Origin of the sequence: Chthoniobacter flavus Ellin428 (assembly GCF_000173075.1) — a bacterium.
GTDB classification, from domain to species: Bacteria; Verrucomicrobiota; Verrucomicrobiia; order Chthoniobacterales; family Chthoniobacteraceae; genus Chthoniobacter; species Chthoniobacter flavus.
The window spans coordinates 1-57,671 of the sequence record NZ_ABVL01000003.1; the positions used below are offsets into that span (position 1 = coordinate 1).

41 protein-coding genes (1 of these 41 running past the window's edge) are annotated in these 57,671 nt (G+C 61.9%); 20 read left to right on the plus strand and 21 right to left on the minus strand.

The genetic code is table 11. The features are described from left to right. From CFE428DRAFT_RS36610 to CFE428DRAFT_RS05405, 3 genes are all read right to left on the minus strand, one after another. A partial coding sequence (locus tag CFE428DRAFT_RS36610; RefSeq protein WP_193352235.1) for a DUF5801 repeats-in-toxin domain-containing protein occupies positions 1-1,809 on the minus strand: 1,809 nt, incomplete at its 3' end. Then, on the minus strand, positions 1,778-2,632 hold the full coding sequence (locus CFE428DRAFT_RS37005) for a DUF5801 repeats-in-toxin domain-containing protein (RefSeq protein WP_006978450.1): 855 nt from the start codon (positions 2,630-2,632) through the stop codon (positions 1,778-1,780). The genes CFE428DRAFT_RS37005 and CFE428DRAFT_RS36610, both read right to left, overlap by 32 nt. Continuing rightward, positions 2,629-5,415: a DUF5801 repeats-in-toxin domain-containing protein gene (locus CFE428DRAFT_RS05405; RefSeq protein WP_193352236.1), complete on the minus strand. Its 2,787-nt coding sequence runs from the start codon at positions 5,413-5,415 to the stop codon at positions 2,629-2,631. Before CFE428DRAFT_RS05405 ends, CFE428DRAFT_RS37005 begins: the two co-directional genes overlap by 4 nt. A 1,523-nt stretch (positions 5,416-6,938) precedes the next feature. Between CFE428DRAFT_RS05405 and pyk the strand changes: the two genes are divergently transcribed. The 11 genes from pyk (at position 6,939) to CFE428DRAFT_RS05465 (ending at position 25,109) form a co-directional block, all read left to right on the plus strand. After that, entirely contained in the window at positions 6,939-8,390 is a 1,452-nt protein-coding gene (pyk, locus tag CFE428DRAFT_RS05415; protein WP_042724567.1) for a pyruvate kinase, read from the plus strand. A gap of 551 nt (positions 8,391-8,941) precedes the next feature. Then, on the plus strand, positions 8,942-10,564 hold the full coding sequence (locus CFE428DRAFT_RS05420; protein ID WP_157447427.1) for a maltoporin: 1,623 nt from the start codon (positions 8,942-8,944) through the stop codon (positions 10,562-10,564). A gap of 29 nt (positions 10,565-10,593) precedes the next feature. After that, the gene (ptsP, locus tag CFE428DRAFT_RS05425) at positions 10,594-13,128 is read left to right on the plus strand and encodes a phosphoenolpyruvate--protein phosphotransferase (protein WP_006978455.1); all 2,535 of its coding nucleotides are present in this window, start codon (positions 10,594-10,596) and stop codon (positions 13,126-13,128) included. Between the two features lie 5 nt (positions 13,129-13,133). Next, complete coding sequence (ptsG, locus tag CFE428DRAFT_RS05430) at positions 13,134-14,924, plus strand: PTS glucose transporter subunit IIBC (protein ID WP_006978456.1); 1,791 nt, start codon at positions 13,134-13,136, stop codon at positions 14,922-14,924. A gap of 93 nt (positions 14,925-15,017) precedes the next feature. Next, positions 15,018-15,512 carry a cytochrome c nitrite reductase small subunit gene (nrfH, locus tag CFE428DRAFT_RS05435; protein ID WP_006978457.1) on the plus strand — a complete coding sequence of 165 codons (495 nt, stop codon included), beginning with the start codon at positions 15,018-15,020 and terminating at the stop codon, positions 15,510-15,512. Positions 15,513-15,578: 66 nt separating this feature from the next. After that, entirely contained in the window at positions 15,579-16,934 is a 1,356-nt protein-coding gene (locus CFE428DRAFT_RS05440) for an ammonia-forming cytochrome c nitrite reductase subunit c552 (protein ID WP_042724568.1), read from the plus strand. A 39-nt stretch (positions 16,935-16,973) separates the two neighbouring features. Beyond that, a complete protein-coding gene (locus CFE428DRAFT_RS05445; RefSeq protein ID WP_006978459.1) occupies positions 16,974-17,822 on the plus strand; it encodes a bile acid:sodium symporter family protein in 849 nt (282 codons plus the stop codon). 241 nt (positions 17,823-18,063) lie between these two features. Continuing rightward, the gene (locus CFE428DRAFT_RS05450) at positions 18,064-19,572 is read left to right on the plus strand and encodes a DcaP family trimeric outer membrane transporter (protein ID WP_006978460.1); all 1,509 of its coding nucleotides are present in this window, start codon (positions 18,064-18,066) and stop codon (positions 19,570-19,572) included. A gap of 12 nt (positions 19,573-19,584) precedes the next feature. Then, on the plus strand, positions 19,585-20,919 hold the full coding sequence (locus CFE428DRAFT_RS05455) for an anaerobic C4-dicarboxylate transporter family protein (RefSeq protein ID WP_006978461.1): 1,335 nt from the start codon (positions 19,585-19,587) through the stop codon (positions 20,917-20,919). Between the two features lie 12 nt (positions 20,920-20,931). Then, on the plus strand, positions 20,932-22,791 hold the full coding sequence (locus CFE428DRAFT_RS05460) for an aspartate ammonia-lyase (RefSeq protein WP_006978462.1): 1,860 nt from the start codon (positions 20,932-20,934) through the stop codon (positions 22,789-22,791). Between the two features lie 2 nt (positions 22,792-22,793). Beyond that, entirely contained in the window at positions 22,794-25,109 is a 2,316-nt protein-coding gene (locus CFE428DRAFT_RS05465) for an acetate/propionate family kinase (RefSeq protein ID WP_006978463.1), read from the plus strand. Between the two features lie 91 nt (positions 25,110-25,200). Here the strand turns inward: CFE428DRAFT_RS05465 and CFE428DRAFT_RS05470 are convergent, their stop codons facing one another. The 4 genes from CFE428DRAFT_RS05470 to CFE428DRAFT_RS05485 form a co-directional block, all read right to left on the minus strand. Then, positions 25,201-25,800: a hypothetical protein gene (locus CFE428DRAFT_RS05470; protein ID WP_006978464.1), complete on the minus strand. Its 600-nt coding sequence runs from the start codon at positions 25,798-25,800 to the stop codon at positions 25,201-25,203. Next, the gene (locus CFE428DRAFT_RS05475; protein WP_006978465.1) at positions 25,797-28,913 is read right to left on the minus strand and encodes a hypothetical protein; all 3,117 of its coding nucleotides are present in this window, start codon (positions 28,911-28,913) and stop codon (positions 25,797-25,799) included. Before CFE428DRAFT_RS05475 ends, CFE428DRAFT_RS05470 begins: the two co-directional genes overlap by 4 nt. Positions 28,914-29,043: 130 nt before the next feature. Continuing rightward, entirely contained in the window at positions 29,044-29,781 is a 738-nt protein-coding gene (locus CFE428DRAFT_RS05480) for an LOG family protein (RefSeq protein ID WP_006978466.1), read from the minus strand. Positions 29,782-29,785: 4 nt separating this feature from the next. Further along, positions 29,786-30,661 (minus strand): hypothetical protein, encoded by an 876-nt coding sequence (locus CFE428DRAFT_RS05485; RefSeq protein ID WP_006978467.1) that lies wholly within the window; start codon positions 30,659-30,661, stop codon positions 29,786-29,788. Positions 30,662-30,750: 89 nt separating this feature from the next. Here CFE428DRAFT_RS05485 and cls point away from each other — a divergent pair, with 89 nt between their 5' ends. Both cls and mrdA read left to right on the plus strand, forming a co-directional pair. Beyond that, positions 30,751-32,247 carry a cardiolipin synthase gene (gene cls, locus CFE428DRAFT_RS05490; RefSeq protein ID WP_006978468.1) on the plus strand — a complete coding sequence of 499 codons (1,497 nt, stop codon included), beginning with the start codon at positions 30,751-30,753 and terminating at the stop codon, positions 32,245-32,247. After that, entirely contained in the window at positions 32,244-34,586 is a 2,343-nt protein-coding gene (mrdA, locus tag CFE428DRAFT_RS05495; RefSeq protein ID WP_006978469.1) for a penicillin-binding protein 2, read from the plus strand. Before cls ends, mrdA begins: the two co-directional genes overlap by 4 nt. On the opposite strand, the gene CFE428DRAFT_RS05500 is transcribed toward mrdA, so the two are convergent. From CFE428DRAFT_RS05500 to CFE428DRAFT_RS05530, 7 genes are all read right to left on the minus strand, one after another. Continuing rightward, a complete protein-coding gene (locus tag CFE428DRAFT_RS05500; protein ID WP_006978470.1) occupies positions 34,570-37,692 on the minus strand; it encodes a two-component regulator propeller domain-containing protein in 3,123 nt (1,040 codons plus the stop codon). The two genes, mrdA and CFE428DRAFT_RS05500, sit on opposite strands and share 17 nt — an antisense overlap. A 63-nt stretch (positions 37,693-37,755) precedes the next feature. Beyond that, a complete protein-coding gene (locus CFE428DRAFT_RS05505; protein ID WP_006978471.1) occupies positions 37,756-38,448 on the minus strand; it encodes a potassium channel family protein in 693 nt (230 codons plus the stop codon). 31 nt (positions 38,449-38,479) lie between these two features. Further along, complete coding sequence (locus CFE428DRAFT_RS05510; protein ID WP_006978472.1) at positions 38,480-40,111, minus strand: esterase/lipase family protein; 1,632 nt, start codon at positions 40,109-40,111, stop codon at positions 38,480-38,482. A gap of 12 nt (positions 40,112-40,123) precedes the next feature. After that, entirely contained in the window at positions 40,124-41,125 is a 1,002-nt protein-coding gene (locus CFE428DRAFT_RS05515; protein WP_006978473.1) for a L,D-transpeptidase family protein, read from the minus strand. Between the two features lie 3 nt (positions 41,126-41,128). After that, complete coding sequence (locus CFE428DRAFT_RS05520; protein WP_006978474.1) at positions 41,129-41,344, minus strand: hypothetical protein; 216 nt, start codon at positions 41,342-41,344, stop codon at positions 41,129-41,131. A 64-nt stretch (positions 41,345-41,408) separates the two neighbouring features. Continuing rightward, entirely contained in the window at positions 41,409-42,632 is a 1,224-nt protein-coding gene (locus CFE428DRAFT_RS05525) for a hypothetical protein (protein ID WP_006978475.1), read from the minus strand. 712 nt (positions 42,633-43,344) lie between these two features. Continuing rightward, the gene (locus tag CFE428DRAFT_RS05530; RefSeq protein ID WP_006978476.1) at positions 43,345-44,244 is read right to left on the minus strand and encodes a YybH family protein; all 900 of its coding nucleotides are present in this window, start codon (positions 44,242-44,244) and stop codon (positions 43,345-43,347) included. A gap of 115 nt (positions 44,245-44,359) precedes the next feature. Between CFE428DRAFT_RS05530 and CFE428DRAFT_RS05535 the strand changes: the two genes are divergently transcribed. From CFE428DRAFT_RS05535 to CFE428DRAFT_RS05560, 6 genes are all read left to right on the plus strand, one after another. Then, entirely contained in the window at positions 44,360-45,292 is a 933-nt protein-coding gene (locus CFE428DRAFT_RS05535) for a hypothetical protein (protein ID WP_006978477.1), read from the plus strand. A 248-nt stretch (positions 45,293-45,540) separates the two neighbouring features. Further along, on the plus strand, positions 45,541-45,924 hold the full coding sequence (locus CFE428DRAFT_RS05540) for a response regulator transcription factor (protein WP_006978478.1): 384 nt from the start codon (positions 45,541-45,543) through the stop codon (positions 45,922-45,924). Positions 45,925-45,936: 12 nt separating this feature from the next. Then, positions 45,937-46,530, plus strand: coding sequence for a DUF1269 domain-containing protein (locus tag CFE428DRAFT_RS05545; protein ID WP_157447428.1), 594 nt, complete (start codon positions 45,937-45,939; stop codon positions 46,528-46,530). After that, the gene (locus CFE428DRAFT_RS05550; RefSeq protein ID WP_202797360.1) at positions 46,527-47,012 is read left to right on the plus strand and encodes a DUF3302 domain-containing protein; all 486 of its coding nucleotides are present in this window, start codon (positions 46,527-46,529) and stop codon (positions 47,010-47,012) included. Before CFE428DRAFT_RS05545 ends, CFE428DRAFT_RS05550 begins: the two co-directional genes overlap by 4 nt. Then, positions 47,012-48,196 (plus strand): HlyD family secretion protein, encoded by a 1,185-nt coding sequence (locus CFE428DRAFT_RS05555; RefSeq protein WP_006978481.1) that lies wholly within the window; start codon positions 47,012-47,014, stop codon positions 48,194-48,196. The genes CFE428DRAFT_RS05550 and CFE428DRAFT_RS05555 overlap by 1 nt, the downstream gene beginning before the upstream one ends. 9 nt (positions 48,197-48,205) lie before the next feature. Further along, positions 48,206-49,696, plus strand: coding sequence for an efflux transporter outer membrane subunit (locus CFE428DRAFT_RS05560; protein WP_006978482.1), 1,491 nt, complete (start codon positions 48,206-48,208; stop codon positions 49,694-49,696). A 399-nt stretch (positions 49,697-50,095) separates the two neighbouring features. Here the strand turns inward: CFE428DRAFT_RS05560 and CFE428DRAFT_RS05565 are convergent, their stop codons facing one another. The 5 genes from CFE428DRAFT_RS05565 to CFE428DRAFT_RS05580 all read right to left on the minus strand — a co-directional run bounded on the left by CFE428DRAFT_RS05565 (position 50,096) and on the right by CFE428DRAFT_RS05580 (position 55,704). Beyond that, positions 50,096-50,305, minus strand: a complete 210-nt coding sequence (locus tag CFE428DRAFT_RS05565) for a hypothetical protein (protein WP_006978483.1) — start codon at positions 50,303-50,305, stop codon at positions 50,096-50,098. Positions 50,306-50,495: 190 nt separating this feature from the next. Continuing rightward, positions 50,496-50,858, minus strand: a complete 363-nt coding sequence (locus CFE428DRAFT_RS40295) for a PEP-CTERM sorting domain-containing protein (protein ID WP_272941099.1) — start codon at positions 50,856-50,858, stop codon at positions 50,496-50,498. Next, positions 50,761-52,917, minus strand: a complete 2,157-nt coding sequence (locus tag CFE428DRAFT_RS05570; protein ID WP_006978484.1) for a beta strand repeat-containing protein — start codon at positions 52,915-52,917, stop codon at positions 50,761-50,763. Before CFE428DRAFT_RS05570 ends, CFE428DRAFT_RS40295 begins: the two co-directional genes overlap by 98 nt. Before the next feature lie 80 nt (positions 52,918-52,997). Then, on the minus strand, positions 52,998-53,639 hold the full coding sequence (locus CFE428DRAFT_RS05575) for a response regulator transcription factor (RefSeq protein WP_006978485.1): 642 nt from the start codon (positions 53,637-53,639) through the stop codon (positions 52,998-53,000). A gap of 13 nt (positions 53,640-53,652) precedes the next feature. Further along, positions 53,653-55,704, minus strand: coding sequence for an ATP-binding protein (locus CFE428DRAFT_RS05580; protein ID WP_006978486.1), 2,052 nt, complete (start codon positions 55,702-55,704; stop codon positions 53,653-53,655). A gap of 95 nt (positions 55,705-55,799) precedes the next feature. On the opposite strand from CFE428DRAFT_RS05580, the gene CFE428DRAFT_RS05585 reads away from it, so the two are divergent. Then, the gene (locus tag CFE428DRAFT_RS05585; RefSeq protein WP_006978487.1) at positions 55,800-56,078 is read left to right on the plus strand and encodes a hypothetical protein; all 279 of its coding nucleotides are present in this window, start codon (positions 55,800-55,802) and stop codon (positions 56,076-56,078) included. Positions 56,079-56,182: 104 nt separating this feature from the next. Here CFE428DRAFT_RS05585 and CFE428DRAFT_RS05590 read toward each other — a convergent pair whose 3' ends face one another. Beyond that, positions 56,183-57,373: a Glu/Leu/Phe/Val dehydrogenase family protein gene (locus tag CFE428DRAFT_RS05590; RefSeq protein ID WP_006978488.1), complete on the minus strand. Its 1,191-nt coding sequence runs from the start codon at positions 57,371-57,373 to the stop codon at positions 56,183-56,185. Positions 57,374-57,571: 198 nt separating this feature from the next. Beyond that, a protein-coding gene (locus CFE428DRAFT_RS05595) for a polysaccharide lyase family 8 super-sandwich domain-containing protein (RefSeq protein ID WP_006978489.1) crosses the window boundary here: on the minus strand, positions 57,572-57,671 show its 3' portion. Its footprint extends 4,649 nt past the window's final position; the window shows 100 of its 4,749 coding nt (coding positions 4,650-4,749); the start codon falls outside the window, past its right edge; its stop codon occupies positions 57,572-57,574.

Sequence of the window (57,671 nt, forward strand, 5' to 3'; positions counted from 1 at the left end):
TCCATAGCTGATACTCGCACCATCCGCTCCGTTCACGTGGGTGAATGCCCCGGCAAATGCCTCCGTGTCCACCGTCGAGCCCGCAGGACCGGTCCCCGATCCCGTCGGCAGGAAACTCTCGTCCACATTGAGCGCGGTCGCCGTCCCCACCGCCGTAATGCTCGGGCCATCGTCATGAATGCTCACGTGCGAGCCCAGATCGATGCTCGCCGCCTGATGATCGCCGTCCGCATCCGTGATCGTTGCCGTCAAGGTGACCAAACCGGAGGTCAGCGAGACCGCTTCGTTGCTGTCGACCGGCGAGTCCGCAGAACTTTGATGCACCGAACGGTCCAACGTAGCCGTCAAATTGCCGGCGCCATCCACCGACAAGGTGAACTCAATCGGCCCGGTCGCCGCGGTTACCGACGTCGTGCCCTCGCGCGCCACCACCGCACCACTTTCCAGGAACAGGAACACGTGGTTACCACTCAGCGAGTCAATCAACCCACTGTCCACTCCACTCGCACTGACTGACAGCCCGTAGCTGACGCTCGCTCCATCCGCTCCGTTCACATGGGTGAACGCCCCGGCAAATGCCTCCGTGTCCACGGTCGAACCCGCGGGGCCCGTCCCCGATCCCGTCGGCAGGAAACTTTCGTCCACGTTGAGCGCGGTCGCCGTCCCCACCGCCGTGATACTCGGGCCATCGTCATGGATGCTCACATGCGAGCCCAGATCGATGCTCGCCGCCTGATGATCGCCGTCCGCATCCGTGATCGTCGCCGTCAATGTGACCAAACCGGAGGTCAGCGAGACCGCTTCGTTGCTGTCGACCGGCGAATCCGCAGAACCTTGATGTACCGAGCGATCCAACGTTGCCGTCACGTTGCCCGATCCATCCACCGACAAGGTGAACTCAATCGGTCCCGTCGCCGCGGTTACAGAGGTCGTCCCTTCGCGCGCCACCACCGCACCGCTCTCCAGGAACAGGAAGACATGATTGCCGGTCAACGAGTCAATCAAGCCGCTGTCTACCCCACTCGAACTTACCGACAGCCCATAGCTGACGCTCGCTCCATCGGCTCCGTTCACGTGGGTGAACGCGCCGGCAAATGCCTCCGTGTCCACCGTCGAGCCGGCAGGGCCCGTCCCCGATCCCGCCGGTAGGAAGCTTTCGTCGACATTGAGCGCGGTGGCAGTCCCCACCGCCGTGATGCTCGGACCGTCATCATGGATGCTCACATGTGAGCCCAGGTCGATGCTCGCCGCCTGATGATCCCCATCCGCATCGGTGATCGTTGCCGTCAAGGTGACGAGACCGGAGGTCAGCGAGACCGCTTCGTTGCTGTCGACCGGCGAATCCGCAGAACTTTGATGTACCGAGCGATCCAGCGTCGCGGTCACATTACCCGATCCATCCACCGACAAGGTGAACTCAACCGGCCCGGTCGCCGCGGTTACCGAGGTAGTGCCCTCGCGGGCTACGACCGCACCGCTCTCCAGGAACAGGAATACATGGTTGCCACTCAGCGAGTCGATCAATCCGCTGTCCACTCCACTCGAACTCACCGACAGTCCATAGCTGACGCTCGCACCATCCGCTCCGTTCACGTGGGTGAACGCCCCGGCAAACGCCTCCGTGTCCACCGTCGAGCCGGCAGGCCCGGTCCCCGATCCCGTCGGCAGGAAACTCTCGTCCACGTTCAGCGCCGTCGCTGTCCCCACCGCCGTGATGCTCGGACCGTCGTCATGGATGCTCACATGCGAGCCCAAATCGATGCTCGCCGCCTGATGATCACCATCTGCATCTGTGATCGTTGCTGTCAAGGTGACCAGACCGGAGGTCAGCGAGACCGCTTCGTTGCTGTCGACCGGTGAATCCGCCGAAACTCTGATGCACCGAGCGATCCAGCGTCGCGGTCACGTTGCCTGATCCATCCACCGACAAGGTAAACTCAATCGGTCCCGTTGCCGCGGTTACCGAGGTCGTCCCTTCGCGCGCCACCACCGCGCCACTCTCCAGGAACAGGAAGACATGATTGCCGGTCAGCGAGTCAATCAATCCGCTGTCTACTCCGCTCGCACTCACCGATAACCCGTAGCTGACGCTCGCTCCGTCCGCTCCGTTCACGTGAGTGAACGCTCCGGCAAAAGCTTCCGTGTCCACCGTCGAACCCGCCGGGCCCGTCCCCGATCCCGTCGGCAGGAAGCTCTCATCCACATTGAGCGCCGTCGCCGTCCCCACCGCCGTGATGCTCGGACCATCGTCATGGATGCTCACATGCGAGCCGAGATCGATGCTCGCCGCCTGATGATCACCGTCCGCATCCGTGATCGTCGCCGTCAGCGTGACGAGACCGGAGGTCAGCGACACCGCTTCGTTGCTATCCACCGGCGAGTCCGCCGAACTTTGATGCACCGAGCGGTCCAGCGTCGCGGTCACATTGCCCGATCCATCCACCGACAAGGTAAACTCAACCGGTCCGGTCGTCGCCGTCGCCGAAGTCGTCCCTTCACGCGCCACCACCGCACCACTCTCCAGGAACAGAAACACGTGGTTACCCGTCAACGAGTCGATCAATCCGCTGTCCACTCCACTCGAACTCACCGACAGCCCATAGCTGACGCTCGCTCCATCCGCTCCGTTCACATGCGTGAACGCCCCGGCAAACGCCTTCCGTGTCCCACCGTCGAGCCGGCAGGCCCGGTCCCCGATCCCGTCGGCAGGAAACTCTCGTCCACGTTCAGCGCCGTCGCTGTCCCCACCGCCGTGATGCTCGGGCCATCGTCATGGATGCTCACATGCGAGCCCAAATCGATGCTCGCCGCTTGATGATCTCCGTCCGCATCGGTGATCGTCGCCGTCAAGGTGACCAAACCGGAAGTCAGCGACACGGCTTCGTTGCTGTCCACCGGCGAGTCCGCCGAACCTTGATGCACCGAGCGATCCAGCGTCGCGGTCACGTTGCCCGATCCATCCACCGACAAGGTAAACTCAATCGGTCCGGTCGCCGCGGTTACCGAGGTCGTCCCTTCGCGGGCTACGACCGAACCACTCTCCAGGAACAGGAACACATGATTGCCCGTCAGCGAGTCGATCAACCCGCTGTCTACTCCGCTCGCACTCACTGACAGCCCGTAGCTGACGCTCGCTCCGTCGGCTCCGTTCACATGGGTGAACGCTCCAGCAAACGCTTCCGTATCGGTCGTCGAGCCGGCAGGACCGGTCCCCGATCCCGTCGGCAGGAAGCTCTCGTCGACATTCAGCGCCGTCGCCGTCCCCACCGCCGTGATGCTCGGACCATCGTCATGTATGCTCACATGCGAGCCCAGATCGATGCTCGCCGCTTGATGATCACCGTCCGCATCCGTGATCGTTGCCGTCAGCGTGACCAATCCCGAGGTCAGCGAGACTGCCTCGTTGCTGTCCACCGGCGAGTCCGCCGAACCTTGATGTACCGAACGGTCGAGGGTTGCCGTCACGTTGCCTGATCCATCCACCGACAAGGTGAACTCAACCGGCCCGGTCGCCGCGGTGCCTGAGGTCGTGCCCTCGCGCGCCACCACCGCACCACTCTCCAGGAACAGGAACACATGGTTACCGGTCAACGAGTCGATCAATCCGCTGTCCACTCCACTCGCACTCACCGACAGCCCATAACTGACGCTCGCTCCATCGGCTCCGTTCACATGGGTGAACGCGCCAGCAAACGCTTCCGTGTCCACCGTCGAACCCGCAGGGCCGGTCCCCGATCCCGTCGGCAGAAAGCTTTCATCGACGTTGAGCGCCGTCGCTGTCCCTACCGCCGTAATGCTCGGACCATCATCACGGATGCTTACATGCGAGCCCAGGTCGATGCTCGCCGCTTGATGATCACCGTCCGCATCCGTGATCGTCGCCGTCAAGGTGACCAATCCCGAGGTCAGCGAGACCGCTTCGTTACTGTCCACCGGCGAGTCCGCCGAACCTTGATGCACCGAACGGTCGAGGGTCGCGGTCACATTGCCGGTTCCATCCACCGACAAGGTGAACTCGATCGGTCCCGTCGCCGCGGTTACCGAAGTAGTACCTTCGCGCGCCACCACCACACCGCTCTCCAGGAACAGAAACACATGATTGCCGGTCAACGAGTCGATCAACCCGCTGTCTACTCCACTCGCACTCACCGACAGCCCGTAGCTGACGCTCGCTCCATCGGCTCCGTTCACGTGCGTGAATGCTCCGGCAAACGCCTCCGTGTCCACCGTCGAACCCGCAGGACCAGTGCCTGAACCGGTCGAGAGGAAGCTCTCGTCCACGTTCAGCGCCGTCGCTGTACCCACGGCCGTGATGCTCGGGCCATCGTCATGGATGCTCACATGCGAGCCGAGATCGATGCTCGCCGCTTGATGATCGCCGTCCGCATCCGTAATCGTCGCCGTCAAGGTCACCAACCCCGAGGTCAGCGAGACCGCTTCGTTGCTATCCACCGGCGAGTCCGCCGAACTTTGGTGCACCGAGCGATCCAGCGTCGCGGTCACGTTGCCCGATCCATCCACCGACAAGGTGAACTCGATCGGTCCCGTCGCCGCGGTTGCCGAGGTCGTGCCTTCGCGCGCCACCACCGCACCGCTCTCCAGGAACAGGAACACATGGTTACCGGTCAACGAGTCGATCAACCCGCTGTCCACTCCACTCGCGCTGACCGACAGTCCATAGCTGACGCTTGCTCCATCCGCTCCGTTCACGTGGGTGAATGCCCCGGCAAACGCCTCCGTGTCCACCGTCGAGCCGACAGGACCAGTCCCCGACCCCGTCGGCAGGAAGCTTTCATCCACATTGAAGCTTGGGCCTGAACCTGCAGCGGAAATCGATGGGCCGTCGTCGAGGAAAGTGAGTTCCGGACCGAGATCTACCGTCGCCGATGCATGATTGCCCAAAGTATCCGTGATGGTGGCCGTCAAGGTCACCAGCCCGCTCCCCAACGCCACCCCTTCGTTGCTATCCACCGGTGAGTCCGGCGAACCTTGAATAATACCCCGATCAATGGTGAGCGTAGTGATGCCGGTATTCGGATCGATTGTGACCGTGAATGCCAACACCCCGCCGACTGTGCCCACGTGGCCTTCGATCGTGTTGCCATTGAGCACGAGCATATCGTGCTGCCCGGTTATGGAATCAATCAGGCCGGAATCCGCACCGTTACCGCCGGGGAGGCTCATTGCGTAGGACACCGTTGCCGGTGCGCTGCCCGGTGTCGCGGTGAAGACCTTGCTGAAGTCCTCCGTCGACGACGCGGATCCCGCCGGGCCGGTTCCCGAACCAATGCCAGGGATGAAGCTCTCATCGACGACTATCGGAGACGGGTTACCGGTGAGGCTGATCATCGGCGGAACCACTGGCGCAACGACAGGCGTTGTTTCGACCGGCGTGACCAGCAAAGGCGATGACACGGTCGGCGAAGTCGTAGTCTCGGTGGGGAGCAACTTGCCGATGAGTGTCTCGGTAGTCGGTAGCCCACGTCCATAGGGCCCAAGTGGGGCGAAAGGCAGGTGGATTATCCGAATGGCCGCCCACCCACTCGAGATAATCCGGCACCGCTCCTTCGCTGTCGCCCGAGGAGGGACCCGGCAGCGATTTCGGGAAGATGTGCATCAAAAAGGGCACTGTTGATGCTCACCTGCCTCGGCCCCTCGCCCACCGGAGGGAGATCGGGCGTCAGCACCACATAAAACCCATCCTCCCAAGTAGCGACGAACCCGTCATCGGTTTGCTGGATATCCGACGGTGGTTCATCTCCCCTGTAAAGCTCGACACTTTTCGTTGGGTCAAATGGCACGCGCTCCCCAGGTGTCAGATCGCCAACATCAATATTCGTTTTGGGCGCAGGATTTTCCGGAACGGGATTCGGCTGAGGACTCGGCTTCATATCATCAGAACGGGTTGAGGTGGCGGCTAAACACGGGAAGGAAAGGCAGTCGTTGGCCAATGCCGGACGAGGCATTCACACGCCCTGGGCCGACGGCGTATTGTTACGAAAAACTCGATGAGCGATTTAAAGGATCGCGATGCTCTCGAAGCCTCGAGGCAAGTCCGGAAAACCACGGTGTTGTCGAGCAGCGGCATGCCCATTTCCGAAACTCTCAGCGCAAAGAAAATTTTGCATCCAAACATCCATCCAAACCCGATTCCTCGTTCAGCCCCCCTCTCGCGCGGATAATTCCCCTCCCTTCCACCGTTGAGCACTGGTATACTCAGCGGGGCTCGCGTCACCGCAATATTTGCGTCGTTGAACACGGAACCCTCTCGATCTGTCGACGATTGAAGACGAAAGCTGCGAATCAGGCAACAACTTTTTTCAAATTTGAGAGGCATGTTTCGTGCCATCACGTCAAAAAACGAAACACACGGTCGAATCCCGGATTAAAAACCCGTTTTCGCCTTCCCGCTTTCTGTGCCGCTCCCAGTAACCACCAAGATAGGGTTTGTTTATCCCCGTCCGCACAATGCCGGCTAACTCCCCGGTGAATCGAGGACCATCGTCGACATCAAAGGTCGCATCCCATATCTCGCTCCTCCCCTGGCAGAGGTAGACCATAGACTACTTCGATAACTTACGGGCGGTCTTTCCCGAGTCCCGAGTAACATCGAGTGTCGAGTAACAATATCGAACCGGCATTTGATTCTCTAAATGACAAGTTAGTATAAGTACGGATCCAATAACTCGGGATCGATGCGTCTGGTTTGGCCTGGACCTCTGGCGAACATGTGGCGACAGAAACGGCCGTGCCGCAGCGCTCGGTGGACTTAACGCTCCGTGTAACCCCAACGAAGAACGCGGCACATTCGGGAAGAAGGAGCACCATCAAGCCCAGGCCACCGCCGCATTCGATAAGCCACCAATTCGTCTTTTTCGGTGGCCGAGAAGCAGGTGTCGGGGGCCGCATCGACATGGATGAAGGCGTCGTGTTACGATATGCACCTTCATGAAAACGGCGCTGCCTGCTCACAAACGAAGATCGTGGCCACGATCGGTCCCGCATCGGAATCGCCCGAAATGCTCGAACGGCTCATCCGCGCGGGCGTGAATATTACCCGGCTGAATTTCTCGCATGGAGATTTTGCCCATCACGGTGAAGTCGTCAGTCGTATCCGGGCAGCCGCCAGGGCGGTGGGTCGTCGGGTGGCCATCATGGCCGATCTGCCCGGGCCGAAGATGCGGCTCGGCAAAATCGATCCCGAACCGATTCAGCTCCTGCCCGGCGAGCACTTCACGCTGACCAACGAAGACGTCGTCGGCAACAAAGAGCGCGTCTCGATGAGTTTCGAGCCGCTGCCCCGCGTGGTGAAACCGGGGAACCGGCTCTTTCTCAATGACGGTTTGGTGCAGCTCGTCGTCGAGAGCGTGGTGGGCAACGATGTCCGCTGTGTCGTCGCCGTGGGTGGCGAATTGCGCTCGCGCAAAGGATTGAATCTGCCGGGGATCGATCTCGGCATCGGTGCGTTCACCGAGCACGACCGTGCCTGCCTGGAGTTTGCCCTGGGTGCTGGGGTCGATGCGGTCAGCCAGTCGTTCGTCGAACGGGCGGCCGATATCGCCGCGTTGCGCGCCGCGGCGGCGCAGCTCGGCCGGCAGCCGTTTGTCATCGCGAAGATCGAGCGGGCCGACGCCCTCGCTCACTATGACGAGATTCTCGCCGCGGCCGATGGCATCATGGTCGCACGCGGCGACCTCGGCGTGGAGGTGCCGATCGAGGAAATCGCGCACACCCAAAAGGGCCTCATCGCCCGGGCGAACCTCGCGGGCAAACCCGTAATCACCGCCACGCAGATGCTCGAGTCCATGACGACCAGCCGACTGCCCACCCGAGCCGAAGCGACGGATGTGGCCAACGCCATCCTCGATGGCACGGATTGCGTGATGCTCTCCGGTGAATCCGCCATGGGCCGGTTTCCCGAGGAAGCGGTGGCGATGCTCGCGAAAATTGCCACCTTCACGGAATCGCACCGTCCGCCGGGCGCTCTCGCTTCCCGACGGGAATTCCTGCAAAAGCCCGCGGGCACGACGCCGAGCGACCGGATCGCTTCGCTCGTCGAGTACGCTCTCGAAACGGTGCCTAGCGATTTGGTGCTCGTCCCGACCCGCGGCGGGACGACGGCCCGGCTCATTTCGCGCAACAAACCTTCCGTTTGGGTGGTGGCGCCGAACAACAATCCCACGGTCTGCCAGGGGCTGGCCTTCTCTTACGGGATCCATCCGGTGGATCTTCCGGAGGGGCATGTCGAATGGAGCACCTTCGCCAGTCAATGGTTGAGCGAACATGGAATTCCCGCCGATCGAGTCCTGCTCGTCGCCGGTCCTTCGCGGCAGAATCCGACAGCCAATCATCGTCTCGAATTGATCCGTCTCGATGCGGCGGATCACTGAAAATAAACCGCCCTCCTCGCGGTCATTCTTGAGCGGAGCGTCCCGATGGTGAGGTGGCGGGACGCGGAGTCGAAAGCCGATCCCGCTTGCGGGAGAGACGCCTATGGGACTGCGGGGCAAACCCCGCCGCTTGACCAGAGATCATCGCTGGTTGTTCCGCCGGGTTTGCCATGCAGTTCCATAGGCGTCTCGCTGGTTATTCCACGGGGTTCTTCGACTGCGTTCCGGTCGTTACACTCCCTCCACTTCGCTCAGAATGACACGCGGGGAGGGCAGTTTATTTCTTTCACACTCCCTGCGATTTTCTGTTCCAGCCGCGCAGGGTAAATGCAAAAAAACGGGGGCGCAGACGGGACAACTCCTCCAGTGAACACCCGTAGGACCAAGGTCTTATCGACGGTCATTCCTGCTCGGAGGCAGGCTCTCCGTGCATGAAGAAACGGCTCCCCCCGTTGACAGTTTCCCCTCTCTCTCCCCCTTGTTCATCCTCACCGGCCACCCCTCGCTGGCTGGGTATCAGCATCGCCGTGTGCCTTGCCAGTGTTCCTTGCGTGGTCACGGCGCAGTCTCCCGAGATGGATGCCTTTCGCAAACAGATCGAAGGCGAGTTGGCCACCATGAAGGCGAACTACGAATCGCACATCCAACAGCTCGAATCGCGCATCAGCACCCTCGAGAACGATAATGCGCGCCTGCAACGACAAGCGAAAGCCGCGCCGGCACCGGCGCCATCATCCTCGGAAATCGCCTCGCTGCAGCGACGCGTCAGCGAACTCGAACTCACCACCGAGGAACATTCCGCGACCACCGGGACGACCTCGCGACAGACCGCCGCCAACGCGGACGCGATCAAGAACATCGAACTCAAGCTCGAGGCCGACGCGACGGAGACGCGTGATATTTACCGCGACGAGGGTTTCCCCTTCGATGTCCGCAAATTCTACGACTTGCCGCAACCGTTCGAGTTTCACGGTTATCTGCGCTCCGGGTTCGGCATGAATGGCGAAGGAGGAAAGATGGAAGCCTTCCAGGCGCCGGGCGCCGGCGCGAAATTCCGGCTCGGCAACGAGGCGGACACCTACGGCGAACTCACCCTCGTGCACAATTGGCTGCGCCTGGATGACCCGACCGCCTCCCCCTTTGTGCGCACCACGGCGACGTTGTCTTACAGCACCGGCGAAAACTTCAGCTTCGACTCGCTGAACAACCAGGCGCAGGGCAATGATTTCGCCTTGCGCCAGGCCTATGTCGAAGCGGGAAATGTGCTCCAGAGCGCACCCGACTTCCGTTTCTGGGTTGGCCAGCGCTACTATCAGCGGCACGACATTCACCTCGACGACTTCTACTACCTCGACATGAGCGGCTACGGCGGCGGCGTGGAGGATGTGCCGATCGGCAAGTTCGCCAAGCTCTCGCTCGCCTGGCTCGGGGGCAGCGTCGACCATTATGTGACGCACAACGGCGACGTCGCGAAGCAAAACATCGACCTGCGGCTCTCCGACATCAAAGCGCCCTTCGGCAAAGTCACGCTCTGGTTCGATTGGGCGTCGACCAAGGGCGGCGAGGTGCGGAATGTTTTCAATCCCGATGGCAGCCCATTGCGCATCGAGAGTTCCGCCGGCTGGGCCGTGGGCCTGATCCACCGCACCGAGGATGAGAAACTTCTCGGCGGCTACAACGAATTCAGCGTCCAGTATGGCCAGGGCGCGGCCTATAACTTCGCCAGCACGCTGGACTTCTCCGGACCGGACCTCGGCGACGCCCACCGCTTCCGGGTCACCGATAACTTCGTCATCCAGCCCTCACCGCATTTTGCCGTGCAGGCGGTCGGTATCTACGAGGACACCGATTTCGGTGGACCCAATTCGCGCAATCGCTGGGCCTCGCTCGGTGCCCGGCCGGTCTATTTCTTCAACGACCGCTTCAGCATCGCGCTGGAGGCCGGCGTCGATTGGACCAAGACCGATTCGCTCGGCACCGACGGGCACCTTTGGAAAATCACCCTCGCGCCACAGATTTCGCGCGGCGGGAAATACTTCAGCCGGCCGGTCCTGCGCGCCTTCGTCACCTATGCCGCGTGGAGCGACGGCTTCAAAGGGCACGTCGGCGGCGACGCATACGAGAACACCACGAGCGGTTTGTCCTACGGCCTCCAGGCCGAAGCCTGGTGGTAACCGCGACGCATCCCTCCCCTGCTCCTTTCATGTCCAAGATCCTTTCCCTCACCGCGCCCCTCTCCGGCGTGATCTATCCTCTCGAGCGGGTGCCGGATCCGGTATTCGCCCAAAAACTCGTGGGCGACGGCATCTCCATCGATCCCACCGATGCCTGCCTGTGCGCGCCCTGTGCGGGCGAGGTGATGCATCTGCATCCGGCATTGCACGCCGTGACCCTGCGCGCGGAGGGCGGCGTGGAGGTGCTCATGCATATCGGCATCGATACGGTGGGCCTCAAAGGCAAAGGGTTCTCGCCACGGGTCAAGGTAGGCGACCACGTGGAGCCGGGCGCACCGCTCATCGAATTCGACCTCGACGAAATCGCCACGCACGCCAAGAGCCTGCTGACCGAGATCATCATCACCAATGGTGAGACCGTGCAGGCCATCGAACGCGCCTCGGGCACGGTGAAAGCCGGGTCCGACATGCTGCTCAAGCTCACTCTTGCCAATGGCGCCGGCGCGCCGCAAGGCGGTGAAGGCGCCACCGTCACTTCGGACGCCATCCTCATCCCCAACCGCACCGGCCTGCACGCCCGCCCAGCCGCCGTCCTGGCGAACGTGGCCAAGAGCTTCCAGAGCGAAATCAAACTGCAACTGGGCGACCGAACGGCGAATGCGCGCAGCATCACCTCGCTCATGGCTCTCGAAGTGCAGCACGGGGACAAGGTGGTCGTCGTGGCCAAGGGGGCGGATGCGAAACCGGCGGTCGAGAAACTGGCCAAACTCATCGCCGAAGGTCTCGGCGACGAAGGCTGCGCGCCCGCGCCGGCTCCCGCCACCACCGTCGTAGCGAAGATCGCCCAGCCAGCACCACGCCCGCGCAGCAGTGATCCCAACCTCCTCCTGGGCGTGGCCGCCTCACCCGGCATCGCCGTCGGTAAGATATTTCAGGTTCGTCGTGAGGATATCGCCGTCGAAGAGGAGGGGCACGGCGTCGAGGGTGAGAAGGCGAAACTCACCGAAGCGATCGGCAAGGCGCGGGCCCAACTCGAAGCCCTGCGGGCGCAGTTGCACGCCCGGACCGATCCCGCCAAGGCGGCCATCTTTGCCGCTCACGCGGAGTTGCTCGATGATCCCGACTTTCTCGACATCGCCACCTCGGCGATCGCCAAGGGAAAGAGCGCGGCCTTCGCGTGGAAGACCGCCGCGAAGCTCCACGCGGAACGCCTGGCCGCACTGCGCAACGAACTGCTCGCCCAGCGCGCCAACGACGTCCGCGACGTGGGCTGGCGGGTGCTCGAACTGCTGACCGGGGTGAGCCGCCACGCACCCAATTACCCCAATGGCTCCGTCCTGATCGCCGAGGATCTCACTCCTTCCGACACCGCGACGATGGAGCGTGGGCGGGTGGTCGGCTTCGCCACGATCCGCGGCGGCGCCACCTCACACGTCGCCATCCTGGCACGGTCGCTGGACATTCCCGCCATCGCCGGCATCGAACCCGCCGCCCTGGATGTTCCTGATGGGACGCCGGTCATTCTCGACGCGGGCAAAGCCTCGCTCCGGCTCAATCCACCGCCGGCGGAAATCGAGCGCATCCAGCAACTCCAGACCCGGCACGAAGCGCGTCGCCGGGAAGACATCGCCCACGCGCACGAACCCGCCACCACCGGTGACGGCCAGCACGTGTCGGTGTTCGCGAACATTGGCGGCGTCAAGGATGCCAGCCAGGTGATCGGAGTCGGCGGAGAGGGCGTCGGCCTGGTCCGTTCCGAATTTCTTTTCATGGATCGCTCCGCCGCCCCCAGCGAAGACGAGCAAACCGAGAGCTATGCGACGATCCTCCAGGCGCTGGGACCGGATCACCACGTGATCATCCGCACCCTCGATGTCGGCGGGGACAAGCCCCTGCCCTATCTGCCCATTCCCCGCGAGGACAATCCTTTCCTCGGCGAACGCGGCATTCGCGTCGGCCTGGATCGCCCCGAGGTGTTGCGCACCCAACTCCGCGCCCTGCTCCGCGCTTCCGCCGGATACCATTTGCAGGTGATGTTTCCGATGATCGCCACCGTGCAGGAACTGCGCGACGCCAAGGCCATGCTCGCGGAGGAATCGGCCGCTCTCGGCATCGCGCCATTCCCCTGCGGGATCATGGTGGAGGTGCCCGCGGTGGCCGTCATGGCGCACGCCTTTGCCGCGGAAGCGGACTTCTTTTCCATCGGCACCAATGACCTGACGCAATACACGCTGGCCATGGACCGTGGCCATCCGAAGCTCGCTCCGAAGGTCGACGCGCTGAACCCCGCGGTGCTGCGACTCATCGCGCAAACGATCGAGGGCGCGCACGCCCACCAAAGATTGGTCGGCATCTGCGGCGGCATCGCCGGCGATCCGCATGCGGTGCCGATCCTGGTTGGCCTCGGCATCGATGAACTCAGCGTCAGCCTGCCGGTCATTCCGACCGTGAAAGCGCAGATCCGCCGCCTGAACGCCGCCACCTGCCGCGACCTCGCCCAGCGCGCGCTGACCTGTGCGACCGCCGAGGAGGTCCGCGCCCTTGTCCCGGAAATCGAAGACTAAGCACTATGTTCAATTTCAAAAACGCCTTCTCCCTGCTGCAGAAGATCGGCAAATGCATGATGCTCCCGGTCTCGGTGCTGCCCGTCGCCGGCATCCTGCTCGGGGTGGGCAGCGCCAACTTCACCTGGCTCCCGGAAAGCGTCTCGCTCATCATGGCGAAATCCGGCGACGCCATCTTCGCCAATCTGCCGCTGCTCTTCGCCATCGGCGTCGCCATCGGGCTCACCGAAAATGACGGCGTGGCCGCGCTCGCCGGCACGACCGGTTATGTCGTCTTCCTCGGTTCGTTGGGCGTGTGCGCCAACCTGCGCGGGATCGAGACGAAAGCGATCATGGGCATCCCGTCGATCGAGACCGGTGTCTTCGGCGGCATCATTGTCGGCATGGTCGCCGCGGGATGTTTCAACCGCTTCTACAAGGTCAAGCTCCCATCCTATCTTGGCTTCTTCGCCGGCAAACGATCCGTCCCGATCATCACGTCGTTTGCCGTGATTCTGGTCGGCGCGATCCTCAGCTTCATCTGGCCGCCGATCGGCGGGGCCATCGACAGCTTCTCGCATTGGGCGGTGCACGGGCGCCCGGCGCTCGCCTTCACCATCTACGGCATCGTCGAGCGCGCGTTGATTCCCTTCGGCCTGCACCACGTCTGGAATGTCCCCTTCTTTTTCCAGGCCGGCAGCTACACCGACCCGGCCACGGGAACAGTCGTTCATGGCGAGATTGCGCGTTTCATCGCCGGCGATCCCACCGCGGGAAATATGACCGGCGGCTATCTTTTCAAGATGTGGGGCCTGCCCGCCGCCGCCATCGCCATGTGGCGCGCCGCCCGTCCCGAAAATCGCGTGAAGGTCGGCGGAATCATGATCTCGGCGGCGCTCACCGCCTTTCTCACTGGCATCACCGAACCGATCGAATTTTCGTTCCTCTTCGTCGCCCCGGTGCTCTACGCCATCCACGCCCTGCTCGCGGGCCTGTCGTATTATGTCTGCATCGCGCTCGGCATCAAACACGGCTTCACTTTTTCGCACGGTCTCATCGATTACGTCGTGCTGTTTCCGAAGTCGCACCGCGCGCTCTGGCTGTTCGTCCTCGGACCGATCTGGGCCGGCGTTTACTACGGCGTCTTCAGCTTTGCCATTCGCCGGTTCAACCTCGCCACTCCGGGGCGCGAAGTGGAAGACGAAGCCGCCAAAGCGGCGCGCAGCGCCAGCGGAGACAGCTTCGCCTTGCAACTGGTGCGCGCCTTCGGTGGACGCAGCAACATCGCCAGTCTCGACGCCTGCATCACCCGCCTGCGCGTGAAGTTGAATGACGTCACCAAAGCCAGCGCCGACAAACTCAAGGCGCTTGGCGCCGCCGGGGTCGTGGTCGTGGGCGATGGCGTGCAGGCCATCTTCGGCACGCAGAGTGAGAATTTGAAAACCGAGATGGAGGAGTATCTCAAGACCGCCGGACCGGAAGCCGACGAAGTCGAAGCGCCTTCCCCCGTTCACGCCCCACCGGCCGCCGGCGTGATGGTCAAACTGCGCGACCCCGACGCCGCCCGCAAGGCCGCTGCCTGGCTGGCCGCTCTCGGCGGCGCGGAGAATGTCGAGCGCGTGGACGCCTGCGCGGAGACGCGCTTGCGCGTGGTGCTGCGGGATGGCGCCAAGGCCAGCGAATCCGCGCTCCTCGCCGCCGGCATCGAAGCGGTCGTCCGCTTTCCCGGGGAAACGCTGCATCTCCTCGCCGGCCTCAATGCCGACCAATATGCAGCGGAAATGCGCGGCCAACTGGCCATGCCGCGCGCGGCCTAAAGGCTCGCCATAAGACCAAGGTCCGATAGGCGGGGAGAAATCCGGCGAGTAATCCAGGACCCATCACCGCTCCAAGGCCCTGCGCCGCCGGAAATGAAATCGAAACCGCTGCCCCATCCCATCGCTCCACAAAGCAAACTGACGATCGCCCTGGCCAGCGGGATCGCCGTGGTGATCGGGGTCGCCGCGGGCCTCGGCGTTTTCACCTTCACCTATGCCAAGGGTGGATCCTATTTGCGCGATGACCCCGCCGCCTGCGCGAACTGCCACATCATGCAGGACCATCTCGATGCCTGGGCCAAATCCAGCCATCACGCCGTCGCGACCTGCAACGATTGCCATACTCCCGCCGGACTCGTTCCCAAATATTTCACCAAGGCGGAGCACGGCTTCTTCCACTCGCTCGCCTTTACCACCGATCACTTTCACGAACCGATCCAGATCAAGGACCGCAGCCGGCGCGTCACCGAGGAAGCCTGCCGCAAGTGCCATCGGGACGTGGTGCACGACATCGACACCGCCACTTCCTCGACCAACGACACGCTGTCCTGCATTCGCTGCCACTCGAGTGTCGGCCACCTGAACTGAAGCCTTATGAGCACCCAACCCCTCCGCGATCGCTTTCTCAACTTCTACCGCGAGCGACCGCTCACCATGTTCATCCTGCTCGTCGGTGTGGCGGCCGCCGGAGCGATCATCGCCACGGTGGTGCTCGTCTCCATCTTCCAAAGGAAACAGGAGGCGAAAAATCCCTTCTTTCGGGTCGTCGAACTCAAGGAAGACACACAGGACCCGGCGGTGTGGGGCCAGGATTTTCCCCAGCAATACGATGGCTACCGCCGCACTTCGGACCAGATTCGCACCCGTTATGGCGGAAGCGAAGCCGAGCCTCATACGCCGACTCATGCCGATCCCCGGTCCGTCGTCGCCCAATCGCGACTCGAGGAAGATCCGCGGCTGAAAATCATGTGGGCCGGCTATGCCTTCGCCAAAGATTTCCGGGAGGAACGCGGACACGCCTTCATGCTCGACGACCAGACCTACACCGAGCGCCAGCAAGTGACCAAACAACCGGGGACCTGTCTGCAATGCCACGCCTCCACGGTCGTGCCGTACAAAAAAGCGGGCGATGGCGACACGATCAAGGGCTTCGAGAAGATCAACCAGATGCCCTTTGCCGAGGCGCGCAAACTGGTCACCTTCCCCATCGCCTGCATCGATTGCCACGATCCAAAGACGCTGCAGCTACGCGTCACCAAGCCGGGCTTCATCGAAGGAATCCGCGCGCTCAAAGCCAGCCAGGGCGTCAAGGATTACGACGTCAACCGCGACGCCACCCGCCAGGAGATGCGCAGCTTTGTCTGCGGCCAATGCCACGTGGAGTATTACTTCAAAGGACCGGAAAAGCGCCTGACTTATCCGTGGGTCAATGGGTTGAAGGTCGAACAGATTCTCGCGCATTACGATGAGAGCGGATTCAAGGATTGGACGCACGCCGACACCGGCGCGCCCGTCCTCAAGGCCCAGCATCCGGAGTTCGAGTTATGGAACCAGGGCATTCATGCGCGGTCCGGCGTGTCCTGCGCCGATTGTCACATGCCCTACAAGCGCGAAGGCGCCCTGAAGATCAGTGACCATCATGTGCGCAGCCCCGTCTTGAATATCAATGAAGCCTGCCAGACGTGCCACAAATGGCCGGAAGCGGAATTGAAGGACCGCATCGAATTGATCCAGGAGCGCACCTACAAAATGCGCAACCAGGCGATGGATGCGCTCGTGGATTTGATCACCGATCTCAAATCGGCCCGGGCCGCCAACGCACCGGCCGCTCAAATCACCAGCGCCCAGGACTACCAGCGCAAAGCGCAATTCTACCTCGACTTCATCGAGGCCGAAAATTCCACGGGATTTCACGCGCCGGAAGAAGCCCTGCGAGTCCTCGGTGAATCGATCAATTTCGCCCGGAAAGGCCAACTCGCCCTTCGACCGCCAGCCGAAGCGGCGAAATAGCCGCGGTTAACGCCCGACCGCCTGGCGGACCGCTCGTGTATGCTGCCTTTACTGCAATCGCTGGAGAAAGTTTCGGTATTCGTTTTTCTGGTGAGCAGCATGGCAGCGGTGGGTTTGAACCTGACGCCGCACGCTATTTTTCAGCCCTTGCGGAACGGGAAAATGGTGGCGCTTGCCCTGGCCTTGAACTTCGTCTTCGCGCCCGCGTTCGCCTGGCTCCTCACCGTGCTCATTCCGTTGCAGCACGAACACGCCGTGGGTCTGATCTTGCTCAGCGGCGCGGCGGGAGCGCCGTTTCTCCCCAAGCTCACCGAAACGGCGCACGGCGACCTGCCTCTCGCTGTCGCCCTCATGGCCCTGCTCACCATCGGCACCATCCTCTTTCTGCCACTGGCGCTTCCCCTGCTGATTCCCGGCCTGCAAGCGGACCCCTGGAGTATCGCCCGCCCCTTGATCCTCCTCATCGTTCTGCCGCTCCTGGCCGGAATGCTCATCAAAAATCGAGCCGCATCCCTCGCCGCCCGGGCCGCCCCGCTTCTCGGCAAAGTCGGAAACCTCAGTCTGCTCGTTCTCTTTGTCCTGCTCGTGGTCCTCAATCTTCACGCCGTGCTCGGTGTCGTGGGCAGCGGCGCGATCCTGGCCGCTGCTCTCTATATCCTCGGCCTATTCATCGCCGGCTGGGTTCTGGGAGGAGCCGGGCCCGAGACGCGCGGCGTCCTTGGTCTGGCCACCTCCGCCCGCAACTTCGGCGCCGCACTCGTCCCGGCCACCAGCAGCCTCCATGATCCGAAAGTGACGACGATGCTCATCGTCAGTGCGATTGTCTGTCTCGTCGTGACTTTCCTCGCGGCGAGCTGGGTGCGCCGTAGAACTGCAGCCTTGGGCTAAGAGACTGTGAAAAAAGTGCCCGCGAATCACGCGAATGACACGGATGGGGTATCTTTCATTCGCGTTATCTGGGTGATTCGCGGGCCTAAAACCTCACTGCCGATTTCTTTCACAGTCTCCAAGGTCGAAAACCCGTAGGACCAAAGTCCGATAGGCGGTGATTTCAACGGCCGGCAGACTCGCCCAGCAAAACCCAATGACTCGCGGTCACGAGTCTCGATTGGCCGCCGCTCACCCATTCATGAAACCGCTCGTCGCGTTCCCCACCCTAACCGCCTTCGTCTTCATCGCCACCCTCTCGCCCGCACTCGCGGAAAGCGACAGCCAGATGGAGGAAATGAGAGCCACCATTCGCGAAATGAAGCACGCCATGGCCGCGCAAAACGCCCGCATCGCCTCGCTCGAAAAGCAGCTGCAGCAGCGCGCGCCGTCGGCTCCCGCGCCCGCCTCCGCGTCGACCTCCCGGCCCGTCGCTCCGGCCAGCGGGCGCTCCGTCACGGTCGTCGGCCTGAATATGCCGGTCAGCGAACTGCCCGCCAATGCGGTTCCCAAGGAACGCAGCGTCATCCGGGATGCCGATGATTTCAACGATCTGCAACAAGCCGCACCTCGGCTCAATAACGCCCCACTCGACCCCTCGCTCAAGGGATTCGTCCCGATCCCGGGCACGGACACCATGTTCAAGATCGGTGGCTCCGCGCGCATCGATTCGATCGTGGACTTTGCCAATAACGGGAACCCGAACCTCTTCATTCCCTCCAGCATCCCCGTCCCCGGCGAGCAAGGAGCGAAAGGCGGCGAGCGCACGACGATGGAAACCAAAGGCACCCGCCTCTCCCTCGAACTCCGCCGGCCGGTGCCCTTCGACAGCACCCTGCGGATCTACACGGAGTACGATTTCTTCGACGACTCGACATCGAACACGATGAAGCTCCGCGTGCGGCACTTTTACGGACAGGCGTGGAATTTCCTCATCGGCCAGACCTTCTCCGCCTTCATGGACCCAGACGCGTTTCCCGACGTCGTCGACTATCAAGGCCCCAACTCCATCCTCAATCGCCGCCAACCGCAGATCCGTTACACGCAGCCGATTTACAATGGCGCGAGCAAGGTCAATCTCTTCGCCAGCATCGAGCAACCGGACGGTAACATCGACACCAGCAACGATGAATTCGCGTCGGGATCGACCGTGGTCAATCACACCCCGGATGGCGTTCTCGGCTTTCGCTGGGAAGGCATTCGTGGCCACATCCAAGGCTCGGGCCTTTTCCGGGAACTGTCGTTCGAGTCCGATCACGGGCCGCGCCAGAATGTCTTCGGCTGGGGCACGAGTCTCTCTGGAGCGCTCAATCTCTTCGAAAAAGACAAGCTCACCGGGCAGGTCACCTACGGCGAAGGCGACGCACGCTATATCAACGACACCAGCGGCAACGGCCTCGACGCCGCACTCGACCACGGGCAACTCAGGGCCATTCCCGTCTTCGCCGCCATGGCCGGTTACACCCACCATTGGAGCGAGCATTGGCGCTCGACGATTTCCGGGGGCTACGTGCACGTCGAGGCTCCGGAATCGCTGGGCGCATTCGCGACCGACAAAACCATTTACGCCAGCGCCAACCTCATGTGGCATCCGACCGCGAGCTTCCGCATGGGTATCGAATACCTCTACGGCCGCAACGAAACCCTCGACCACTCCGAGCGCGATGCCCACCGCCTCGATTTCGTCCTGCGTTACGATCTCGTCCGTTGATTGGCGCTTCCCATGGACATCAAGCTCATCCTCGAATTCCTGGTCATCCTCGGAGCGCTCGCCATGGGCGCCCGCGCCGGCGGTGTCGGTCTCGGCCTGTGGGGCGCAGTCGGTTTGCTCGTGCTGGTTCTCGGCTTCGGTATCGCCCCCGCTTCCATACCGGGCGAAGTGCTGCTCATCGTCCTCACAGTGATCATGGCGGCCTCGGCGATGGAGGTCGCCGGCGGCATCGATTTTCTCGTCCGCGTGGCCGAGAAGATCATCCGTAGCAATCCGAAACAGGTCACGATCGTCGCGCCCCTGGTCACCTATGGATTTACGTTCGCGGCCGGAACCGGCCACATCGTGTATCCCCTGCTCCCGGTCATCTACGAGGTGGCTTACGAGAATGGAATCCGGCCCGAGCGACCGATGGCGGTGGCCACGATCGCCTCCCAGCAAGCCATCACCGCCAGTCCCGTCTCCGCCGCCACCGCGGCCATGATCGGCCTGCTCGCCGCGCACCACATCGGGCTCGTGCAGATCCTGATCATTTGCGTTCCCTCCACTCTGCTCGCCGTGCTGATTTCCGCGTTCGTGCAATTGCACGTCGGCAAGGAATTGAAAGACGATCCGGAATACCAGCGCCTGCTGGCCTCCGGCAAACTGCACCCCCCGGGCAAAACGTCCGGCGCGACACCTCCGCCGCTGAAAAACGGCGCGAAGTCCAGCGCGTTCATTTTCCTCGCGGGCGTCTCCCTGGTCGTGCTGGCTGGTATCTTCCCAGTGCTGCGCACGGTCGACGCTTCCAGTGCGAAGCCCACGGTGCTGTCGATGCCCATCGCCATCGCGATCGTCATGCTCGCCGTCGCGGCCGTGATCCTCACCGTGACCAAAGCGCCCGTGGAGGAAGTTCCGAAATGCAAGACCTGCCAGTCCGGCGTCACGGCGATCATCGGCATTCTCGGTCTCGCCTGGCTGGGAGACACCTTCATCAACGCCAACCGCGAGACGATCATCGGCGGACTGAGTAGCATGGCGAAAGCCGCGCCGTGGACCTTTGCCATCGGGCTCTTTCTCGCCTCCATGTTGCTTTACAGCCAGGCCGCGACCACCCGCGCGCTCATGCCGCTCGGCCTTTCCCTCGGCATTCCGGCGCCCTTCCTCATCGGCATGTTTCCGGCGGTCAATGGCTACTTCTTTATTCCCAATTACGGCACGCTCATCGCCGCCATGCAATTCGATCGCACCCACACCACCCACATCGGCAAGTATCTGCTCAATCACTCCTTCATGTTACCCGGCCTTGTCTCGACCATCGGCGGGGTCTCCATCGGGCTGCTCATCGCTTCGTTCATGCCCAGGTAACCCTCATTTCCTATGACCTTCGACACTGACACCATCACCGCGGCCGCCCAACGGATCGGCATCTCCACCGAGGATCTCAATGCGGTCATTCAATCAGGCAGTTCCGTCACCTATCAAGCGGGTGACTATCTCTTTCACGAAAGCACACCGCGCCTCTGGCTCGGCATCGTGCAGGAAGGCCAGGTCGAAATCATGCGCGGAACGCACGCGCGACAGGTCGATCTCGTCACCCTTTCCTCGGGCGCGGTGATCAGTGAAGGCGTGGTCCTCGACGAGTCGCCGCACGCCACGAGCGCGGTGACACGCCAAGGCGCCACCGTGTGGCAAATCCCGCGCGCCGCCCTGGAAAAGGTGCGGGCGGAAAAGCCCGAGGTCTTTTGCCGCCTCGCCGGTCGCATCGCGGCGCGGTTGAGCGAGCGTCTGAATCACGCCGCTGGCCGCATCGCCGGTGAAAAAGTGGAGACGCTGATTTCCTCGGTGCGCAACGAACACGATTCGCTCGGCGAGCGCGAAGTGCCCAATCACGCTTACTATGGAGTGCAAACGCTGCGCGGCGTGGAGAATTTTCCGCTCTCCGGCATCCGGCTCTATCACTTCGAACATTTCATCCGCGCCTTCGCCTATGTGAAGAAAGCGGCCGCTCTGGCCAATTGCGAATTGGGCGTGCTCGATTCGATGAAGGCCCAGGCGATCGTGAAAGCGTGCGACGAGATCGCCGCGGGTAAACTCCACGATCAATTCGTCATCGATATGTTTCAGGGCGGCGCCGGTACCTCGACGAACATGAACGCGAACGAGGTCATCGCCAACCGCGCCCTGGAGATCCTCGGCCATCGCAAGGGTGACTATCAGCACTTGCACCCCAACGATCACGTCAACTGCTCGCAGTCGACGAACGATGCCTATCCCACCGCGATCAAACTCGGCGTGATCCTCACCCTGCGCGACACCCTTTCCGCCTGGCGCGAATTGCGCGTCGCCCTGGATGCCAAGGCCAGCGAGTTTGCCGATGTCTTGAAGATGGGCCGCACGGAAAACCAGGATGCCGTGCCCATGACGCTTGGCCAGGAGTTCAGCGCCTATGCGGTGATGATCGGGGAAGGCATTCGCCACCTCACGCGGGCGGGCGAGGAGTTCCTCGCGATCAACATGGGCGCCACCGCGATCGGCACGGGTCTCAACAGCCCCGTCGGCTACGCGAGCCTCTGCACCCAGCGTCTCGCCGAAGCCAGCGGCATCCCCGTGACCCTGGCGGACAATCTCGTCGAGGCCACGCAGGACTCCGGGGAGTTTTCCCTCATGAGCGGGACGATGAAAACGGCCGCGGTCCAACTCTCGAAAATCTGCAACGACCTGCGCTGGATGTCCTCCGGACCGCGCTGCGGGCTCTATGAAATTCGCCTGCCGTCGATGCAACCAGGCTCGTCGATCATGCCGGGCAAAGTGAATCCGGTGGTCCCGGAAGCGGTCAGCCAGATCTGTTTCCAAATCATCGGTGCGGATGTCACCGTCTCCATGGCCGCCGAGGCCAGCGAACTGGAGCTGAACATGGCGGAGCCAGTCATCGCTTTCAATTTGTTCTTCGGTCTCACCCTGCTGCGCAATGCGGCCATCATCCTGAACAGTCGCTGCATTGCCGGCATCGAGGCGAACCGCGAGCGTTGCCTGGAGTACGTGCGCAACTCGATCGGTCTCGTCACGGCGCTCAATCCCGTGCTCGGTTACGAAAAGAGCGCGGCCATCGCCAAGGAAGCGCTCAAGACCGGAGGCAGTGTCTACGATCTCGTCTTGCAGAAAGGCTGGCTGACCAAGGAACGGCTCGATGACTTGCTGCGGCCGGAAAACATGACTCACCCGCGAAAGCTCTCCTGATCATGAATCCCGAAGACCTGGCTTTTCTCAAATCCAACGTCCCGCTGCTGGCGTGTTTCACGGACGCCCAACGCGAGGAAATGACGAATGGTTCCAACATCGCCGTCTACGCTCCCGGAGAGACAATCGTGTATGCGGGTGATGAGATCCATTTTCTCGGAGTGATCCTCGAGGGTAAAGTCGCCGCCTCGGCCCCGATAGCCGACGGTGGCCAGGAACCGCTGGGTCGTCTGGATGCGGGTGAGACCTTCGGCGATATGGCGCTGATGACCGGGGACCCGATGGTCGCGGATCTCGTCGCGGAAACGCGCACGCGGATCCTCTTCCTGCCTCTCACCTTGTTCCAGTCCCACATCATGGCCGAACCGCGTGCGGTCCAACAGATTTCGCGGACCATCGGCGCGCGCCTCCAGGCGGTGATGCGCGACCCCGCAAAAGCGACGGCCGTGATGTGCAAGGAAGACACCGCCGGTTCGCTCGAACTCAAGGCCGAACGCCCGGAATGCATTCTTGTCCTCAACTGCGGCTCGTCATCTCTGAAATACAGCTTCTTCGATACGTCCCACCCGGAAAACGTGGTGCATGGACACATCGAACGCATCGGTCTCACCGGCACTCGCCTGGTGCAGGATGGCGCCAAGGGCGAGATCGTTCGCGAACTCCCGCAAAGCGGCCATGCGGAAGCGTTTGATGCCATGCTGGGGGCCTTGGTGGATAAAGGCGCCGGCGTCATACCCGACGCATCGGCTATCAGTGCGGTCGGCCATCGCGTTGTGCACGGAGGCGAGAAATTCACCAATTCTGTCCTGATCGAAGATACCGTGCTCGCCGAGATCGAAGCCCTCAACCCGCTGGCCCCGCTGCACAATCCAGTGAACGTCCTCGGCATTCGTGAAGCGCGACGCATCTTTGCCGCGGTCCCGCATGTCGCGGTCTTCGACACGGCTTTTCACGCAACCCTCCCAAGCCATGCCTATCTCTACGGCCTACCGCACGAATACCACGAAAAGAAAGGCGTGCGACGCTATGGCTTCCACGGCTCCTCCCACCACTATGTCGCCCTGGCCGCCGCGCAGTTCCTGCTCAAACGCCCGCGCGAATTGAAGATCGTGAGTTGCCATCTCGGCAACGGCGCTTCGCTGTGCGCCATCGATCACGGACGATCCATCGATACCAGCATGGGCTTCACGCCGGGTGAGGGGCTCATCATGGGCACACGCTGTGGAGACATCGACGCGGGCGTCGTTTCCTTCCTCGAGCGAACCGAGCATCTGACCGCCGCGCAACTCGACGAAATCCTCAACAAGAAAAGTGGCCTGCTCGGACTTTCAGCGATCTCGAACGATATGCGCGAGGTCGAACACGCTGCGGACGACGGCGATCTGCGTGCCCTCACCGCGCTCAAAACTTTTTGCTACCGGGTTCGCAAATACATCGGCGCCTATGTCGCCGCGATGGGTGGTCTCGACGTGCTCATCTTCACCGCCGGCATCGGCCAGGGGAGTGCCGGCGTGCGCGCCACCGCGCTGCAGGGTCTGCAATGTATGGGCATCCACCTCCATGAGCAGCGCAACCGGGAAGCGTGCGATGGCCGGAAGATCTCCCGCATTTCCACCGACGACTCGCCCGTGACGGTGCTGGTCGTGCCGACCGACGAGGAACGCATGATCGCCCGCGAGACTTTGCGCACGCTCAGTCGCGATTATCTCGTCCACGCCAGCGCGGCCTGCCAGCGGGAACCGGTGCCGATCGAGGTTTCCGCGCATCACATTCACCTCGCGCAAAAAGAAGTCGAAGCTTTGTTCGGCGCCGGCCATCAACTCACGAAACACGCCGATCTTTCACAACCGGGCCAATACGCGTGCAAGGAGCAGCTCACCATCGTCGGGCCGAAGGGGCGTATCGAGCGCGTTCGGGTCCTCGGCCCGACGCGCAAAGCCACGCAAGTCGAGATCGCCATGACCGAGCAGTTCAAGCTCGGCATTCAGCCGCCCATCCGCGAGTCGGGGGATATCGAAGGTTCACCTGGTTGCGTGCTCGAGGGACCCGCGGGCAGCGTGACGATCGATCGAGGGGTCATCTGCGCCCTGCGCCATGTCCACATGACACCCGCTGACGCCCTGCGCTACGGCTTGAAGGATAAATGCACGGTGCGCGTTCGCGTGCCTGGAAATCGCGAGATGGTCCTCGGCGACGTGCGCATCCGCGTGGATCCGAGCTTCGCGCTCGCCATGCATATCGACACCGACGAAGCCAACGCCGCCAACCTGCGCACCGGCGCCCAGGGTTTCATCGACGGCATCCAGCACGAAGACTGACCACGCGCTCTTCTGGGACTAAAGCCGAACGGCCAGTTCTACGCTATTTGTGTTCGTTCGTATTCGGAAGTGGATCGGCGAAGCATCAGGCTTACAAGTGATCGCCGTATTTCTTTCCTGCGCCCGCGGCGGCGACGGCGTGGATGTACTTCCCGCCTGGAGCATATGAATAGTTGGGAACATATTCGGCCGGTGACATTCGGTCCGGCTGGAGCGGCCGGGAAAACATCGTGGCATCGAGAATGAGCCATCCGTCCGGCCCCTCCCAAATTAGCCAGGCATGGCTCATGGTCGACTCCGCCCGTGCCTTGCCAACGACGAAACGAATCTTGCCAGTATCCATCTTGGAAGCCAGCCATAAGGCCTTGGCTTTACAGTCGCCGCTGTGGGTCGACTCGGTTTCCGCAGGGGTCTGCGGCACGTACGGCTGATCTTTCTTGAACACGTAGCGAAAGGCCCGATCTTCGGCGACGAGCTTGTTCACTGTGGCCATGTCAGGCTGGGCGCCACCCAGATGATGCAGCACTTCCCACAGGGGGCCGAGATAGGCGTCGTAGGGGGTCCGGCTGGTGGGCGTACCGAGGTCCAGTGCGCCCGCTTGCGCGCCGCTCAACATTCCGATGATTCCAAGGACCGCCAGCCGCCAGGCGGCGGAACGCCCCGCGCGGCAAATGAGTAAGTCTCTCTTCATTTGATTTTCTTTCCTTTCACGAAGGCCTCTCGCACCAACTCGAGTTGCTCGATCTGGTCCTGAGTCCAACCCCGGAGATCGCTGAAATACCTCGCCTCGCGCCATTCCGGATCCAAGGCCACCAGCCGGCCATAGTCGTTGAGCGCTTCGGTCATATTTTTCTGGGCCGCCGCACAGAGGCACAACCCCGCGATGACATCTTCGATCATCTCGCCCTGGAGTTCTTGCGCCTTGCGAAACTGCACCGCGGCCTGCGTCGGACGCCGGAAAAAAAAGAGCACCCAACCATACGCCCGCCGGGTCTCGTAATCATCGGGATTCAAGGCCAGCGATTTGTCGAACAAAGCGATCGCCCCATCCACATCCATCACGCGGGCATGCACCTTCCCCGCCCGGCGCAAGACGCGCGCGTCCGCCGGTGCGGCGGCCACCTCTTTATCGACAATTGCCAGGGCTTCGGTGCTCCTTCCGTAGTTCGTCAGTGTGCTCGCCGCGTAGCACCGCGCCAGTGGCGGCGCGTCCGGAATTTTCAGCACGACATCGGCGATGAATTCTCCCTGCCGCGCGTTGGGCATGTAGAGGCTGAGCGCGGCCAGGCCGAGCGGATCGTTGGAGACCGCTCCGAAACACTCGTAGAGCGCCTGGAGGGATCGCTCATTGACCCGATGCACAATATTGATGCCAAGGGTGCTGGTAAATCGCGGCATGCCGTTGCGGTCGCTGCCCGTGGTCAGGATCCAGCGCGCGAGCCGCGGAAAATCTTCGTTTCCCGCCCGCGCCGGGTCGGCAGGGTCACCACGCAGTTGGCCGAAAGTGGAAACGACGCGCTCGAAAGTATCCGGCCCGGTCTGATGCAAACCCACCAACCGTTCCGCAAAGGTTTGCACCCACGGTGGCACATCCTGGGTGACAAATGGGGCCTCGATGGCGCGCACCGTCCCGTCATCGCATGCCACCACGACGACGTTGTCCTGCTGCAAATAGTCCACGCAACTCGGCTGCGTATGCAGATTCACTCCATCGCCCAGCGGACGACCGCTTGCGATTTCATGAAATTGCACCGCATCGACCAATACGGTGGCAACCGCCAGGAATCGATTGTCATTGGTGATGACCGCCGAAATGATCGGCCCGGGTCCCAACACCGGCGTGCCAACCTGCTTCCATGTACGCGTCTCGTACACGATGGCACGGGCGTCATCGCCGGTCACCACCAGGAGGCTGCTGTCCGGACTGAAGCGCGCGCACCAAAGCGGGTCGTGACGATCGATGGAGGCCACGGATTGGTACGTCGCCCCATCCCAAATCCGCGCCGTCCCGTCGGCCGACGCCGTGACGATCCACTTCCCATCGGGACTGAAACGCGCGCAGCGGATCTCGGACTTCTTTTTGCCGGGACTGTGCAACACCGCCAGGGCTTTGGCTCGATCCCGCAAACTCCAGATGGTGGCATTAGGCCCGGAAGCGGTCAGAAGGCGAGTGCCATCTGGCGCGAAATCCACCCAATTCACGGCGGAGGCGTGGCGAAAAGCCCGTCCCTCGGCTTGCCCGTTGGAGGCCCTCCACAACCACGCCGCCCCGGTGCTGTCTCCCGTGGCGATCAGGGAGGCATCGGCGTTGAACACCCCACAATTGACCTTTCCAGCGTGCCGCATGGCCGGACCAAACGGGTCCACATGGCCCGAGATCCATTGCAAGGCAGTGTGATCCTCCGAAGTGGTGATCAGGTGTTGCCCATCGGCGCTGTAGAAAGCGCTCCGCGCACGCGCATTGTGGTCGCGTACGGTGGTCAATGGCATCCCCCCATCGGTCCGCCAGAGTCTCGCCTCACCGTCTTCGGTTCCCACGGCGATCGTCTTCAAATCCGGGCTGAACGTGATGACATTGACCGGGCCGCCATGGAGGAGGCGTTCCCCTCGCCGGGCACCGTTATGCATCGTCCAAAGGCTTACGTGTCCGTCGCTGGAAGCGGTCGCCCCGCGCATGCCGGTATAGGCCCAGATGAAGTCACGCATGGGCGCCTCCTCGCGCAGGACTACCGGCAATTTCGCGGCGGTCAGCGCATCCCAGAGTTGCACGCTGCCGTCGTCGAGCATCGTCGCAATTTGGCTCCCGTCGGGACTCACCTTGACCTTCACGATTTTTTCACCACACGACATCGCGGGCATGACCAGCATGACTTCCTCCGGATTCCAGAGCCGCGCCACTTTATCGTCTCCACCGGTGAGCACATATCGTTCATCCGAGGAAAAATCGATGCTGCGGACGATTCCTGGGTGAGGGAGACCCGCGCCGATCTCTCCCCCGGACTCCAGATTCCACACGTGCACCACATGATCGCCACCGGCCGCCCCCACTATCCGGCCGCTGCTGGAAATAGCCAGGGCACTGACGCCGCCACCACCGACCTGAAATTGCCCCACCACCTTTCCACCGTCGACATCGACGACCTGGATCACGCCCCCTTCCGTCCCAAAGGCGATGAGTCCGCCCTGCATGGAATATCGCGCCATCGCAACGGCCGCCGCCGGCTTGCCCACCTCGAAGACAACCTTCTTTTCCGCCACATCCCAGATTTGCACGCCGCTGTCTCGAGCCACCACGGCAAGTCTCGCTCCATCCCTGGAAAAACTCAGACCGACAATCGCACTCTCCGCCTTCGGCAGGCTAACGTGCCCCGCCGCGGCGCCCGCTTCGTCCAACGAATCGGTGGATGAAATTGAAACTTCGCCATCCGCCGCACCACTCGCGAGCTTGCTGCCATCCCGGTTGAAGACCAGCACATTCACCGCCCCGCCATGCTTGATCGGCGGAGCAACCGGAAAATGCCAGAGATGATCGCGAAGGCCGGCGTAAAGCATGGCGGCCAGCACCCGGTTTTGCGGATCGTGCGTGGCTGCCGCCGCCAAAATCGCCACGGCTTTCCGCGGCTGATCGTCTTCGAAATACGCTTGTGCCTGCTCGCGCGCCGCGACGCTTTCCGGTGCCTCCTTGACGGCATCTTCCGCCCACAAACAGGCGCCTGCGCAGAGGATCGAATGCCCCACCATGGCCACTAGGAGCTTGCGCACCACGGCCGCGCGGAAACGGAGCGGAATTGGAAGGAAGCTCACGGACGGCAAAGTAATCGCGCGCCGCGAAACGGCTCCATACGACTTTAGTCCTAGTCTGTTTTTAGAGGCAACCTGCCGCCAGCACGAGTGACGAGGTGAGCAGGATTGAGACTCTGCGGGACGGACAAGTTCAGCGCTGCGCGGTAGCTTGTGCGGCCAGCCAGGCCACACGGGTTTCGCGAAGGAGAGCGATCGCTTCCTCGATCGAATTGACGCAGTGCGGAATGGAAAAGTCGGCCGCGCTGGCCAGTTCGCTGCCTTCGTCGAGCATGCATCCCTTGCCCCAATCCACCAGGTCGGCCCACATCTTCCCCACCAGGATGAGTGGCGTGTTATAGAGCTTGCGGACCTGCAGGAGCTGCCAGGCCATTGACATTTCGAGGAGCGTCCCGATCCCGCCGGGGACCACCACAAAGGCATCCGAGGCGATCATGAAATGGTGCAGCCGGGAAAAGAAGGTCCGATGCCCATAGGCCTGACTGACGAATGGATTGACCTCCTGCTCAAATGGCAGTTCCACGTTGATCCCGATGGACCGATTGAGCCCCGTGGCATCGACGGAATACGCCCCTTCGTTGGCCGCCTGCATCAATCCCGGCCCACCGCCGGTGAGGATGTCGCAGCCCAATCCCACCAGCTCCGCGGCGAGCTTTTTCACGCCTTCGTAGGCCGGCGTCCCCGGCTTGATCCGGGCGGAGCCAAAGATAGTCACGCGAAAGTTCTGCCGCGTCGTGCGACGAAAGCGGGTGAGGTCGTTGACCACCTCCCAAAGTCCCGTCACCGCGCGTTCGAGCAGAGCCGCGGCCGCGTCTTCATCGCTGAGCAGAACGACGTCGGCTTGTCCGTAGGGAGTTTTTTTTGGATTCATTGTCCTATCGAGTGGTGCGAACGCCATCGCGCGTGGAGGGCCTGCCGGGGCCTTCCTGGTGCTGAAGTTCGACGAGTTGCTTGGTAATGCCCGCGCTCAAAATCGCGTCGATGAATGACGCCAGTCGTCCGGCGGTAGCCAGATCCCCGGGCTCCAGGACTTGGGCGTGGGCAAGATGATTGCGCAGCTTTTCCACATTACCGGTGAAGCGCTCCACTTCGCGCCGGGAAGCCAGACCGAGCAAGGTGAGGGTCGCCGGTTCACGCGCCAGGATGTCAGCCTTGTCTTTGATTTGGAGGCAATCGACCATCCGGCATTCGGTGCCATGCCGCTGACGTTCCGCGTAAAGCACCGATGCCTTTTCCCAGCGTCCTTTCGAAATTTGGTCCCGCCATGAATCGCCGGGGTACAATTCCTCGATGGCCCAGCTCATGTTCGTATCGAGCACCGTGATCGCGCCAAAGAGCCACATGCGCAGGGGCGGCTTTTGCAAATCGCGGCGCGTAATGACCGCGGTAATTTCGCCGAGCCATTCGAGAAAGACGTGTTCTGTCTCGGACAGCGCACTCAAAATCGCCACCAGGCCGGCGTGGTCGCTGAATACCTCCTGTTCCTGGAATTCGTGCAGGCAATCGCCCAGCGTGCCGCCGCCGAGATCATCCAACCGAACCCACCCCGCCATCGCTCCAGCGCGTCGCACCCCCAGGACGCCAACACCACGGGCCCGCAGCAAATCGGCACCGGCAGCCGCTGGCTGGTTGTCATCGAGCGAAAGCAACGGCTCGGCCAGGTCCACCGCGGACAGGCTCTGGGAAAACGTCCGGCTCAAGCGAGCGACACGCTTCGGTTCTCGAATGAGAGTCCGGGTAAAGGCAATCATCAACCTGCATTGTCCATTCTCCGCCGACCGCTTCCAATAGGACCTAAGGCTTATCCACGGCGGGGCCGCCAAATTACTAACTTGGGAAGATGTTCGCCGCGCTTCTCGACAAGATAGTTGCCCATTCTCCTCGCGGCAGGAGAGCGCTGGGCTGGTTGCGGGGACACCGGAAAACCCGCCGCGCGCTGATCATCGGGCTTTGCCATGTGATCGGCGCGTGGACCTCGGTCCACGCGGTGCTCCACGTGCGGACCTCGCAGGGTGCCATCGCCTGGGTGGTGTCGTTGAACACGTTTCCCTATATCGCCGTCCCCGCGTATTGGGTTTTTGGGCGCTCGAATTTCGCGGGCTACGTCTCTCTGCGGCGCCATAACAAAGCCGAGCTGAATGACGCGGAACGCAAGGTGGCGCACGATCTCTTCGCCATGCGCCCAGCGCCGGCGGACGAACCGGCGGCGGCGGCCCTCTTGGAAAAGCTGGCCAAACTGCCCGCCACGCGAGGCAATCACACCGAGTTACTGATCGACGGTGAGGCGACCTTCCGTTCGATCTTCGCGGCGATCCAGGAGGCGCACGATTACGTTCTCGTGCAGTTCTACATTCTGCACGACGACGGCCTGGGACAGCGCCTGAAGGAGGCGCTCATCGCCCGGCAACGCGAGGGCATTCGCTGCTACGTGCTCTACGATGAGATCGGCAGTCACGATCTTCCCAAGTCTTACGTGAACGAATTGCGTGCTGCCGGCGTGGATATCCGGAGCTTCAACACCCGCAAAGGCGATGCGAACCGCTTTCAGATCAATTTCCGCAACCATCGCAAGATCGTGATCGTCGATGGCCGCACGGCGTTCGTCGGCGGACACAACGTGGGTGACGAGTATCTCGGCAAAGATCCTAAAATCGGCCCCTGGCGGGACACTCACGTGAAGGTGCAGGGCCCCGTGGTGCTCTGCGTGCAAATCGCCTGGCTCGAAGACTGGAACTGGGCCACCGGCGATCGGCCGGCTCTCAATTGGACTCCGGTGGCTTCCAACGGAGAAGATGGAATTGCCTTCTGCCTGCCCTCGGGTCCGGCGGATGAATTCGAGACCTGCACACTCTTCTTCCTGCACGCCATCGCGAGCGCGAAGAAGCGCGTCTGGATCGCCAGTCCTTACTTTGTCCCCGACGAGCAATTCATCTCCGTGCTGCAACTCGCCGCGCTCCGCGGGGTGGACGTCCGCATCCTGGTCCCAGAGCATGCCGATAATCAATTGGTCTATCTCTCGGGTTTCACCTTTCTGCCCGAGTTGGAAAAGGCGGGCGTCCAGACGTGGCGCTACCAGGCCGGCTTTCTCCACGAAAAGGCCATCCTGGTGGATGACTATTGCGGCATCGGCACCGCCAATTTCGACAATCGCAGCTTCCGCTTGAATTTCGAAATCACCCTCCTCTTCTCCGAGCCTGCCACGGTGCAAGCGGTCGAGTCCATGTTTGCGACGGATTTCGCCCGCAGCCGCCGGGCGACCGCCGCCGATTTCACCGATCGCTCGTGGGGATTTCGCTTTGCCGCGCGACTATCGCGACTCATGGCACCCGTTCAATGAATCCATCGCTGTTCGAGACCGTCACCCGGCCCTGGAGATGGGCCAAAGAAAAATTGGTGCGAGGGATGTTCGACTCACCGCCGCGGGCGCCATTTAGCGTCAATGGCCGCCTCGTTTTCTTCGGCTTCGTCGTCTTTGGCGGACTGGGCGCTCTCCTCGCCAAGCTCTACTACGAGCAAATCGTCCGCCACGAGTATTGGGCGAGTCGGATCAGCAAAGGCTCGGAAGTGTCGGTGCGCATCCCTGCGGTGCGCGGTGAAATCCGCGATCGCAACGGCCACGTGTTCGCCGAAAACCGCGCCAGTTACGTCATCGAGTTCTATCTGCCCGATATCGTGCGCAGCTACCGCGAGACCCATAAGAAGGTGCCCACCCTGGAATACCTGGGCACCGTCAAGCAGATGAAGAAGGCGCTCAAGGAGCCGGACATCGTGCAGATCGTGAACGAGAGCGTCATGCCCCGCCTCCAGGAGCTGGGGCTCGCGGTCGACTACAATTCCGTGAATCTCCAGCGGCACTTTCGCAACAAACGCGAAGTGCCGTATGTCTATCGCGAGAACATCGATTTCCTGACCATTGCCAAATATACGCAGACGGGCACCGGGCTGCCCGGTGTCGACCTGGTGCAGCGCCCGGAACGCATCTATCCCTATGGAGCACTGGGCGCCCATCTGTTCGGTTACGTCGGCGCGGTCAAGAACCTGGAACACGAAGTCGATATCGACGATTTCACCTATTACGATCCGGATCTCGAAGGCAAAGCGCAGGTCGAACGTTACTATGACAAATGGCTCCGCGGCACACCCGGCGCGCGGATCATGCAACGCAATCCCAAAGGCGTGATCGTGGGCGAAGAAGAACGTCGCGAGCCGCAACGGGGCAGCAATGTCTACCTCACCATCGACATCCGGGTGCAATTCATCGTCGAGACGGCCTTGCGCGAGGCCGGCATCGGCCGCGGCGCCGTCGTGGTAGTCGATCCCAACAACGGAGAAATCCTCGCCCTGGCATCCGTCCCCTCCTACGACCCGAATCTCTTCATTCCATCGATCGCCTCCGGGGATTGGAAGAATCTCACCGGCGACGCCACGGATCCGCTGACCGATCGAGCCCTGCAAGGCTACGCGCCCGGTTCCATTTACAAAACCGTGACGGCCCTCGCCGGGTTGCGTGCCGGCATTCCGGCGACGCGCGCCTTCACTTGCAGCGGCGGGGTCCAATACGGCGACAAATACATGAAGTGCTGGATCGCGGGACGCGGCGCGCACGGCGCCATCACCTTGCCCGATGCGCTGAAGAACTCCTGCAACGCTTTCTTTTACCAATGGGGCAACGCCGCGGGGATCAATCAAATCGACGCGATCGGCGAAGCGCTCGGGCTGGGGAAGAAGACCGGCGTGCCGCTCTCAGGCGAAAGCGCTGGGGTATTGCCGGGCCCGAACTGGTTGCAGAGCAATCATCCCAGCGAGCGGTGGTCCGACGGCCACACCGCCAACGCCTCGATCGGCCAGGGATACGTGCTCGCCTCGCCGCTGCAGATGGCCATGGTCACCGCGACGATCGCCAATCGTGGCCTCGCTTACGAACCGCGCCTCGTGCTGAAAGTGCTCGACCAGGACGGCCACGACGTGCGCGATCCTGACACGGGCCGACCGGTAGTGCCCCACGGCGCGAAGGTCCACGCCGATCTGCGCCGTGCAGGCATCGACCATGCGCAAATGGAAACCGTGCGCGAAGGCATGCGCCGGGTCGTCGCCGAGGGCACCGGCAAACGCGGGCAAATTCCCGGCGTGAATGTCGCGGGCAAAACAGGCACCGCCCAATTCTGGCGCGGCGACATTCCGGACAATCATGCCTGGTTCACGGCTTTCGCGCCTTATGAAGCACCGCGCTACGCGATCTGCGTCCTGGTGCAGGGAGCGAAATCGGGCGGCGGTGTGGCTGCGCCGATTGCCCAACGAATCCTGGAACGCTGCCTGGAATTGGATTCCACGCCGCAGGCGACCTTCGCCGCCTTGCCTCCGGCCCGGGGAAGTTTCACTCCCATCGATAAGGTGGACTACAATCGGCCGCCGAGTTCGCCTGGCACGACGGCGGCGACGGGCCCTTTCACCAGCAGAACCAGTCGAGTATCGGAGATGGATGATCCGGAAACGTGGGAGAGCACCGACGCTCCCCCGCGCGCCATCCCGGTGGAGCCGCGACATCTGCGTGTCCCGGACATTCGCGCGGCGGCAGATCCGCGCGGCCGCGCGTGGGATAATCCGGGAACCTCGCCGCGGCCATTTACGCCGGACCGGAGCGATGTCTTAAAACCCTTTTTCAATTCTCCGCGATAGATCGCGATTCCTCGGACACCGGATGCTCCGAACCGATCAAGAGAGTAAAGTGAAAGGTCGCGCCCCGGCCGAGTTCGCTTTCCGCCCAAAGATGACCGCCATGGGCTTTGATGATCGCGCGGCAGATCGAGAGACCCATGCCCAGGCCGTTGGATTTCGTGGAATAGAAAGGATCGAAGATCCGCTCGAGCTTATCCGGTTCAATACCCGGACCCGAATCGGCCACGGAGACCCGGACCAGGCCGGCGCCGTCACGCCTGGTCGAAACCACGATGCTCCGCGCCTCCGGGTCAGCGGACCGCATGGCGTCGCCGCTATTGACGATGAGATTGAGGAGCACCTGCTGCAACTGAATGTGATCGCCCCTCACCGATGGCAGGTCCGGCTGGAGCTCGGTGGTGACCACGACCTGCCGTGTCACCAGATCGCTGTGCAGAAGCGCGAGCACGCCCTCGATGTCCAGGTTGATATCGCGCGGTTCCAGCTGCGCCTCCCCCTTCTTCATCATCGAACGCATATGCCGAATGATCTCGCTGGCCCGCTGATCCGACGCCGCAATATCGCGCAAACAGGCTCGCGTTTCCGCGACGTCGGCCGGTTCGTCTTCGAGAAATCTCAGGGCCGCCTGCGCATTGCTCAAGATGGCCGCGAGAGGCTGACTCAATTCGTGGGCGAGCGAAGCGGAAAGCTCACCGAGCAGGGAAACCCGGCCCACCCGAGCCAGCTCCGCGTCCTGCAGGCGGGCACGCTCGATCTCGGCGATCTGGCGAAGGTGACGGCGGTGCATGGACCACCACACCAAGGCAGCGCCAATGAAGATGAACAATGCAACGACCGTCACTTGAAACCCGAGCCGCTGGACCAGAAATGGCTGCACCGTCAGCGCGAGCGCCACACCGGGTTCACTCCACTTTCCGCCATTGCCCGAGGCTTCGACGCGGAAGACATAGTGGCCTGGGCGCAGGCCATCATACGAAGCCAAGCGGTCTCGATCATCCGTGATCCAGTCTCTGTCGAGTCCATCGAGCCGATAACGGAACTGCCCCCAGTTACCATCTCCCAGCACGGGTGCGGTAAAGTGCAGGTCCAGACGATGATAACCCGGCGGCACGACCAAAGCCGCACCCGGCGCACGATCCTGGCCATCGATTTGGACGCCGTCGATTGAGGCCTGCGGCGAGACAGGTTTGCGGTTCTGCAACTGGGCGGGGTCGATCTCGGCGATACCGGTGACCGTCGGAAAGAGCAGGCGGCCATCCTTCGTCTTGCACACCGTGGGCGAATGCCCGCCCGTACATTGTTCCTTCACCATGCCTTCATTTCGGCCGAAACACAGCGGATGCAGTTCGGAAAGTTTGCCGCTGGCCAGAGCGTCGATTTCTTTCCGCTCCAGGCGCATCAAACCACGATTACATCCCAGCCAAAGATGATCCATATCGTCGGCGACAATTTGGGAGATCACGTCGTCGACCAGTCCCTGCTGCGAAGTGACATTGAAAATGCGCCCGTCCTTGAGGCGGGCCAGTCCACCCCCTCGCGTCCCAATCCACATCGTGCCGTCCGGATCGCGGAGCAAGGCGAGGACGTTCGCCGTGAGGAGACCGTCCTGAGTTCCCCAAGTCCGGACGATGTGTCCCTGCCGCCAGCGGTGCAATCCACCCGCACTGCCGATCCAGATCGTGTCCGCCTCTTCGCTCACGATACTGGTGATATCTCCGCCAAAGGATCCGCGCGGCGCGGCCACCTGCACGGTGGTGCCGTCGCATTTGAGAAGCGTGGAGTAGTAAGTACCCATCCAGAGCGTTGTCTTATCCGCACACAGCGCCCGAATGGCTTCACCGCGAATGGGAGAATCTAAAAATGCCCTGGTCGGTTGGCCGCTCTGAAAGTGATACAGACAACTCTCCCCCGCTGCCCAGATGCTGCCGTCAGGAGCGCTGGCCGTGCAGTAGGTCCGATGAGTCTGGGCAGATACTCCAGAATCCTGAAGCCGGCTGAATTGACCACCTTCGAGGTGGTAGATGCCCTTGCTTCCGGCGCCAATCCACAAGGCTCCCGCCCCGTCTTGCGCGATGGACATCACGGGAGCCTGATCCCATCCGGCATTCGCCCCCCAATAGTAAAGCTCGCGCCGCGAGAGCCGGTTCAAACCGCCATTTCGAGTCCCTACCCAAATGCAACCCTCACAATCCGCGGCAACGACTCCGGCGAATGGATCGGATAACTCCCCTTTGCCTGCCACCGGTTCGAATTGTTCTGCGCGACTCCGATACAGGCCGTGATCATCCGCACAAATCCAGAGGGTCCCGGCACTATCCACTGCCAGGCTCATGAAGCTCGCCAGAGGCAATCCATTGGTGCGATCGAAGCGCTTCCACTCACCACCCTGCCAACGCCACAGAAGGCCATTACCCGCTCCACCCCAAACCACACCGTCAACGCCGGTGGCCAAACTGTACAAGTAATCTGGGAAGACCCCTGATCCCTTCACTAACGTGAAGTGGCCACCCTCCGAGCGGAAAACACCTCCGGGTAACACCGACACCCACAGCGAGCCGTTCGAATCCTGGGTCAGGGCCCGGATCTGTTCGTGGGGCAATCCCTGGGCTTCGCCAATCACCGTGAAAACTCCATCGTGCCACTTCACCAATCCTTCGGAAGTGCCGATCCAGATGGAACCATCCCGATCTGAAGTCATCGACACTACATCCGCGTTCGAGGGAAATCCTTCTGTGCTCCCAAATGAATCGAAACGGCCGCCCATCCGTCGGCTCACCCCACCTCCGGTCGTACCAATCCAAAGTCCTCCCTGCTTGTCCTCCGCCAGCGTCGAGATGCGCACGGAACGCAATCCGTCCGTCAGACCAAACTTCCGAAATCTCACCCCATCAAACCGCGCGAGTCCCGCGCTCGTTCCCACCCAGAGAAACCCGTCGCGAGTTTGTAAGATGGCATTGACGGTATTTTGTGGAAGGCCATCCTCCGTCTGCCAGGATTGCGTCACCCATTCGGATCTCAGTGCGGGGGTCACTTCCGCCCCGGCCCACGAACCCGTGGCCAGGAAAGCAATCACCGCCAAAAAGCCGATGATGAAAACTTGCTTCATCGAACGGCATAGACCGATACCGGCTCAAAAACTCGAAGGCCAGCGCAAAAGTTGCGCGTGAACTCATTTACCCGCCGGTCGATCGCCATCATCCCGGCGGGCCGCAATCTCGAGCGCGACCAACCGGGAGATGAGAATGGCGAGATAGAGTTGTCCGGTCAGCGCCTCGGCATTCGCCAGGGAACGTGCGGTCGAATGCACGGGCGTGATATCTCCATAACCCACGGTCGTTAAGGTCACGAAACTGAAATAAATCCATGACGAGCTATGAGCCTCACTCGCTCCGTTAAAAGCATGCGGATGGACCAGTGCGGTCCACTCGTAGGCATTGGCCCAAATGAAACCCAGGAGCAGATAAACGGCGACGGCCCCCTGAATGCGATACTTCGTAACCGTCCCCCGGTGCAGGACCTTGCCGAGAACCACCAGGGCAAACGACGATAACCCGATGATATCTGCCGCGGCATTCCAACTCGACATGTCGACATTGCCAAAGTGATCCAGCCAGCGAATGATCAATGCACCGGCCGTAGCGGTCGCCACCAGGCAAAAAACCAAAGGACGTTCCGAGGCGGCCGCGGCAATCCCGCAGACGAACAGCAGGGAGAAAAAGCCGTCACTCAAAATCGTGGGACGGACGCTGTCCGCAGCTACCGAAGGAAGGACAAATTCAAAAATGATCAGCGCGATCAACAATCCCGAGAGACTGCGATCCGTCTTCCAATACCGGATCCAAAATCGTCGGAAGCTGGCCATGGTTTTCAGGTGAATTGGAGCTTCTTCCCTCTCACGGCGAAGCGTGTGTCTTGAGAATGTGCAACACCTCCGCGATGGCTTGCGGATTCTGATGAGCCGTGTGGCTCGAAGGAACAATGTCTTCGAGCTCCGCGCCATCCATGTGCGAACTCCAATAAGGCACCACGCCATCGCTCGAGTTGGGCGAATCGTGGCGCCCGCGATCGCCGATGATGGTGTCGTAGGGAATGCCGGGCGTGACCGGAATGGTATTGATCGCGTTCACGAAACGACTCTTGGGGGAAAGGGTATCCACGCTGTTGGCGCGACGCTTGGGCTTCAGTTCGTTTTCCCGGATGCTCGTCAGGCGTAACATTTCCCTGCTGGCCTGCGACGCCAGCCTGGCCGGGCGGATGAGACTGGCCGCCAGGCGGCCCAACCATCCGCTCGCCAGATCGCTGCCACGCAAGGGCGCCGCGATGAAGATGACCCGTCCGATTTCCGCGCGATGATGAAAGAAGAGCTCTTCCTCGAAATACTCGCGGGTATGCACCGAAAGCGGCACCTGTTCCGGCCGCCGGCCGAAAATCGTCATCCAAAGCCGGTCTCCACTATCGGTGATCAACAACCGGCTGATGCAGCCTCCCATGCTATGCCCGACGACGACCATCGGTTTGCGGGCGGGAAAACGCTTTTCGACCGCATCGAGTTCGTCGCGCAAAATCGCCGCGGAATAGGGATAGGGATAACCACTCGGGTAACTGTAAAACCAGAACTGGTAATGTTTGCGGATGTCAGGATCGCCGCGCAGCGTATTGATCATCGGTATCCATGTGGCCTGTGAGTCCATGAGGCCGTGAATCACGAGAACGACGGTCTTGTTTGGATCGTAAGGCTGGAGCCGTTCGATCGCCGCGGTGTGGGCAAATTTTTCCGGGTTCAGCAACCGGGACAACTCGTGCTTTTTCGGATCGGTCATTTTCAGCATGACCGCGAGCGGCGCCGTGAAGTCCGCGGCCAGCGGATAAGTGTGGCCATCGAGCTGGGTCGTCTCGTGGGCCAAAGGATCTTCCAAAGCCAGCACACAGCGCCGGCCCTGGAGGTGCGCGACGCCAGTCAGCCCATAGAATAGGCGCGATGGAGCGAAGGTTTGGCGCGCCTGCCGGTTGATGTCGCGCTCAATAGTGACCAGAGGGGCGCCGATCCCGTCACGAGTCACGCGCCGCGAGACATAGAGGCCGCGCACGTCAAACTGATCAGCCGGCGTGAAATCGCACCGCGCGGGATTCCATTCCGCATGCGGATCGGCGGCGTAGGCAAGCTCGAAGCCCCCACCCGGCCCCGGCATGTGAAGTGGCTGGGTCCACGGATTCAGCCGGGCCTCATGGATGATCTCGAAGACCCGCCCCAGCGCGAAATTGTAATCGCGCCGCGCGGTCGCGTTTGCGGGATTCTTTCGCAACGCACGAAGCGCGATGTCCATTGCGCCAAGACAGTCGCCGAGCGCCTGGAGAGGGTTAACGTGGTCCCGGTGCAACGCCTTCCCGATCGCCTGCTCCGCGTCAGCCAGTGGGCCGGGGCCGGACTTCGCTGGGAGCGATGGTTGCTTTTCCGTGATATCTGCGTAAGGCGCACAGGCCGCGAGCAGAAAGGCGGTGCCGAGCAGACACGGGAGCGCGCGCATATCACGCGATCGTCAATTCGCCAGAATCGAAGCGTCCCGGACCACTTTGCGCACCTCCGGTTGGTCCGTGACAAAGACCGTCGTGCCCGGCGCGATCGTCGCGTAGAGCTTGGTCGCAAATTCCGGATTCATGTGCAGCCGGGAAGCGAGACGCTCGGGATTGGCGCGAGGGCCACTCACTTCGCTGGGCACTTCCATCCATCTTCCCGCGGACCGCTCCGGGGCAAACTGGCTGGGTTTCCCAGTCGTCCCTTCGAGCAGGGTAAAAACGTGCCCACCGAGTGCCCCACGACCGGAAATATCCAGCGCTGCGCGTCCGATGGGATTCCCATTCCGGTAGACGTAGAGTGCGTGATCCGCAGAGCTGACGACGATGGTCACGGGCCCGCTGGAACTCCGCTCCGGCTGCCAGTCGTAGGCCCCGTGTTCCAGCGGGTGGAGCATGCCGGAGCTGAAGTCCTTGGGCGCCAGCAGCAGGCCGGGGCTCGAGGCGAGATGCGGTGTCGGTGTCTTCCCATCGCCCACGACGACCGTCCCACCCTTCGCCGTCGTCTTGAAAAGCAGTTGCGAAAAATCGTAGGGCAGGCGGACACAACCGTGACTCGCGGCATAACCCGGCAACGCGCCGGAATGCATGGCGATGCCGCTCCAGGTGAGCCGCTGCATGTTCGGCATCGGCGCATTGTCGTATTTCTTCGAGTAGTGGGTCTCCTTCTTCTCGAGAATGGTAAAGACACCGCCGGGAGTGGCGTTGCTTTTCGACCCCGAGCTCACCGTCGAGCGCCCGATGAGGATGCCGTTGCGGTAGACGTACATGATCTGTTGCGGAAGACTCACCAGGATCACTACGGGCCCAGCCGGCGAGAGTTGGGGAGCCCACCAGTATTCCCCCGGCTTGAGCGGTCCGGTCGGCTTGCCTGTCGCCATGCCTTTGGTGTGAAAAGATGGCCGGTCCATGGCCAGCGTGGTGGAGAGAAGAGCAGCGGAGACGGCAAGGGTGAGCAGGGATTTCATGAATTAGTTCAATACGGCCTCGCGGCTGGCCCGGAAGCGCTCGTCACGCGCTTGTTGTCGAGTCTCGCGCTCGTCAATCATGTTGTGGTGCCAGCCGGTAATCGTATCTTGCCGCCTGGCAACGTCGTGGGAGGAACAGGCGCTGAGGCCCAGGATCGCACCGGCGAGGAGCAGGCAGTTGAGAACAGTACGCAAGGATTGGCGAATAACGGATTTCATTAGTGGGGTGGTGGTTGGGTAGATACTCGCGAGGACCTGCCGGCGGCGTAAGGATGGAGCCGTTTCACTTTCCTGTTTTAGGCGGCGCCTTGGTCAGCGGCGGTGGCTTGTGGTCGATCGGTGGAATGGCCTTCTGTTGACCGGATTCCGCGGGTTCCGGCATGCGGACGAGCAGCCACGTCTGCGTGCGCGTTTTTCCAAAGTGCACGGCAATCGGCGAAACATCCTTGGTGAGGTTGGCCAGGCTGGTCACGAAGATCGTCTCGTCGTTGTCGCCGATCCGCCAGGCGACACGTTGCGTGGCTTTGTCGACCTGGCCCGCGATGGGACGCTGGTCATCGGTGAGGGTACTGTCATAGGCGCCGCTGATGAGACCCGCGCGACTCACCGAGATCTGGAAAAACAAGACGGGATCACCCTTCTCTTCCTGGGCCAGGGCGAAAACGCCCAGCGGCAGCCATTCCTCGGCCGGCGCAGCGGCGGCAGGTTTGCCTTCCGCCGCGGGAGGCGGCGCGGGCAGCGGTGGCGGCGGTTGCTCGACGTTCACCGCGAGATCGATCATCGGCTGCGAATACTGATCCGCAGGGATCGGTTGATCGTCCACATACACCGTCTGGCCTTCGTAGATCACGTTCATGCCGTAATCGATGTAAACGGGATCGGGCGTGATCGCGTCGACAAACGTAGCGACACCACCCCACGCCACCGGCCGCCACCACCACCACGGATTTACGGGATAATGACCAGCCCAACCGACGCCCCAGCCACATGCACCCCACCAGCGATCGTCGAAAACGTCGTCGTAAAAATTGCGCGCATTATCCCAGATCTCCTCGGCCCGATCACCGCGGTAGTTCCACAAATCTTCGCGGTGATTCTGCCAGTCTTCGCGATTCTCGTTGCGCCAGTTCTGGCGGTCGTCGCGCGCCGTTTCGAGTTTGTTCCAGCGCTCGTCGCGGTTTTGTTGGAAGTCGTTCTGCCGTTGCTGGCGGTTGTCCGCTCGCTGGTTCCAGGCATCGTTCCGATTGTCCACGCGCTGTTGCCAGTTGTCGTTGCGATTCTGCGACCAGTCACCCCAGTTCGGCCGCTCTTCCGGGCGTTGCGGACGCTCGCCCATGCCGGGACGTTCACCGAGTCCGGGGCGTTCCGCAGGGAGTTGCGAAGGACGATTGCCGAGCGCATTGCCGAGCGCGCTGCCCGCGGCGGCGCCACCGGCAATCCCGAGGAAATTGCCGACATCCCCCGCATTGGGACGCCCGCCCGGTTGGGTGCTGGGACGATTCGCCACGCCACTGCCGGGCTTGTTCGGAAGCTGCGAAGGGCGATTCGCCGTCCCACCGCCCGGGCGTTCTCCAGTCCCGGCTCCCGGACGCGCAGGTTGCTGCGATGGTTTATTAGCGACGCCGCCACCGGGGCGTGAGTCAGGGCGACTCGGTTGTTGCGAAGGACGATTGCCCGCCGTGGGACGGCCGCTGGAAGGAAGCTGCGAGGCGCTTCCTCCACCGATGTTGGGACGATCGCCCCCCGAGGGCCGCTGCGCGGGAGCGGAAGGAACCCGCCCCCCGCTGGGCCTGGAAGGCTGTTGTGCCGGTCGCGAGGCACCACCCGAGGGCCGCGAAACGTTTCCACCGCCTCCGGAGGGACGGTTATCGACGGAAGGCCGTGAGCCCCCCGAAGGTCGTGAGCCACCCGACGGACGAGAGACGTTGCCGCCCGAGGGCCGTGAGCCGCCCGAGGGACGGGAGACGTTGCCGCCAGAGGGTCGTGAACCACCCGATGGCCGTGAGCCACCGCCAGAGGGTCGCGAAAAGCTGCCGCCGCCACCGCCACCACCACCGCCCCGGGAACCGCCGCCCCCACCACCCCCACGCCCTCCTCCTCCACCCCCTCCCCCTCTGCCACCACCACCACCACGTCCTTCGGAAATCGTGACACTGGCCAGGAAGATGGCGAGCACCGTCGCCACCACAAACCGGGATGGAAGTCGGCGTAACATGGCGTTAGTTCCGTTTGGCTCGATTGATTTCGATGCGGCCGATATTCGGCCGTGGGTCGCCGTCGAGCGTCCGATTGGTCGATTCCCACGTGAACCGGTCTTTGTTGACCTTGCTGATCGTACTGTCCGCCGTGGTGCGGCCGCCCTCCGGGGTCACGCCGGATTCACGCAACAGCCAGCGGTCACCATCACGAGTAATGTAACCGTCGGCGAAACCTCCTTCGCCGTCGAATGTCCAGAAACGCAGCCGTTCTTCAATCGGATCCCAGCCGATGATCTGCCAGCCCTCGAGAGTCACCTCCCCGCCATGCTTTACCGTGATGCTGCGGGTGAGGAAATTGCCGCCACGCGACCACGCGTACAAGCTGCGCACGGAGAGATCAGTCGTTTTGTCCGCCTCTTCCCAGTCGCCGATCAGCCAGGCCAGTTCTTCCAATCGATCGCGCGGGGTGAGCGCGGCAATGGGGGATTCGATCAGTTGATTGATCTTCCACTTACCGTCCTTCTTCACGTGGATCACGGTATAGAGCGAGCTGCTGGCCTCACCGCTCTTGGAGGTCACTGTCGTCGAACCCTTTTCGAGAACGCTTTCCGGCCCGAGCACGCGCACCGTGTCCACGGTGATCGCCAGCTTCGAGCCGCGATTGGCCATCAAACCTGCGCGGATCGCATCCGTGATCTCCGCGCGCCCACTATAGGTGCGGCCTTCCTCCGTCGTGTAGTCCGCATCGTCGCTAAAGAAATCCGCCAGCGCTTTTACGTCGGCCTTGGCGTAAGCTGCTTCGTAGGCCCGGTCGTTGGCGACCACGGCGGCCTTTTCCGGGGAATTATCAGCCGACGTTTGGGCAAATGCGGCGCCCAAAATCGCCGTGTGGAGGAGGGTAATGAGGACGAGGGATTTCATACGGCATGAGTTTTGAAAAACTCCCGCAGTCTCTCCCCTCAGCGCGGGTGGGTCTATAAGACCAAGGTCTCATTCCCGCCGGGACACAATCCTTGCTTAGCCTGTGTGGATTTTTATGAAACATCGCCCCATCTGTTATCTCCTGGTTAGTCTTTGTCTGGTGTCGTCAGCCCCGGCGCAAAACACCGGTCCGACCGCTGCCCAACTGGAATCCATGGTCACCATCCGTCGGCAACGCGTGGACCTGGTGCGTGAGGAGATGCGTCAAACGGATGCGCATATCGAATCGCGACTCGACACCCTCATCCGGACTCTGACTTCCATCACTGACTCAAAAGACTCCCGGACCAAAGTGGCGCGAATGAAAGAGGACACGATGAAGGGCCTGTCCAGGACGATCGGGTACTACGACCAAAAGCGGGCCAAATTTATCCAGGATCTCCGCAATCCACAGACCCAGCTCGACACTGCGGAAAAGGAGAAAGCCATCGCCTACTTCGACGCGCAAATTCAAAAGCGCATCGAGCAGATCCTGGCGCTCAAGAAATCGATGCCCGCCCACAAGGATTATGAACAGTACGTGGCTACCGGGGGAGGCTGGTACGGCACGGAATATCGACGCAATCAGGATTACGAACAGAACCAGCGCATGGTCTCGCATGTCGATTCCCAACGGGACGCAATCGGGAAGCAACTGGACGCCAGCATCGCGCGCCTGGACCGCATGGGCCGCGACCTGCGCTCGCGCCGAAGCGCGATCAGCGATCCGGCGCAGGCTCGGGAATGGGATGCGGCGATCGCCCGGAACGACACCTTGATCACCGAGCGCCGCCAGCAAAAGCTCGAGGTCCTGCAATCTTCCAATACCGCCCAACGGGGCGTCGCGCTCAAAGAGGCGATGGATCTCGATAAGACCATGAAAATGGAAACCGACGCCTTGCGTCGCGATATGACCACGCTGTTCCAGCGCTACACGACGTTCGTCCAGGAACTCACCGCACTCCACGCCACCGAGAAGTCCGTGGCCGCCCTGCAACGACACCCCTAAGAGACTGTGGAAAAAGTGCCCGCGAATGACACGAATGGAGCATTTTTTCATCCGCGTCATCTGTGTGATTCGCGGGTCAAACGATCTCCCTGCCGGCTTATTTCACAGTCTCTAAGCCGCCGGGCCCCGCGTTTCCTTAATTCGTGATCCTTCGCACCGCCCGGTCACCTCGGATGTCTGTCGGGAGTAAGACCAAAGTCCGATAGGCGCACTCCGGCGCTTCTGAAAGGGTGCGGACCGTTCAACCAATGTCTGCCGTCCTCGCCCAAATTTACATCATCGACGATGAAGCGTCGGTCTGCACCGCGTATGCCCGGCTCATCCGCTCGGCGAAGATGCATCCCCAGATGTTTGCCTCGGTGGAGGATTTTCTGCGGTCGGAATTCACCGACGAAAACGCCTGCGTCATTTCCGATATTCAAATGCCGGGAATCAGCGGGATCGAACTGCCCGCCCTGCTCCTCAAGGCAGGACACAAGCTGCCCGTCATCTTCGTCACCGCGCACGACACGCCGGAAGCGCGCGAGCTCGCGCAGACGGCCGGTGGCGCCGCCTACTTCCGCAAGCCGGTCGATTCCCAAGCGCTGCTCGACGCGATCGAGTGGTCCCTCCGCGGCCAGCGCCACTCCTGAATGGCACTCCACATGCCGAACCCCTACTCGCTTTCAACACAAAAGCCGCCGGAATCCGGACGATTCGTCGTCTTGAGCTTTCCCGATGAAAGCTCGGCGTTTGCGTTGCGCGATCTGCTTTGCGATTTGGAAGACGAAGGCGTGCTCGAAGTCGGCGACGCCGTGATTGCCACGCGTAAGGCCAACGGCAAGGTGCGCCTGCATCAATCGCTGCCGTTGGTTTCCGCCCGGACGCTGGTCGGCAGTTTTAGCGGACTGGTGATGGGGATGATGCTGCTCGATCCGCTCTTTGGGACATTGGCCGGCGCCGCGGCAGGCGTCCTTTCCGGCGTGTTAGGCGACGTCGGCATCGAGGACGCCTTCATGAAAGACCTCGCAGCAACATTGCAGCCCGGCACCTCGGCTCTGTTTCTCATCGTGCATAACACCCAGCGCGAACCATTGCTCGAGCGACTCCGTCCGTTCGCCGGCCGGTGCAAGGTGCTGCAAAACACGATGACTCCGGAGAATGAATCGGCGCTTCGTCACCTGCTCGAAGGACAGCTTTCCAAGCCTGCTCCCCCGCCCTCCGACGCGGGCGCCCCAACTTCCCAACCCACCTCATGAAAGCTCCACCGCTCCACCGACGATTCCTCTCGCTCCGCGGCTCCGTGCCGATGGCTCTATTATTCGCAGGCCTCGCCCTCCATCCCACCTCCGCCCATGCCTCCTTCCTCCACGGCGATGCCCTCGACTCCCTGGCCAACGGCATCGCCTGGGTGGCCATCATCATCGCGCCCCTCATTGGCATCGTCGCCTTTTGGTTGGTGCACATCCTTCCTGAAAAGATCGCCGAGAAGAGGAAGCACCCGCAAGCCGGCGCCATTCAGTGCTTGTGCCTGCTTTCGCTAGCTTTTGGCGGGTTACTTTGGCCGATCGCCTGGCTGTGGGCTTACTCGAAGCCGGTCTTTTACCGGATGGCCTACGGCACCGATGTCGCCGAGCCACACGGGCACGCTCCCAGTGAAGAGAAACCCGCTTCGGAATCGGAACAGCTTCGCACCCGGATCGCGGAACTCGAAGCGGAAATCAAGAAAGGAAAGGCCTAATGGAAATCATCCTTCTCATCATCTACTCGATCATCGTCTGGTTGATCTTCTTCAAGTTCAAGCTGCTGCCGTGGAACATCACCAGCCAGGTCATCGTCGTCACCATCCCGATCTTCGCGCTCACCGCCCTGATCCTCTTCATGAACATCGTGGCGCCGTCCTCGCACGACGTGCGGGCCATGAATTACGTCATCCCCATCGTGCCGCGGGTCACCGGGCAAGTGACGGAAGTACCCATCGAGCCGAATCGCCCCATCAAAAAAGGCGACGTCCTTTTCAAAATGGATCCGGAGCCATTTGCCCTGGCAGTGAAAGCGGCGGAGGCCAAGCTGGCGTCGGATAAAGCAAAACTCGTCACCGCCGAAGCGAGCGAACGCGGCCTGCAGGATCAACTGCGCAACGCCAGCGCCAAAAAAGCTGCGCTCACCCCGCGAATCGACCTCGCGAAAAAGCGCGTGGAGCAGTTCACCCAACTGGCTTCGACCGGTGCGGGCAAGCGGGCCGACCTCGAGCAGGCGCAAGCCGACCTCGGCAATCTCGAAAGTGAATTCCTCGCGGCTGACGCCACCGAATCGCAGGTGAAGCAAAAGCTCTCCGCACGCGTGGAGGGCGGCGAGCTCGATGAGGTCGCGCAGGCCAAGGCACAGATCGCGAAATCGGAAGCCGATCTCGGGAGCGCCAAATACGACCTCTCCGGCACCGTCCATCTCGCTCCCGCGGATGGGCGTGTGGTCAACCTCGCCTTGCGTCCCGGCGTCCGCGCCACGCAGTTTGCCACCATGCCGGTGATGAGTTTCGTCGAGGAGGATAATCCGTGGGTGCTCGCCTTCTACCACCAGAACGAGTTGCGTTACGTGGAGCCCGGCGATGAGGCGGAGATCTTCGTCGAGATGTATCCGGACCGCATCATCAAATGCAAAGTGGACTCGATCCTCTGGGCCACCGCCCAGGGACAGATGCCGATCAGCGGGAACCTGCCAAACACCCAACCCATGGCCGCTCCCGAGCAACGCATCGCGGTGCGGCTCTTGTTGGAACCGCGCGACCGCGACCTCTTCCTCGCCGCCGGCGCACGTGGGGCGGGCGCCATTTACACCGACCACGGAAAGATCATTCACATCGTGCGCAAGGTCTTCCTGCGCGTCTCCACCAAGATGGACTGGTTTGTCTTCAAACTCCACTAAACGCATCCGATGATCACTCGCACTCTTTCCACTTCCGCGGCGTGTCTGGTTCTCGCGGGTTGCGCGATCAAGACACCGCCCACCGGCGCGAATATCATGGCGCCCGAAGTGCGGCACCAGATTCCCGGTTCGTGGAGCGGTCCGCATGCCCGCGGCGCAGTCGCGCCGAACTGGATCCGTAACTTCCACGATCCCGAGCTCACTGCGCTGGTCGAGGACGCCATTGCCCGCAACCCCGACCTGAAGGCCGCCGCGGCCAATGTCGAAGCTTCGCGGGCGGCCATCCGCATCGCCGCGTCCTCGCTCTACCCACGCATCGCCTTGAAAGGATTGGGCGAACGGCAGGGACGCGAATTGCGCGGGGATCTCGGCGTGGGCGTCGACCCGCCCGATCTGGGTTCGTTGGGCGTCGACTCCAGCGGCGGCTCGGGTGACACCCGCACCACCGATTCCTCCTCCCAACGCTGGGTCTATGGCCTCGGCGTCGGCGCATCATGGGAGCTGGATGTCTGGGGCCGCATCCGTTCCAAAAAAGCGGCGGCCACGGCCGAAAGCGGGGCCCTCGAAGCGGATTACGAATACGCCCGGGAATCGCTCGCGGCGGCGGTGGCGCGCGCCTATTTCACCACCATCGAGGCGGCGCAACAGGAAGCCAACGCAAAGGAAACGCTCGATCTCTACCAGCAGTATTCCAAACTGACCGAGCAGCAAAAACAGCAGGGACACGCCAGCGATTACGACGTGGCGCAAATCCGTTCACGCACCGCGGGGGCCAACGATACCTATATCGCCGCGCAAGCGGCGCGCGCGCAGACCATTCGCGCGATCGAGGTCGTGACCAGCCACTATCCCGCTGGCAAGCTCGCCACGCGGCGGGATTTTCCGGGACAACCAAAGTCCGTTCCGTCCGGCCTGCCGGCCCAACTGCTCGAGCGCCGGCCGGATATCATCGCCGCCGAACGCCGGTTCGCAGCCACGGTCCATCGCACGAATGAAGCGCGAACCGCGCGCCTGCCGCGCTTTTCCCTCAGCGCCAGTTCCGGCCTGGGCACCGCGCAACTCGACGGTGTCGGCGTAGTCGAAGCCCTCAGCTGGAGCCTCGCGGCAGGTGTGGTGCAACCCATCTTCTTCGGCGGCGAACTCAAGGCGCAGCAAGACATCCGCACCGCGGAGCAAAAGGCCGCGGCTGCGACTTACGTCAGCGTCTCCCTGCGCGCCTTTGAAGACGTGGAAGACGCGCTGTCCAATGACTACTACCTCCACAAGCGCGAAGGCACCCTCGGAGAAATGGTCTCGGCCAGCAGCGATGCCGTGAAGCTGGGTCGCCAGCAATACGACCAGGGCCATGCCGACATGTTCACCATCCTCCGTCTCGGGGGCGAAAACCTCGCCGCCCGGGTGGAGTTGACCAAAGTCCGCGCCTCCCGGCTGCGGGAACGCGTGAACCTTTACCTCGCCCTCGGCGGCGATTTCCAAGGCACCGGCGCTCCAACGAAGTAGCGCCGATCTCACGAATTCGAATCGGCGGACATGGACGCTTGCGTTTTGGAGTGCGGCGCTGCTGCCTAAGCATTACCCACATCTCAAAAAGACTGCGGATGGGGCCCGCGAATCACGCAGATAACGCGAATGGGGAGGATTTTATTCGCGTGATTTGCGTGATTCGCAGGCACTTCTTCTCTCCGCGGGACCTTCAAAAAAGATGTGGGTAATGGTTAGGCAGCAGCACCGCTTTTTAACAGGCGCAAATGGATCCAGACATCCCGCCCTCTCTCTGCGACTCGTCCGCCTGCGTAACGCCATGCCCGCATCGCTCCGCGATTTCCAAAAGCGGCGCAGCAGCACCGCACTCCAAAACGCAAGCGTGACGCGTCGCTCAGCTCACTCCGCCAACACGACCTAGTCCTGCCGGTGGTTCTCCGGCCGGAAGGTGGCGCCGCCGTCCGCCCGCACCAGGAACCACCAGATGCCGACGACGATCAATGCCGGCAGAAACGAAAAGAGAGCGGCCGCGACATACTGCCCGAAGAAAATCAGAAACGCCGCCGTCACCGCAAATGGCAATAGCACCGCCCCGTGAAGCAGAATCGCGAGAGAGTAGTGTTTCATGGGATGATCGCTTCCTGCAGCGGAGTTCTCCCTTAACAGGCAATACGTCCGCGGCGCATCCCCTAGAAACGCCGCGGACGTGTTTACCTCCCAACTGAATCCGGCCGACCACAGACCGATCGGCTATGACGGATTCGCGATGGAATTCGGACTGCTGCTTGGAAAGAGAATGACGCTGGCCAGTTCCGCCTTATTTCGCGCGCCGGCGGCGGCGCCAGGCGACAAGGATTCCGAGTCCGCCGAAAAGCGACGCCACGGCGCTCGGCTCGGGAATGGCCGTGAAGGAGAGCTGATAGTCGCTGCCTACTTGGGTGAAATTGGCGGTGAAGTCTGCCGTGTCGTAACCGGTGATGCCGGCGAGGTTGAAGCCACTGGTCGTGACGTTGTGGAAGACGGTGTAAGTGTTCCCGTAGTCGGCGGCGGTAATGCCGCTGAGGCTGAGCGTCAGATTGCCACTACCGAGCAGCCAGTCGCCACTCGAGGCAAAGGCGACCTGGTCGGAGTTGGTGCCGCTGATGTCCAGGGCCAGCGTCGAACCCGAGGCGAAACTCAGTTGTCCGCCCGCACCGGGCGCCAGGGTCAAGATGCCCACGGTGCCAAGGTCTCCCGGGGCCAGCGCGCCAGTGACGGAGATACTCCCCATTCGTCGCGGTGGTGATCGATCCCGTCGCGCCCGAGGCCAGCGTTGCGCCGGAAGCCACGTTCACATTGAGCGTACCGTTGAGCGAGCCGCTGACCACCAGTGTTCCACCGTTGACGTTCGTCGCCCCGGTATAGGTGTTATTCGTTCCGGAGAGAGTCAATTTGCCCGCACTGATTTTGGTGAGGGAACCAGTCTGGCTGCTCACGTTGGCGATGTTTTGCGTGATGGTGGTGGAGAATCCGTTGGTATCGATGACTCCACCTCCGGTTCCGAGGTTGAAATTCAAAGTGCTGCCGGTAGTCGTCGCGAGTGTCGCGATGTTAGCAGACAAGCGGAGTGTACCACCGCCAGACAAAATGATATTCGCAGCCCCCGAGCCGGTGTTGGTTGAAACCCCGTCGGCAATGCCTTTCCCAGTTACAAAGGTGCCCCCCGCTACGTTCAGAGTTGCGCTGCCTGAATTGTTGCCGCTGGGATTAAGAGGAATCGTCGATGCGCCGTTGTAGGTGAATGTGCCGCCCGTGTTCACGGTCATGTTGGCGGAGCCAAACGTGCTCGAAGTGGTAGCGATGGTCATCGTGCCGTTCTGGGTCCAGTTGCCGCCGTTATTGATATTTACGGCGCTCTGACGCCCGTCCGACAAGCTGCCGTTGTTCGTCACGGTCCCGGCCACATTGAGGGTCATGATTTGACCAGAGCTATCACCGGTAGTAAGCGAGACGGTTTTGCCGCTGACTACCACGACTGTGGAACCCGCTTGGAAATTCACGATCGGGGATCCGGACGCCGCAGGGAAACCGTTATCAGAAATGGTCCATCCGCCAGTCGCGGCGGATTGGTCATTTTGGACGTTGACGGTCCCGTTGGTGACGAGGGTGACGCCGGTGTAGGTGTTGGCTCCCGAGAGCACTAGCGCGTTGGTGCCAAGCTTCGTAAGACCGATCGCACCGCCGCCAGTGCCAGTGGAGTCTCCAATGATATTCGCAACGGTGAATGTGCCACCACTAGCGTTGGTGGTGCTGAACCCGATCGAGGCTCCCGCTTTCAAACCGTTGCTGGAGACCGTCGAGAGGTTAGTCAGCAAGGTGGTGACATCGGCCGACGTAAATTCGCCGGTTCCACCCACACTGAAGGCTGCGGTGCCCCCACTGTTGACGATGAGGTTGGCAGCCGTCCAGTTGGCCGTGTTGTCGTTGTAGAGCGAGACCTCTTTGGTAAACAACAGCATTCCGGATATCGTGGTGGCGCCGGTGTAGGTGTTGGTTCCCGAAAGCGTGATCGTGCCGGATCCCGAACTTCTGGTCACAGCCACGTTGCCTCCGCCCAAGCCATCGCTAATATTGCCGCTCACCACGACGCTGCCGCTCCCGTTCGTATTGGCCAGGGTGATGGTCTGCGTGCCCGCGGTCGCATTCCCGGCGACATTCCCGATAGTGAAGGTCCCCGTCGAGGTATTCGAAAAGCTCAGGGCTGTCGCAGCGCTATCCATGGTGATGGGCGTGGAAACCGTCTTGTTGCCCGCGCCGGTCACAAAGATGCCCGAACCCGCCGTCGCGCTCCCCAGATCGATCGACGTTCCTCCGCTGAGGGTGATGGCCACCGCATCACTGATCGTAATCTTATGGGCCGCTTGAGCGCCGCTGACCGTGACCGTTCCTGTCGTGCCATTGGTGCCGGCGGAGAAAAAGACATCATCCCCATTGGCCGGGAGGGTGCCCGTCGTGGCGCTGCTGCCCGTCGAGTCCGTCGACCAGAACGCGCTACTACCCCATGTTCCGGTGGCCGCGCCGGAACCAGCGGTGGTGCCATTGGTATCCCAATAAAGCGATGCGCCCCTGGCCAACCCCATGCCAACGGCAAAGAAAGCAAAGGTCGGAACAAAACGCCTGGCATACTGCAACGCGAATCTACGGAGGGCGCGATTAGTGATGACGACGTTCGATTTCTTAAAGCTGGGGTGTGCTTCCATACCCAGCGAGCATTACCTACGAACACGTATCCGTTATATAGCGAGTACTCACTATAGACCGCTATCGACTGCCCTGCGCGCTATTCCGCGAGCCCCCGATACTTCGCCACGGCCTGGCCGCGCGAGCGGACCTGCAACTTTTCGTAAATGTGCCGGTTATGGCTGTTCACCGTGTGGGTCGATATGCCCATGATTTCACCGATCTCCTTGTAGAGGTAGCCCTGCGCGAGAAGATCGAGCACTTCCCGTTCGCGGTCCGTGAGCCCTTCACCGCTCTGCGCGGCCGGCGGAGGCACTGGCTGTTTCTGAAAGAAGCTGACCACGCGCCGGGCAATCAGGGGCGTCATCGGCGAGCCACCGGCCTTCGCTTCTTCGATCGCCGCCACGATTTCGTGGGGCGGCGTTTCCTTGAGCAGATAGCCGCAGGCCCCCGCCTTGAGCGCATCAAAAATGAGCGGAGTTTCTTCGTACATGGTCAGCATGAGGCAGAGGATGCCCGGGCAGCGCTGCACGATCTGCCCGACGAACTCGATCCCGTTCATTTTCGGCAGGTTGATGTCCACCAACAAAAGCTCGGGAGCGAGTTTGGGAATTCTCCGCAAAGCCTCTTCCGCATTGGGAAAGACGGCTTCGCAGGTGATGGCGGGAGCCAGCGCAAAGTACTGTTGCAGAGCGAGGGCAACCGGCTGGTCGTCTTCGACGAGGGCGATACGGATGGGCATAATGAGAGAGGGCTTAAACCGGCAGGCGAAATTCGACTCTCGTGCCGCCTTCGGCCCGAGTTTGCGTGATACAGCTTCCGCCTACGACGTCGAGGCGGGTGCGCATGTTTTCGAGGCCGTCTTTTTCCGGGCCGATAGCGTCCGGCGGCAGTCCGCAGCCATCGTCATCGAGGCAAATGATCAGCACGGGATCTTCCCAACGGAGGGTGAGGGTGACGAGGTTCGCGCCCGCATGCTTGACAATGTTTTGCAGTGCTTCCTTGAAAGCGAGCAGAAGTTGGTGCCGCTTTTGCGCACCGACTTCGTGCTCCGGCCACTCCTCCGGTGCGTGCTGCCGGAGGCGGATATCGAGCGGACGGAGATAGCGGCTCGCGGCGTGGCAAAGATACTCGGCGAGATTTTGCAGGGTGTCGTTCCGCGGATTGATGGCCCAGACGGCTTCGTCGAGTGAGCGGACCGCATCGCGCGCCGTGGTGGTCAATTCCTGGAGCCGTTCGCGAATTTTCCCGGGCAGCGTTTCCTGCGCGGCGAAAAGCTCGTGCATCACGGTAAGTTGCGTCAGCCGGGAGCCGACCACGTCGTGCATGTCGCGGGCGATGCGGCGGCGTTCCCGGGAAAGTTCCTCGCCGCGCTCCAACTCGGCCACCCGCCAGGCGACACGACGACGGGAGATGTGCCAGGTCAGCAGCCCGACAAGACCGGCGGCGGCGACTGCCACAACCAATTGTGCCCACGGGTTCTTCCACCACGGCACCAGGACCATGAACGGCAACCGCAGGGAAGTGTTGTTCCATTCCCCGTCGGTGTGCCGCAATTGCGCCTCGAAAATATATTCTCCCGGGGGCAATCCGCGGGTTTCGATGGTCCCGAGCGAATTCACCGGCACCCAGGCGTCGCCTGCCCCTACGATCCGCCACCGCCCTCCGAGTCTCAAGCCATCGCGCAAGGGCGGCTGTTGGACGGCGAAGGCGAGCCAGTTCGCGCCGGCGGGGATGCGGACTGTTTTCCGGCCGGCTACCGGCCGGTCATCGGCCCGCACTTGAATACCGGAAGGAACCATGGGCTCATAGATTTCCACCTCCGCGATTTGCGGTGAATAGGGTATGTTGCTCGTGCTGAAAATTCGCAAATAGCGGCCACGAAATGTCCCCCGGCCATCCGCGCTGCGCACCACCATCGCCGTCCCGGGCTCCGCTTCGGGCGGTGTCTTCCGGACATCTCCCTGCCACACGGGCACCGTGTCCGAATTCGGTTCTTCATCGAAAAGCTGCAGGTGCAAATGAGCAAAGCGGTCGATCATACCGGCTTGTGCAACGCCGCGTAGAGAGATGTGATCGAAATCCCGCGTCCGACGCAGATCGATTTCGAAATAAAAATCCGGACTGGAGTGAGGATCCGCGGGATGAGCGAAGGTGCCGGCAAGCCCGTCGGTGAGGAACTCGGCATATTGTTTCTCCGGGAGTTCGTGACTGGCCGTCACCGGACATCCCAGGGCGATGTTCGTCGTGGCGAGCGGCATTCGTTCCATGCGTAGTTCGGTCAAAACCGCGTTACCGACCGGTCCCCTCGTTGAGGGCCACACCTCGACGCGAATTCCGGTAACGCCATCGTCCGGCAAGACACCCCCGACCAGCACTTCCGACTGGCGCGGAAGTTCCCGGAAATGGAGGTGCGGGTAGGCCCGCTCGATCCAGCCTTGATCGGCATTAAAAGAGCTTGGAAAAACCGTTTGCCAGTGGCTGGCTAACGAAGGATTCGGGTCAGTCGTTGCGGAAATGGAAAACTCGCCAAAGCAGGAATCCTTCTGGCCGCTATGGAAGACCAACGAGAACCGAACCCGCCCTGCTGCCATCGGCGGAACACAACGAAAGATGCCGCTTTGCGGTGTGGACTGCGGCACTACCCAGCCATTTCCCGCGGTTTCCACTCCATCCACCGCTTCCACGAATCGGGAATCCGCGCCCGTCGTTGCGGCGACCGGTTCCAGTTTGATCGGCTCCGCAACAAGTGCGCCAATGCCAAAAGCGCAGAAGGCAACCAGCAGATGACGGAGGGGAAACAGCATCAGCAATAGGCAGGACGCTATCCTATCACACACCAGGGCCGTTTTTATAGCGAGTTCTCGTCACGTGACTGAGTGCGACTACTGACCTATCATCCATGATGAATCTGGTCTCCCCCGACAACCCTTTCGTGAAACCCCAGCGGACCGATAGCACCCGCGTGGTTCACCTCTCCTTCGCGGCCGCTGCCAATCAGGCCTACCGCATCGAGCGCAGCCTCGATGGGTGGCAATGGGCGGCGATCGGACTCGTGCCCGCCGGCGAAGCGAGAATGGTGGAGATCGCCTCTTCTCCCAGTGGCGGCCGGCGTTTCTATCGCGCTGTCCCGACCGCACCTGCGCATCTCCTTCAGTCTGGAATCGGCTACCCTCGATGAGGAAAAGCGGATGCCAGACGAACGCGAACGCCACCGGCATCCCATGTGCAGGACACGTCCTAATTTGGACCCATCCGCACTCATTCGCACTATTCGGTTTGGCATCAGGAGTTCAGCGCCTGTGAGCGCAGGAATTCCAGGTGTTCCTTTCCCATCAGCAATTCAGGAGGGAGGGCGGTACTCTCCAACGAGGATGAGCTCGCCGGCAACGGCATATTCAGAGGGTAGCGAAGCTGGGCTCGGTCCCATGTCACCCTCTCAGCGCCCGCCGTTTCCAGGTACATTTCTGCCCGGCGAATGGCCGCGCGGTGAGGCAGAATTCCCAACATACTGCTGTCGCTGAGAACATCGGTCGCGGTCTGCTGGATGTTCCGCGCCACTCGCACTGCGAGCTCGGGATTGTAACCGTCTTTCGTTTCCGCAGAGATGGCGATGAGGCCGCCGGCATTGGCCACGATATCGGGCACATAGAGAATGCCACGATCGTGAAGCGCCTGGCCGTCGCGCTCCTCATCGAGAAGTGGATTATCCGCCGCGCCCGCCACGATGGAGCAGCGCAGTTGCGGAATCGTGGTCGGGTTGAGAATCGCGCTCGTAGCGCATGGTGCGTAGACGTCTACCATCAGCGATTGGAGGGCGCTGAGAGGGACGACCCGTGCTCCGGCGAACACGGCGGCCCGGAGTGCAGAGTCACGGATGTCGCAAGTATAGACCGTGGCCCCCGCCTGGCAGAGCTGCCGGACGAGAGGGAGACCCACACGACCGACGCCCTGCACGAGGACCCTGTGGCCGAACAGATCTTCGCTTCCAGTGACGCGCTTCATCGCCGCCACGATGCCGAGGAAGACGCTGTAGGCGGTGAAGGATGAAGGATCGCAGTAGCCATAAAGACTGGCGACGTGGGGAGTGACTCCACGGATGATTGCGAGGTCAGCCGCCTCTATCCCCCGGCCCTCAGTTACCAGGAACTTTCCGCCGAGGTCGTCGACGAGGCGGGCGAAACTGTGCAGCATCGCCGGGGTCTTTTGGGTGCGGCAATCGCCGATGAGGACAGCAGCGCCACCGCCAAATGGCAGCCCCGCCAGGGCAGCCCTGAAAGTCGCACGGCGAGACTGACGAAGGACCTCGGAGAGTGCCTCCTGTTCAGACTTGCAGGGCAGCATGCTCACCCCACCCAGAGCCGGTCCCAACTTGGTGCTGTGCACCGCGACAATGGCATGCAATCCGGTCGCCTCGTCGCGGCAAATTTGGATCCGTTCGTAATCTGCGTTGGTAATCTGGGTCAGGACATTCACACGGGCGTTCGTCGCGGAATTTTCTCGGGGCAGGAGGATGAGGAAGGCGCTTTGAGCGAACTTGTCGCCCGGTGCGCCGGATTGTCATGTGGCGAGAACTCGCTATAGACGCCGGCCTTGCCGCCCCATTTTAGGATGCCACCAAAACGGAGGCTGGCATGAGGCCGGCAGCGCCGGCGCCGGTGAGGTCCTGCTTCTTCATGGCACCACCGTGACGTTGTCGAAGACCGTCGTGTTCAAGGTCGCCGGGTCACCGCTGGCATTCACCAGGCCGACATAGACGTTGGTGCCCATGGCT

Coding starts and splice junctions, on each gene's coding strand:
- pyk (WP_042724567.1), top strand. CDS start 6,939: ATGCACCTTCATGAAAACGGCGCTGCCTGCTCACAAACGAAGATCGTG.
- ptsP (WP_006978455.1), top strand. CDS start 10,594: ATGTCCAAGATCCTTTCCCTCACCGCGCCCCTCTCCGGCGTGATCTAT.
- ptsG (WP_006978456.1), top strand. CDS start 13,134: ATGTTCAATTTCAAAAACGCCTTCTCCCTGCTGCAGAAGATCGGCAAA.
- nrfH (WP_006978457.1), top strand. CDS start 15,018: ATGAAATCGAAACCGCTGCCCCATCCCATCGCTCCACAAAGCAAACTG.
- CFE428DRAFT_RS05440 (WP_042724568.1), top strand. CDS start 15,579: ATGTTCATCCTGCTCGTCGGTGTGGCGGCCGCCGGAGCGATCATCGCC.
- CFE428DRAFT_RS05445 (WP_006978459.1), top strand. CDS start 16,974: ATGCTGCCTTTACTGCAATCGCTGGAGAAAGTTTCGGTATTCGTTTTT.
- CFE428DRAFT_RS05450 (WP_006978460.1), top strand. CDS start 18,064: ATGAAACCGCTCGTCGCGTTCCCCACCCTAACCGCCTTCGTCTTCATC.
- CFE428DRAFT_RS05455 (WP_006978461.1), top strand. CDS start 19,585: ATGGACATCAAGCTCATCCTCGAATTCCTGGTCATCCTCGGAGCGCTC.
- CFE428DRAFT_RS05460 (WP_006978462.1), top strand. CDS start 20,932: ATGACCTTCGACACTGACACCATCACCGCGGCCGCCCAACGGATCGGC.
- CFE428DRAFT_RS05465 (WP_006978463.1), top strand. CDS start 22,794: ATGAATCCCGAAGACCTGGCTTTTCTCAAATCCAACGTCCCGCTGCTG.
- CFE428DRAFT_RS05470 (WP_006978464.1), bottom strand. CDS start 25,800: ATGAAGAGAGACTTACTCATTTGCCGCGCGGGGCGTTCCGCCGCCTGG.
- CFE428DRAFT_RS05480 (WP_006978466.1), bottom strand. CDS start 29,781: ATGAATCCAAAAAAAACTCCCTACGGACAAGCCGACGTCGTTCTGCTC.
- CFE428DRAFT_RS05485 (WP_006978467.1), bottom strand. CDS start 30,661: ATGATTGCCTTTACCCGGACTCTCATTCGAGAACCGAAGCGTGTCGCT.
- cls (WP_006978468.1), top strand. CDS start 30,751: ATGTTCGCCGCGCTTCTCGACAAGATAGTTGCCCATTCTCCTCGCGGC.
- mrdA (WP_006978469.1), top strand. CDS start 32,244: ATGAATCCATCGCTGTTCGAGACCGTCACCCGGCCCTGGAGATGGGCC.
- CFE428DRAFT_RS05500 (WP_006978470.1), bottom strand. CDS start 37,692: ATGAAGCAAGTTTTCATCATCGGCTTTTTGGCGGTGATTGCTTTCCTG.
- CFE428DRAFT_RS05505 (WP_006978471.1), bottom strand. CDS start 38,448: ATGGCCAGCTTCCGACGATTTTGGATCCGGTATTGGAAGACGGATCGC.
- CFE428DRAFT_RS05510 (WP_006978472.1), bottom strand. CDS start 40,111: ATGCGCGCGCTCCCGTGTCTGCTCGGCACCGCCTTTCTGCTCGCGGCC.
- CFE428DRAFT_RS05515 (WP_006978473.1), bottom strand. CDS start 41,125: ATGAAATCCCTGCTCACCCTTGCCGTCTCCGCTGCTCTTCTCTCCACC.
- CFE428DRAFT_RS05520 (WP_006978474.1), bottom strand. CDS start 41,344: ATGAAATCCGTTATTCGCCAATCCTTGCGTACTGTTCTCAACTGCCTG.
- CFE428DRAFT_RS05530 (WP_006978476.1), bottom strand. CDS start 44,244: ATGAAATCCCTCGTCCTCATTACCCTCCTCCACACGGCGATTTTGGGC.
- CFE428DRAFT_RS05535 (WP_006978477.1), top strand. CDS start 44,360: ATGAAACATCGCCCCATCTGTTATCTCCTGGTTAGTCTTTGTCTGGTG.
- CFE428DRAFT_RS05540 (WP_006978478.1), top strand. CDS start 45,541: ATGTCTGCCGTCCTCGCCCAAATTTACATCATCGACGATGAAGCGTCG.
- CFE428DRAFT_RS05545 (WP_157447428.1), top strand. CDS start 45,937: ATGCCGAACCCCTACTCGCTTTCAACACAAAAGCCGCCGGAATCCGGA.
- CFE428DRAFT_RS05550 (WP_202797360.1), top strand. CDS start 46,527: ATGAAAGCTCCACCGCTCCACCGACGATTCCTCTCGCTCCGCGGCTCC.
- CFE428DRAFT_RS05555 (WP_006978481.1), top strand. CDS start 47,012: ATGGAAATCATCCTTCTCATCATCTACTCGATCATCGTCTGGTTGATC.
- CFE428DRAFT_RS05560 (WP_006978482.1), top strand. CDS start 48,206: ATGATCACTCGCACTCTTTCCACTTCCGCGGCGTGTCTGGTTCTCGCG.
- CFE428DRAFT_RS05565 (WP_006978483.1), bottom strand. CDS start 50,305: ATGAAACACTACTCTCTCGCGATTCTGCTTCACGGGGCGGTGCTATTG.
- CFE428DRAFT_RS05570 (WP_006978484.1), bottom strand. CDS start 52,917: ATGGAAGCACACCCCAGCTTTAAGAAATCGAACGTCGTCATCACTAAT.
- CFE428DRAFT_RS05575 (WP_006978485.1), bottom strand. CDS start 53,639: ATGCCCATCCGTATCGCCCTCGTCGAAGACGACCAGCCGGTTGCCCTC.
- CFE428DRAFT_RS05580 (WP_006978486.1), bottom strand. CDS start 55,704: ATGCTGTTTCCCCTCCGTCATCTGCTGGTTGCCTTCTGCGCTTTTGGC.
- CFE428DRAFT_RS05585 (WP_006978487.1), top strand. CDS start 55,800: ATGATGAATCTGGTCTCCCCCGACAACCCTTTCGTGAAACCCCAGCGG.